The 57,671-nt window shown below is 72.8% G+C and carries 50 protein-coding genes; 33 read left to right on the top strand and 17 right to left on the bottom strand.

The genetic code is table 11. The annotated features are described in order from the left end of the window. Positions 1-127: 127 nt before the first annotated feature. The gene (locus tag ADK67_RS10645; protein ID WP_053716234.1) at positions 128-967 is read left to right on the top strand and encodes a RecB family exonuclease; all 840 of its coding nucleotides are present in this window, start codon (positions 128-130) and stop codon (positions 965-967) included. Positions 968-977: 10 nt separating this feature from the next. Beyond that, the gene (locus ADK67_RS10640) at positions 978-1,280 is read left to right on the top strand and encodes a hypothetical protein (protein WP_053716233.1); all 303 of its coding nucleotides are present in this window, start codon (positions 978-980) and stop codon (positions 1,278-1,280) included. A 72-nt stretch (positions 1,281-1,352) separates the two neighbouring features. On the opposite strand, the gene ADK67_RS10635 is transcribed toward ADK67_RS10640, so the two are convergent. The 4 genes from ADK67_RS10635 to ADK67_RS10620 form a co-directional block, all read right to left on the bottom strand. After that, on the bottom strand, positions 1,353-1,829 hold the full coding sequence (locus ADK67_RS10635) for a ricin-type beta-trefoil lectin domain protein (protein ID WP_053716232.1): 477 nt from the start codon (positions 1,827-1,829) through the stop codon (positions 1,353-1,355). Between the two features lie 219 nt (positions 1,830-2,048). Then, positions 2,049-2,921 (bottom strand): alpha/beta fold hydrolase, encoded by an 873-nt coding sequence (locus ADK67_RS10630; RefSeq protein ID WP_053716231.1) that lies wholly within the window; start codon positions 2,919-2,921, stop codon positions 2,049-2,051. A 59-nt stretch (positions 2,922-2,980) separates the two neighbouring features. Next, positions 2,981-4,348, bottom strand: a complete 1,368-nt coding sequence (locus ADK67_RS10625; protein WP_053716230.1) for an Rv3212 family protein — start codon at positions 4,346-4,348, stop codon at positions 2,981-2,983. 534 nt (positions 4,349-4,882) lie between these two features. Then, positions 4,883-6,538: a DEAD/DEAH box helicase gene (locus tag ADK67_RS10620; protein ID WP_053716229.1), complete on the bottom strand. Its 1,656-nt coding sequence runs from the start codon at positions 6,536-6,538 to the stop codon at positions 4,883-4,885. 353 nt (positions 6,539-6,891) lie between these two features. Here ADK67_RS10620 and ADK67_RS10615 point away from each other — a divergent pair, with 353 nt between their 5' ends. Both ADK67_RS10615 and ADK67_RS10610 read left to right on the top strand, forming a co-directional pair. Then, positions 6,892-7,587 (top strand): ferritin-like fold-containing protein, encoded by a 696-nt coding sequence (locus ADK67_RS10615; protein WP_082403369.1) that lies wholly within the window; start codon positions 6,892-6,894, stop codon positions 7,585-7,587. Positions 7,588-7,628: 41 nt separating this feature from the next. Beyond that, positions 7,629-7,859, top strand: a complete 231-nt coding sequence (locus ADK67_RS10610) for a DUF3107 domain-containing protein (protein WP_053716304.1) — start codon at positions 7,629-7,631, stop codon at positions 7,857-7,859. A 99-nt stretch (positions 7,860-7,958) separates the two neighbouring features. Here the strand turns inward: ADK67_RS10610 and ADK67_RS10605 are convergent, their stop codons facing one another. Together ADK67_RS10605 and ADK67_RS10600 are read right to left on the bottom strand one after the other, a co-directional pair. Beyond that, positions 7,959-8,261 carry a DUF4873 domain-containing protein gene (locus ADK67_RS10605; protein WP_053716228.1) on the bottom strand — a complete coding sequence of 101 codons (303 nt, stop codon included), beginning with the start codon at positions 8,259-8,261 and terminating at the stop codon, positions 7,959-7,961. Continuing rightward, positions 8,261-8,995: a TetR/AcrR family transcriptional regulator gene (locus tag ADK67_RS10600; RefSeq protein WP_082403368.1), complete on the bottom strand. Its 735-nt coding sequence runs from the start codon at positions 8,993-8,995 to the stop codon at positions 8,261-8,263. The genes ADK67_RS10605 and ADK67_RS10600 overlap by 1 nt, the downstream gene beginning before the upstream one ends. Positions 8,996-9,064: 69 nt before the next feature. Here ADK67_RS10600 and ADK67_RS10595 point away from each other — a divergent pair, with 69 nt between their 5' ends. Together ADK67_RS10595 and ADK67_RS10590 are read left to right on the top strand one after the other, a co-directional pair. Then, positions 9,065-9,964 carry an AurF N-oxygenase family protein gene (locus ADK67_RS10595; protein WP_053716227.1) on the top strand — a complete coding sequence of 300 codons (900 nt, stop codon included), beginning with the start codon at positions 9,065-9,067 and terminating at the stop codon, positions 9,962-9,964. Continuing rightward, positions 9,961-10,845, top strand: a complete 885-nt coding sequence (locus ADK67_RS10590; RefSeq protein ID WP_053716226.1) for an alpha/beta fold hydrolase — start codon at positions 9,961-9,963, stop codon at positions 10,843-10,845. Before ADK67_RS10595 ends, ADK67_RS10590 begins: the two co-directional genes overlap by 4 nt. 276 nt (positions 10,846-11,121) lie before the next feature. Here ADK67_RS10590 and ADK67_RS10585 read toward each other — a convergent pair whose 3' ends face one another. Beyond that, positions 11,122-11,769 (bottom strand): TetR/AcrR family transcriptional regulator, encoded by a 648-nt coding sequence (locus tag ADK67_RS10585; RefSeq protein WP_053716225.1) that lies wholly within the window; start codon positions 11,767-11,769, stop codon positions 11,122-11,124. Between the two features lie 138 nt (positions 11,770-11,907). On the opposite strand from ADK67_RS10585, the gene ADK67_RS10580 reads away from it, so the two are divergent. The 3 genes from ADK67_RS10580 (at position 11,908) to moeZ (ending at position 15,278) form a co-directional block, all read left to right on the top strand. After that, positions 11,908-12,891 (top strand): alpha/beta fold hydrolase, encoded by a 984-nt coding sequence (locus ADK67_RS10580; RefSeq protein WP_053716303.1) that lies wholly within the window; start codon positions 11,908-11,910, stop codon positions 12,889-12,891. An 82-nt stretch (positions 12,892-12,973) separates the two neighbouring features. After that, positions 12,974-14,002, top strand: a complete 1,029-nt coding sequence (locus tag ADK67_RS10575; RefSeq protein ID WP_053716224.1) for a DUF3152 domain-containing protein — start codon at positions 12,974-12,976, stop codon at positions 14,000-14,002. Positions 14,003-14,105: 103 nt separating this feature from the next. Next, positions 14,106-15,278 (top strand): adenylyltransferase/sulfurtransferase MoeZ, encoded by a 1,173-nt coding sequence (gene moeZ / locus ADK67_RS10570; protein WP_053716223.1) that lies wholly within the window; start codon positions 14,106-14,108, stop codon positions 15,276-15,278. Positions 15,279-15,349: 71 nt separating this feature from the next. On the opposite strand, the gene ADK67_RS10565 is transcribed toward moeZ, so the two are convergent. Continuing rightward, entirely contained in the window at positions 15,350-16,336 is a 987-nt protein-coding gene (locus ADK67_RS10565; RefSeq protein WP_053716222.1) for a serpin family protein, read from the bottom strand. A 116-nt stretch (positions 16,337-16,452) separates the two neighbouring features. On the opposite strand from ADK67_RS10565, the gene ADK67_RS10560 reads away from it, so the two are divergent. The 13 genes from ADK67_RS10560 to ADK67_RS10500 all read left to right on the top strand — a co-directional run bounded on the left by ADK67_RS10560 (position 16,453) and on the right by ADK67_RS10500 (position 30,194). Continuing rightward, entirely contained in the window at positions 16,453-17,247 is a 795-nt protein-coding gene (locus ADK67_RS10560; protein ID WP_231648115.1) for a TIGR02569 family protein, read from the top strand. Positions 17,248-17,399: 152 nt separating this feature from the next. After that, complete coding sequence (locus ADK67_RS10555; protein WP_053716301.1) at positions 17,400-19,373, top strand: molybdopterin oxidoreductase family protein; 1,974 nt, start codon at positions 17,400-17,402, stop codon at positions 19,371-19,373. Continuing rightward, positions 19,370-20,812, top strand: a complete 1,443-nt coding sequence (locus ADK67_RS10550; protein WP_053716221.1) for an FAD-dependent oxidoreductase — start codon at positions 19,370-19,372, stop codon at positions 20,810-20,812. Before ADK67_RS10555 ends, ADK67_RS10550 begins: the two co-directional genes overlap by 4 nt. Positions 20,813-20,912: 100 nt before the next feature. Then, positions 20,913-22,265 carry an MFS transporter gene (locus tag ADK67_RS10545; protein ID WP_053716220.1) on the top strand — a complete coding sequence of 451 codons (1,353 nt, stop codon included), beginning with the start codon at positions 20,913-20,915 and terminating at the stop codon, positions 22,263-22,265. A gap of 120 nt (positions 22,266-22,385) precedes the next feature. Further along, entirely contained in the window at positions 22,386-24,890 is a 2,505-nt protein-coding gene (gene nirB, locus ADK67_RS10540; protein WP_053716219.1) for a nitrite reductase large subunit NirB, read from the top strand. Further along, the gene (gene nirD, locus ADK67_RS10535; RefSeq protein ID WP_053716218.1) at positions 24,887-25,207 is read left to right on the top strand and encodes a nitrite reductase small subunit NirD; all 321 of its coding nucleotides are present in this window, start codon (positions 24,887-24,889) and stop codon (positions 25,205-25,207) included. The genes nirB and nirD overlap by 4 nt, the downstream gene beginning before the upstream one ends. Beyond that, complete coding sequence (locus ADK67_RS10530) at positions 25,204-26,319, top strand: uroporphyrinogen-III synthase (protein ID WP_053716217.1); 1,116 nt, start codon at positions 25,204-25,206, stop codon at positions 26,317-26,319. Before nirD ends, ADK67_RS10530 begins: the two co-directional genes overlap by 4 nt. Then, positions 26,316-26,981 (top strand): sirohydrochlorin chelatase, encoded by a 666-nt coding sequence (locus ADK67_RS10525; RefSeq protein ID WP_053716216.1) that lies wholly within the window; start codon positions 26,316-26,318, stop codon positions 26,979-26,981. The genes ADK67_RS10530 and ADK67_RS10525 overlap by 4 nt, the downstream gene beginning before the upstream one ends. 82 nt (positions 26,982-27,063) lie before the next feature. Beyond that, a complete protein-coding gene (locus ADK67_RS10520) occupies positions 27,064-27,372 on the top strand; it encodes a hypothetical protein (RefSeq protein ID WP_053716215.1) in 309 nt (102 codons plus the stop codon). Further along, positions 27,369-28,313: a hypothetical protein gene (locus ADK67_RS10515; RefSeq protein ID WP_053716214.1), complete on the top strand. Its 945-nt coding sequence runs from the start codon at positions 27,369-27,371 to the stop codon at positions 28,311-28,313. The genes ADK67_RS10520 and ADK67_RS10515 overlap by 4 nt, the downstream gene beginning before the upstream one ends. Next, positions 28,310-28,759: a YbaB/EbfC family nucleoid-associated protein gene (locus ADK67_RS10510; protein WP_053716213.1), complete on the top strand. Its 450-nt coding sequence runs from the start codon at positions 28,310-28,312 to the stop codon at positions 28,757-28,759. The genes ADK67_RS10515 and ADK67_RS10510 overlap by 4 nt, the downstream gene beginning before the upstream one ends. 86 nt (positions 28,760-28,845) lie before the next feature. Then, a complete protein-coding gene (locus tag ADK67_RS10505; protein WP_053716212.1) occupies positions 28,846-29,808 on the top strand; it encodes a pirin family protein in 963 nt (320 codons plus the stop codon). After that, positions 29,805-30,194, top strand: coding sequence for a tetratricopeptide repeat protein (locus ADK67_RS10500; protein WP_053716211.1), 390 nt, complete (start codon positions 29,805-29,807; stop codon positions 30,192-30,194). The genes ADK67_RS10505 and ADK67_RS10500 overlap by 4 nt, the downstream gene beginning before the upstream one ends. Here ADK67_RS10500 and ADK67_RS10495 read toward each other — a convergent pair. Further along, a complete protein-coding gene (locus ADK67_RS10495; RefSeq protein ID WP_053716210.1) occupies positions 30,157-30,483 on the bottom strand; it encodes an MGMT family protein in 327 nt (108 codons plus the stop codon). The genes ADK67_RS10500 and ADK67_RS10495 overlap by 38 nt on opposite strands. Before the next feature lie 80 nt (positions 30,484-30,563). Between ADK67_RS10495 and ADK67_RS10490 the strand changes: the two genes are divergently transcribed. Next, on the top strand, positions 30,564-33,728 hold the full coding sequence (locus ADK67_RS10490; RefSeq protein WP_053716300.1) for an ATP-dependent DNA helicase: 3,165 nt from the start codon (positions 30,564-30,566) through the stop codon (positions 33,726-33,728). Positions 33,729-33,798: 70 nt separating this feature from the next. Beyond that, the gene (locus tag ADK67_RS10485; protein ID WP_053716209.1) at positions 33,799-37,329 is read left to right on the top strand and encodes an ATP-dependent helicase; all 3,531 of its coding nucleotides are present in this window, start codon (positions 33,799-33,801) and stop codon (positions 37,327-37,329) included. A gap of 22 nt (positions 37,330-37,351) precedes the next feature. Here the strand turns inward: ADK67_RS10485 and ADK67_RS10480 are convergent, their stop codons facing one another. Further along, on the bottom strand, positions 37,352-37,888 hold the full coding sequence (locus ADK67_RS10480) for a hypothetical protein (RefSeq protein ID WP_053716208.1): 537 nt from the start codon (positions 37,886-37,888) through the stop codon (positions 37,352-37,354). Between the two features lie 79 nt (positions 37,889-37,967). Next, positions 37,968-38,348, bottom strand: coding sequence for a DoxX family protein (locus ADK67_RS10475; protein WP_053716207.1), 381 nt, complete (start codon positions 38,346-38,348; stop codon positions 37,968-37,970). A gap of 69 nt (positions 38,349-38,417) precedes the next feature. Here ADK67_RS10475 and ADK67_RS10470 point away from each other — a divergent pair, with 69 nt between their 5' ends. Next, a complete protein-coding gene (locus ADK67_RS10470) occupies positions 38,418-39,830 on the top strand; it encodes a M20/M25/M40 family metallo-hydrolase (protein WP_082403366.1) in 1,413 nt (470 codons plus the stop codon). Beyond that, positions 39,827-40,894, top strand: a complete 1,068-nt coding sequence (locus ADK67_RS10465; protein WP_053716205.1) for a potassium channel family protein — start codon at positions 39,827-39,829, stop codon at positions 40,892-40,894. The genes ADK67_RS10470 and ADK67_RS10465 overlap by 4 nt, the downstream gene beginning before the upstream one ends. Before the next feature lie 41 nt (positions 40,895-40,935). On the opposite strand, the gene ADK67_RS10460 is transcribed toward ADK67_RS10465, so the two are convergent. Together ADK67_RS10460 and ADK67_RS10455 are read right to left on the bottom strand one after the other, a co-directional pair. Then, positions 40,936-42,753, bottom strand: coding sequence for a sensor histidine kinase (locus tag ADK67_RS10460; RefSeq protein ID WP_231648114.1), 1,818 nt, complete (start codon positions 42,751-42,753; stop codon positions 40,936-40,938). Beyond that, a complete protein-coding gene (locus ADK67_RS10455) occupies positions 42,750-43,433 on the bottom strand; it encodes a response regulator transcription factor (protein ID WP_053716204.1) in 684 nt (227 codons plus the stop codon). Before ADK67_RS10455 ends, ADK67_RS10460 begins: the two co-directional genes overlap by 4 nt. A gap of 691 nt (positions 43,434-44,124) precedes the next feature. Here ADK67_RS10455 and ADK67_RS10450 point away from each other — a divergent pair. Further along, positions 44,125-44,562, top strand: a complete 438-nt coding sequence (locus ADK67_RS10450; RefSeq protein WP_157620087.1) for a hypothetical protein — start codon at positions 44,125-44,127, stop codon at positions 44,560-44,562. On the opposite strand, the gene ADK67_RS10445 is transcribed toward ADK67_RS10450, so the two are convergent. Continuing rightward, the gene (locus ADK67_RS10445) at positions 44,532-45,431 is read right to left on the bottom strand and encodes a neutral zinc metallopeptidase (RefSeq protein ID WP_053716202.1); all 900 of its coding nucleotides are present in this window, start codon (positions 45,429-45,431) and stop codon (positions 44,532-44,534) included. The two genes, ADK67_RS10450 and ADK67_RS10445, sit on opposite strands and share 31 nt — an antisense overlap. A gap of 15 nt (positions 45,432-45,446) precedes the next feature. Beyond that, positions 45,447-46,640 carry a neutral zinc metallopeptidase gene (locus tag ADK67_RS10440; RefSeq protein ID WP_231648113.1) on the bottom strand — a complete coding sequence of 398 codons (1,194 nt, stop codon included), beginning with the start codon at positions 46,638-46,640 and terminating at the stop codon, positions 45,447-45,449. Between the two features lie 135 nt (positions 46,641-46,775). On the opposite strand from ADK67_RS10440, the gene ADK67_RS10435 reads away from it, so the two are divergent. The 5 genes from ADK67_RS10435 (at position 46,776) to ADK67_RS10415 (ending at position 53,895) form a co-directional block, all read left to right on the top strand. Beyond that, entirely contained in the window at positions 46,776-48,416 is a 1,641-nt protein-coding gene (locus ADK67_RS10435; protein ID WP_053716200.1) for a DUF2207 domain-containing protein, read from the top strand. 336 nt (positions 48,417-48,752) lie between these two features. Continuing rightward, positions 48,753-50,039, top strand: coding sequence for a M16 family metallopeptidase (locus ADK67_RS10430; RefSeq protein WP_053716199.1), 1,287 nt, complete (start codon positions 48,753-48,755; stop codon positions 50,037-50,039). Beyond that, on the top strand, positions 50,036-51,424 hold the full coding sequence (locus tag ADK67_RS10425; RefSeq protein WP_053716198.1) for a M16 family metallopeptidase: 1,389 nt from the start codon (positions 50,036-50,038) through the stop codon (positions 51,422-51,424). The genes ADK67_RS10430 and ADK67_RS10425 overlap by 4 nt, the downstream gene beginning before the upstream one ends. Continuing rightward, positions 51,421-52,371: an NAD(+) diphosphatase gene (nudC, locus tag ADK67_RS10420; protein WP_053716197.1), complete on the top strand. Its 951-nt coding sequence runs from the start codon at positions 51,421-51,423 to the stop codon at positions 52,369-52,371. Before ADK67_RS10425 ends, nudC begins: the two co-directional genes overlap by 4 nt. 321 nt (positions 52,372-52,692) lie before the next feature. After that, positions 52,693-53,895 (top strand): ROK family transcriptional regulator, encoded by a 1,203-nt coding sequence (locus ADK67_RS10415; RefSeq protein ID WP_053716196.1) that lies wholly within the window; start codon positions 52,693-52,695, stop codon positions 53,893-53,895. Positions 53,896-53,920: 25 nt separating this feature from the next. Here the strand turns inward: ADK67_RS10415 and ADK67_RS10410 are convergent, their stop codons facing one another. Beyond that, on the bottom strand, positions 53,921-54,994 hold the full coding sequence (locus ADK67_RS10410) for an alkene reductase (RefSeq protein WP_053716195.1): 1,074 nt from the start codon (positions 54,992-54,994) through the stop codon (positions 53,921-53,923). Between the two features lie 120 nt (positions 54,995-55,114). Between ADK67_RS10410 and ADK67_RS10405 the strand changes: the two genes are divergently transcribed. Continuing rightward, positions 55,115-55,486 (top strand): MerR family transcriptional regulator, encoded by a 372-nt coding sequence (locus ADK67_RS10405; protein ID WP_053716194.1) that lies wholly within the window; start codon positions 55,115-55,117, stop codon positions 55,484-55,486. 16 nt (positions 55,487-55,502) lie between these two features. Here ADK67_RS10405 and ADK67_RS10400 read toward each other — a convergent pair whose 3' ends face one another. Next, positions 55,503-57,548 carry an SbcC/MukB-like Walker B domain-containing protein gene (locus tag ADK67_RS10400; RefSeq protein ID WP_231648112.1) on the bottom strand — a complete coding sequence of 682 codons (2,046 nt, stop codon included), beginning with the start codon at positions 57,546-57,548 and terminating at the stop codon, positions 55,503-55,505. Positions 57,549-57,671 lie beyond the last annotated feature (123 nt).

Genomic DNA, 57,671 nt, shown 5'->3' with positions numbered 1-57,671 from the left:
TCTCCGGCGATCACGCTTTTCGATCGTCGGAGATCAGGGCGCGAGCGGCCGACTTCCGGGCGATCTCGCCGCCGTCTGGGAGCAGCGGCCATCAACACTGTCAGACCCTGTCGGTAGCGTGGTGCCCGTGCAGGAGCAGCTTGGGTTCGACTTCGGCGCGATGCCGAAGAAGCTCGTGCGGGTGACGCCGGCGAAGCTGAACACGTGGGCCGACTGCCCGCGTCGTTTCCGCATGGCCTACCTCGACCGGCCGTCGCCGCCACGCGGCGGGGCGTGGGCGCACAACACCCTGGGCGCGGTCGTGCACAACGCGTTGAAGGCGTTGTTCGACCTGCCCGCCCAGCGCCGCACCCCCGAGCAGGCGGTGGCGCTGCTGCACCGGCAGTGGAAGAACGACGGGTTCCGCGACGCCGAGCAGGCGGGCGTCTACCGGGACCGGGCGGTCGGGTGGGTGCGCGACTACGTCACCGAGCTGGACACGTCGATCGAGCCGGTCGGCATCGAGCGCTGGGTGTCCACGCCCACCTCCAAGATCGTCGCCGAGGGCCGGGTCGACCGGATCGACCTGCGCGACGGCGAGCTGGTGATCGTCGACTACAAGACCGGGCGGCACGCGCTGACCGTGGACGACGCGCGGGGCTCGCAGGCGTTGGCGCTGTACGCGCTGGCGGCCCGGCGGACGCTGCGCAAGCCGTGCACCCGGGTGGAGCTGCACCACCTGCCCACGGGCGCGGTGTCGGTGTGGGAGCACACCGAGGAGAGCCTGGGGCGGCACGTGTCGCGGGCCGAGGAGGCGGCGGACGAGCTGCGGCTGGCCACCGACACGCTGGAGGCGGGCGGCGACCCGGAGATCCTGTTCCCGCCGCGCACCGGGAACCAGTGCACGTGGTGCGACTTCCGCCGGTCGTGCCCCGAAGGTCAGCGGGCCGCACCGTCGCTCGACCCGTGGGCGTTGCTCGCGCCGTAGAGTTGGCCGCGTGACGATGGTGGACAGCGGACCCGAACCACGCCTGGCCAGGCTGTGGCGCGGCGTCAGCGGCGCGCTCGCCGTCGGCTTGGCGCTGCTGGCGTTGGCGATGATCGGCGTGCAGGTCTACGCGGGCGCCCGCGACCTGCCCGGGCCGGGGCTGGACGTGGTGGCCGGGCACGGCGTGGCGGCCGTCGCCGCGGTGGTGGCCCAGGTCGTGGCCGACCGCCGCCGCGGCTGGGTGGTGGCGTTGTGCGGCCTGCTGGTCGTGCTGCTCGCGACGGCGACCCTGTGGTTCTTCTGGTGGGCTTAGGCCCCGGTGGTTCTCTCGGTGGGCTTCGCCGGGCACGTCGGCAGGACGCGCCTGCCGACGTGCCCGCGGCCGTCAGACCTGGTGGATGATCCAGCGCTGGTCGTACCGGTCGAACTCGCACTCCCTGAGGAGCAGTTGCTGCTTGGTGCCGTTGTGCGTGACGCACGTCCCGGTCGACAGGTTCCTGATCAACCAGGAGCCGTCGCCCATGGAGTCGCCCGTCCACTCCTGCTCGTGGGCCGGGGTGTCGCAGAGACCGCCGCCCACCCGGTCGTGCTCGGCGGTCGCGCACAGCCCGTCGCGCTGCTCCTGGATGGTGTTGTCGGCGCGGACTTCCCACCGCTGGTTCGCTTCGTCGTGGCGGGGGTAGGCGATGACCGGGGCGTCGGACCAGTTGGACTGGTCCCACACGTCGCCCGGCCGGGCGACGCTCTCGATCACGACCACCAGCCGGCGGGTGTCGGTGTCGTCGGCGTTGGCGGTAGGCGCGACGAGCAGCGCCGAGCCCGCGGCGACGGCGGCGACGGCCGTGAGGATTCCTCGGAACATCAGGCGATTCCTTCCCTGTCGGTGTGGGGTTGCGCCTCAAGTAGAAGCGCCTGACAGGGGCCGCGAGCAGCGAGAACACCTTTGGTGAAGCTGATGACACGGTCCGGTAGAACGGATCGCGCGGCGGTCACGGACCGATGTGACGCACGCGCTCGATCGTGGCCGCGGCCGTCATTCGCGCAGGTGCCGGCGCTGGTCGGCCCGCTCGGGAACGCTCGGTCAGGAGAGCCAGGCGCGCCAGGTCGGCAGGAGCGTGGCCAGCAGGGCGTCCGGGGCCTCGGTGTTCGGGTTGTGCATGACGCCGGACAGCACGGCGAAGTCGGCGTCGAGGCGTTCGGCCATGTCCCGCTGGCTGGCGGCCGACCAGGCGTCGTCCAGGTCGCCGCACACCACCAGGCACGGGATACCACTCGTCCGGGCGACACGGGCCAGCTTGGCGACCAGGTCCGGTTCGGCGCGCAGGGCCTCGCCCATGCCGAGCAGCCCGGCCGGTGACGAGCGGACGAACCGCTCCCGGTAGAAGTCCTTCAGCTCCTGCGGGATCATCCGCCAGCCCGGGTTGAGGGCCTGGCGGGTCTCGTTGACCTGCTGAGACGCCTCGACGCCCTGCTCTCGGAGCATGATCTCGCCGTAGTCCAACGCGGTGCGGCGCTCGCCCGGCGGCAACTCGGACGGGCCGGACGCCATCAGCGTCAACCCCGCCACGGGCGCGCCCGCCAGCACCGCGCCGCGCGCCACGAATCCACCGAACGAGTGACCCAGCAGCAGCACCCGCCTGCCCTCGGCGGCCAGTTTCGCGACCAGTTCGGCGACGGCCGCGCCCAGCGCCTCGGGCCGGTAGTCGGATTCGACCAGCGGACCGGGCGACTCGTACTGGCCGGGCAGGTCGATCGCCACGACCTCGATGCCGGCGTCGGCGATCGGGTCGAGCAGCGGCGCGAAGTCCTCTTTGGACCCCGTGTAGCCGGGGAGGAGCAGCGCGGTCGCGCCGAGGTCGAGTCCGGCGGCGGGCGCGTGGAGGGCCGCGACCGGCCCGTGCCTGCCGGGCAGGTCCACGCGTTGCGCCCGGTGCGGGCTGAACTGCGAGTGCACGTCTGGCAGTCTGCCGCACCGGCCGCGTGGGCGCGTCACCGATCGTCGTGTTGCCCGCGTTACCGCAGGGCGACGAGCGTGCCGCCGCGCTGCTCCAGCACGACCGGGCCCTCGGTGGCCATCTCGACCGGGCCGGTGTGGTCGCCGCGGTCGACCCGGATCGAGGCGACTTCCTCGCCGGTGATCTGGTCGAGCACCTTCAGCCCGGTGTCGACCGGCAGCAGCAGCCGCCCGGCGAGCGTGGTGCCCGCGCCGAGGGTGCCGTTCGCGGTCCACAGCGGGTTCAGCTCGGTCAGCGACAGCGCGATCGTCTTCGACCCGGTGAACCAGTACGTGTTCGCGGTGCTGGTGAACGTCGACGCCACCCGTCCGGGCGGGTCGCCCGCGAGGTCGTCCGCGGTGACGTCGACCGGGTAGCTGCCGACCGACGAGCCGGTCTCGGAGTCGAACACCACGATCCGGCCCGGCACGGCCAGCGCGACCCGGTTCGCCGTCACCGCGATCACCCGGGCGCCGTTCTCGCCGGTCACGGTGCTGCTGATGACCTGCGGCTCGTCGGACTTCTCGGGGTTGGGCTTGAGGATGGTGAGGCGGTCGGACGGGTCGAGGGCGGGGCAGCGCTCGATCATCGCGATCTTGCCGCCGGTGACCGCGAACGAGTGGTACGTGCAGCCGGTGCGCGGCTGCTTGTTCGGGTTCACGATCGCGCGCAGGGCGCCGTACTCCATCGAGCGGACCAGGTCGTCGCGGCGGTAGACCTCGACGTACGTCCCGCCGGTGGTCAGCACGTGCGAGCCCTCGTTCAGCAGGCGGGTGCCGAACTCGGCGTCGCCGTTGCGCTGCGGCCCGCGCTTGCCGGAAGCCGTTTCGAGGGTGGTGACCTCGGAGCAGTTGGTGTCCTTGCCGTGCACGGCGAACACCCGGCCCCAGGCCGTGGTGACGGTGCACAGGGCCAGGTCGCGGGCGTAGCGCCAGCGGACGTCGCCGGTCAACGCGTCCCGGCCGACGACCTCGCCGCCGTCGCCCGTGACGACGACCGAGTCGAGGTTCACCGGGACCGGCGTCGCGCCGCTCGGCGCGCGCCAGATCTCCGACAGCGTCGGCGGCATCGCGGTCACCGGCTGCAGCGGGGTGATCTCGGACGGGCCCGTCTGGCTGACGGTGTTGCGGGCGTCGCTGGTCAGCCACAGCACCAGGCTCGCCACCAGCACCGCGACCACGACCAGGGTCAGGCCGATGAAGTCGCCCCTGGTGCGCCACGACCTCGACGGCACCGGCTCGTCCGGCTCGGTGTCGTGCGGCCCGGCGCCGTGCCGTTCGGCGTCGTCGTCCTGCGGCTCGACCTGGGGTTCGACGGGCTTCGCCAGGACGTCTTCCTCGTCCAGCACGACCTGCCCGTTCGACTCCGCCTGCTCCGGCTGGCCCACTGCCCGGCTCCCGATGGTCGGTGATCTATCGCGTTCGGTCTGGCGACATGCTGCCACCACCGGGAAGAGGTCGGTGTGAGGCGGCGGCACCTACCGCTCCCGGCCGCGTCCCGTTGCCGCTCCGGCCCGTGCTGCCCACTGCCCTGGCGCGGCTGCCTGGCCTGGCTGCCTGGCCTGGCCCGGCTGCCTGGCGCGGGTGCCTGGCCCGGCGCGGGGCGCTGTCCCGTTGCCTGGCCCGGTCCGCCGCGGGCTGTGTTGCCCGCGGGCGGGTCCGCTGCTCCGGCCCGTTCACCGCTGTCCGGTGTTCGGGCCGAGTGGCGTGCCGTGGCCGGCGGCTCGTGCTCGCCGTCCGTTCGGGCGGTCCGGGGTGGGTGGCGGGTGGGTTGGCGGGGTCCGGGTTGGTTCGGGGGCTCCTCGTTTTCAACCGAGGTGCGGTAACAGTGTTTCCGTACATTTTCGGGCCATGATCACCCGATCGTGTTGCGGTCGGGCCGGGCAGCGCTCCGGAGTCACGCTGCCCACCACGATTGTTCCCTACTCGGCCGGTGCGGACTCGGGCGACTCGCCGCCCGTGCGGCGACGCCTGCGTCGGCGGGGGCGGTCGGCTTCGCCGGACGATGACGCCGGAGAGTCCGGCGCACCCGCGGTGACCTCGGCGGATGCCTCGGGCGCCGCGCCGTTCTCGCCGCCGGCGGACACGCCACCGCGGCTGCGACGACGCTTGCGCGGCCTGGTGCCGCCGTCCTCGCCCGAACCCGAACCGGTGGAGCCGGTGCCGGTGCCGCTGCCGCCGCCGTTGCCGGACTCGGTGGCCGGTGCCGCGTCGCCCGCACGGCCGCTCCGCCGCCGCTTGCGCGTCTTCTTCTCGCCCTTCAGGTTCTCCTCCGGCTCGGCGTCCAGGCCCGCGCGCGTGCGCAGCCCCAACGGCAGCCGACCGGTCGAGCCCGCCGGGATGTCCAGGTCCGCGAACAGGTGGTCGGACGTCGAGTACGTCTCCACCGGCTCCGGCTTGCCCAGGTTCAACGCGTCGCTGATCATCTTCCACCGGGGCATCTCGTCCCAGTCGACCAGCGTCACGGCGACACCCGTGCGCCCCGCCCGACCCGTGCGGCCGATGCGGTGCACGTAGGTCTTCTCGTCCTCGGGGCACTGGTAGTTGATCACGTGCGTGACGCCCTCGACGTCGATGCCGCGGGCCGCCACGTCGGTGGCCACCAGCACGTCGATCTTGCCCGAGCGGAACGCCCGGAGCGCCTGCTCGCGCGCGCCCTGCCCCAGGTCACCGTGCACGGCCGCCGCGGCGAAACCGCGTTCGACCAGCTCGTCGGCGACCTTCTGGGCGGTGCGCTTGGTCCGGGTGAACACCATGGACAGGCCGCGCTCGCGGGACTGCAGCGCCCGCGCCAGCAGCTCGGACTTGTCCAGCGCGTGCGCCCGGTAGACGAACTGCTCGGTGCGCTCGTGGATGGCGCCCGCGTCGTTCTCCTCGGCCCGCACGTGCGTGGGCTGGTTGAGGAACGTGCGCGCCAGCGTGATGATCGGCCCGGGCATGGTCGCCGAGAACAGCATGGTCTGCCGCTCGTCGGGCACCATGCGCAGGATCCGCTCGATGTCGGGCAGGAAGCCCAGGTCGAGCATCTCGTCGGCCTCGTCCAGCACCAGCCCGCGCACCTTGCCGAGCACCAGGTGGCGCTGCTCGGCCAGGTCGAGGAGCCGGCCCGGCGTGCCGACGACCACGTCGACGCCCTTGCGCAGCGCCGCGATCTGCGGCTCGTACGGCCGGCCGCCGTAGATGGCCAGCACGCGCACGTTGAGGTGCTTCGCCGCGTCGGTCAGGTCGTGGGTGACCTGCAGGCACAGCTCGCGCGTCGGCACGACGACGAGCGCCTGCGGCGTGCCGTCACCCGGCGTGACGATGCGCTGGAGCAGCGGGATGCCGAAGCCCAGCGTCTTGCCGGTGCCGGTGCGGGCCTGGCCGATGACGTCGTCGCCGGCCAGCGCCAGCGGCAGCGTCAGCTCCTGGATGGCGAACGTGCGGTGGATGCCCGCCTCGGCCAGGGAGCGCACGATCTCCTCGCGCACACCCAGCTCGCCGAACGTGGGCGAATCGGCTTTGACCGGGGCGTCGGCCACGAGCGGGTGCGACGTGTCCTCTTCGGGGACACCCGCCTCGCTGTGCTCCAAGGCCACCGGGTCGATATGGGTCTCTTCGTTCGTCGCGGTCAGGGTGATCGCCTCTCTCGTACCAGCGCGCCACGGCCTGTACGGGCCGCTCGACCGCGTCACCGCCACTCGGGCCACCGCTAGGGGCCGGGCGGGTCGCGGGAGGGCCAGCGAGGTGTGTGCGCGCACCCTCTCCTGGCGGCACGGTGCCGCCGCAGTTCAGCCTTCGGCACCGCTGCGAGCCCCCACTGGGCCGCGCCGCGCCGGGCGTCGTCTGTCGAGTCTACCCGCCGACTAGGCCGATCGGGCTGGTTCGCCGCGTGAAGTGCGGTTTCGCGTGGCTGGGGTGTTGTCAACGACACCCGACTAGGCTCCGTGGCATGAGCGACCCGGGAGTGGATGCAGCGGTGGGCCAGGTTGCGGTGGGTGACGGGGGCGAGGTGGCGGAGGGTGTCGTCGACCTCCTCGGCGCGCTCGCGTACGGCGAGCTGTCGGCGTTCGACCGGCTCGCCGAGGACGCCCGGACCGCGCCCACGCTGGCCGGGCGGGCCGCGTTGTCGCAGATGGCGGCGGCCGAGATCGGCCACTACGCGCTGCTGGAGCGGTACCTGGCCGAGCGCGGCCACTCGCTGGAGGAGGCCATGCGGCCGTTCGCCGCGGGCTTCGACGGCTTCCACGCCTCCACGGCGCCGCGCACGTGGCTGGAGTCGCTGGTGAAGGCCTACGTCGGGGACGCCCTGGCGGCCGACTTCTACCGCGAGGTCGCCGAGTGGCTGGACGAGCCGACCAAGGACCTGGTGCTCGCGGTGCTGGCCGACACGGGCCACTCGGCGTTCGCCGAGCGCGAAGTCCGGTCCGCCTGCGACGACGACCCGAAGCTGCGAGACCGGCTCACGTTGTGGGGCCGTCGGCTGCTCGGCGAGGCATTGACGCAGGCCCAGTACGTGGTGGCGGAGCGCGACGGGCTCGCGGAGCTGATCGTGCGCGGCTCGGGCGACCTCGCGGGCATCGCGGCGCTGTTCCGACGCCTCCAGCAGAGCCACACGCGGCGCATGACAGCGCTCGGGCTCGGCTAGGGTTGGTGTTCGAAAGCCATCAACGCCGCACGGAGGTCAGCGTGGAGGTCAGGGTCGGGATCGCGGACAGCCCGCGGGAGCTCGTGGTGTCCAGCGGGCTCACCCCCGAAGAGGTCGAGGCGCAGGTCCAGGACGCGCTGAAGGCCGGCACCGGGCAGCTCGTGCTGGTCGATCAGAAGGGCGCCCGCTACGTGGTGCCGGCGGCGCGCATCGCGTACGTGGAGATCGGTCCGAGCGACTCGCGCCGGGTCGGGTTCATCTCCGGCGACTGAGCGTGCGCGCGGCGCGCAGCCGAGCGAACTTCGGGTCCGGGCGACCGGGCACGAGTAGGGGCACCCGATCGGGTGCCCCTTTCGCGTTTCCGGCCCTGGTCAGCCCACCGTGAACGGCGGGGTGGAGATGCCCGCCACGCGGTAGCGCCGCCAGGGGTCGGGGTCGGTGAGCGACCCGGTCGCCGAGCCGTCGGGTGTGCGCAGCAGCGCGGTCCGCGCACCGCCCTCCACCAGCTCGGTGACCTGGTCGTTCGCGCCGACCCGGCCGTACCAGTGGTAGCGGCCGTCGATGGGCTGGAAGTAGCCGCGCAGCTCGACGCTGACCGGCACCTCCCGCTGGTCGAACACCAGCACGGCCGTGCCGGTGTAGCCCTCTTCGCCGTGCTCGTGCTCTTCGGACATCACGCCTCCTCGACGTCGACGACCCGCAGCCGGGGTCCTTCGTGCCGGTCGCCACCGGCGAGATCGGTGGTCAGCGGCGCGTCCGGGTCGAGCGCCACGCCCGCGGAGCGGAGCAGGCCGTCGATGGCGTGCCAGATGATCGTGGTCAGGTAGTCGCTCAGGCTCGCCCGCGTCATGGACTGCCGGTCGAGCCACCAGTCGCCGGCGTTCTGCACCATGCCGACCAGCGCGTGCGCCCACGGCTCGGCGCCGCCGGAGTCCATGTCGAACGCGCGCAGGTAGTCGCCGAGCAGCCGGGCCAGGGCCGCCGCGATCAGCTGCTTGTCCTCGTTGACCACGTCCTGCTCGACCGGCCGGTCGGTGAACGACTTGCGCACCACGAACCGGTACAGGTTGGGGTGCTCCTCGATCACGGACAGGTACGCGTCGACGATGCCCTGGATGCGGGGGCGGACCGGGGCGTCGAGCTCGATCGCGGGCCCCATCCTGTCCATGAGCATCTCGGTGCCGCGCCGGCCGACGGCGAGGTACAGGTCGGACTTGTCGGCGAAGTGCCGGTAGAGCACCGGCTTGCTGACGCCCGCCTCGGCGGCGATCTCGTCCATGCCCACGTCCGGGCCGTGCTTGGCGACGGCGCGGATGGTGGCCTCCACGAATTCGGCGCGCCGCGCCTCGCGGTGCCCCTTCCACCGTTCCCGGCGGGCGTCGGTTCCGCCCTTGACAGTTCGAGCCATGTGACGCACGCTACCAGAAGTAACCGTTACCTCAAGTTACAGATAAATGCGCCCCGGGAGGGACCACCGATGACTAAGGCCTTGAAGGTCGCGGATCGCGAGAAGACCGCCGAACGTCTGCTCAACTCCTCGGCCGACAAGTTCTACGACCCCGAGGTCGACATCGACTGGTCCGCGCCCCTGGTCGACGGCCTGCGGTACACGCCGGAGCACCGGTGCTCGCTGTACGGCACCGAACTGTGGGACCGGATGAGCCCGGAGCAGCGCGTCGACCTGTCCCGGCACGAGGTCGCGAGCGTGGCCAGCGTCGGCCTGTGGTTCGAGATCCTGCTGATGCAGATGCTGCTCAAGGAGGTCTACCGCTCGGACCCGACGACCAAGCACGCGCAGTACGCGCTGACCGAGGTCGCCGACGAGTGCCGGCACTCGACGATGTTCGCCCGCATGGTCGAGACGATCGGCTGCCCGCCCTACGGCCCCCGCCAGCACACCTACCAGCTGGGCAAGCTGCTGCCGGTGATCGGCTACGGGCCCGCGCTGTACGGGTCGATCCTGGTCGCCGAGGAGATCCTGGACCGGTTGCAGCGCGAGACGATGGCCGACGAGACCGTGCAGCCGCTGGTGCGCATGGTCAACCGGATCCACGTGCTCGAAGAGGCCCGGCACGTGCGGTTCGCGCGGGAGGAGGTCGTGCGCGGCATGGAGACGTTGACCAAGAAGGAGCTGCCCTACCAGCGGTGGCTGATCGCGACCACGTCCATGTTCATCACCCGGTCGCTGATCAACCCGGAGGTGTACGCGGCCGTGGGGCTGGACAAGGACCAGGCGCACAAGGCCGCGCTGACCAACCCGCACTGGCGGGAGAGCATCCGCTGGTCGGGTGAGCGGATCATGAAGTTCCTGGACGAGGTCGGGCTGGTCGGCAAGCCGGGCATGCGCGCGTGGCGCCGCTCGTTCCTGCTCGGATGAGGGCCCGGGCTGCCGCGCCGCGGGAGGTCGACCAGCGGTTCGTGACGTCCGACGGCACGGCGCTGCACGTCGTGGACACCGGGCCGCGGGACGCCGGGGTGACCACCGTGCTGCTGCACGGCTGGACGTTGGACCACACGTCGTGGGACCCGGTGGCGGCCGGGCTGCCGGGCCGGGTGCTGCGGTACGACCACCGGGGTCACGGCGGCTCGGCGCCCGCGCTCCCGGGGACGGCCACCATCGCGCGCTGCGCGGACGACCTGGCCGAGTTGGTCGCGGCCCTCGTGCCGACCGGCCGGCTCGTGCTCGCCGGGCACTCGATGGGCGGCATGACGATCATGGCGTTGGCCGAGCAGCACCCCTCGCTGCTCGACCGCGTCGACGGCGTCGTCCTGGTCGCCACCTCTTCGGGTGACCTCGCCGGGTCGACGCTGGGGCTGCCGGGGCCGGTCGGCCGGGCGTTCGTGGCGGGGGAGAAGGCGGTCAACCGGCGGATCGCCCGGTTGCGACGGGCCGAGCTGCTCAAGCGCACCGACGTGGCCCGGCCGGGGCTGCGGTGGCTGCTGTTCGGCAAGCGGCCGTCGTGGCGGGACGTCGCGCTGACCGCCGCGATGGTCGGCCGGTGCCACCCGGTGAGCATGGTCGGGTTCCGCGACTCGCTGGACGGGCACGACCGGCGTGCGGCGCTGGCCGGGCTGGCGGGGATCCGGGCCGTCGTGCTGGCGGGCGCGGAGGACCGGCTGACGCCGTTGCGGCACGCGCGGGTGCTGGCGGACGAGCTGCCGCACGCCGAGCTGGTGATCCACCTGGGCGCCGGCCACATGCTGCCCCTGGAAAGGGCGGAAGAGGTCACCGCGCACATCACCGCGCTGCTGCGGTGACCTCTTGGGTCACGGCGGCGCGGCCGCCGTGGCGAACCGGTGGACCGCCGCCGTCAACCAAGGGTCCCCCCGCGAAGGGGAACCCTTGAGTTGATCCTGCCGGCAACCACCGACAACCTCCGCGCGTCCACGACCACCCTGTGGACAACTGGGTGAGCCTGTGGACAACTCGGCGCGGCGGGTGATCGCCGGTGAGGGCCGCCGTCGGGGGCGGCCCTCACCGGCGCGTGTGCTCGAACTTGACCACCACGCCACGCCGGGGCTGGTGGAACGGGCTCAGTGCTGGAGCGGGAAGCCGCCGCCGATGCCCCGCCAGGCGAGGTTCGAGATCAGCGCGACCGCGTCTTCCTTCGCGAGCTTCCGGTCGTCCGCCAGCCACGCGCGTGCCGTGACTTGCGACAACCCCACCAGGCCCACCGCGAGCAGCCGCGCGCGGTGCTCGTCGAGGCCCGCGTCGGCGGTGATCGTGTCGGTGATGGCCTCCACGCTGTCCGTCGTCGCCCGCTCCACGGCACGGGCCACCGCCGGCTCGCCGCGCAGGTCCGACTCGAACACCATCCGGAACGCCTGGCCCTCGCCGTCCACGAAGTCGTAGAACGCGGCGACCGCGGCCTTCACCCGCTGCTTGTTGTCCGTCGTGGACGCCAGCGCGCCGCGCACGCGGTTCACCAGCTCGTCCACGTGGGACTCCAGCAGCGCCATGTACAGCTCGAGCTTGCCGGGGAAGTGCTGGTAGAGGACCGGTTTGCTGACCCCCGCGCGTTCCGCGATCTCGTCCATCGCGGCGGCGTGGTAGCCGTTGGTCACGAACACGTCCTGCGCCGCGGCCAGCAACTGGGCACGTCGAGCGGTCCGCGGGAGCCGTACACCCCGCCCCGCCGCGCCGCCGTGGTGCCCGACCGCAGTCTGGGCCGTCTCCGTCATGGTGCCTCCAGCCAACCAATCACTTCGCAACCGGGAAAGGGGTTGCCCTTCCGGCTCGCCGGCAACCTTACTCGCTGGTAGCAGCGTTCCGGGAAAGCTTCTCGTTTCGTAGGACGCCCGGCCAGGCATCCTGGGGTGGTGACCGAGACGCTGGAGGCCCGCCGGACCGCCATCACCCACGTGCCCCTGTCCACCGCGCCGCTGCCTCCGCTGGACACAACGATCCAGCCGTGGCCTGGTGACTACGTCGAGGTGGGCGGGCACAGCGTGCACGTCCGCCGCACGCCGGGGCCGGCCGGGTCGAGGGCGGTGTACGTGCACGGGCTGGGCGGTTCGGCGACGAACTGGACGGACCTGGCCGCGCAGCTGCGCGAGCACGTCGAGGGCCACGCGCTGGACCTGCCCGGGTTCGGCCGCTCCGAGCCGATCGACGGCTACGACTTCCGGATGCTCACGCACGCGCGGGTCGTCATCGAGTACGTCGAGTCCCTCGGTCCCGGCCCGGTGCACCTGTTCGGCAACTCCATGGGCGGCGCGATCACGTTGATCGTCGCCGCCACCCGGCCCGACCTGGTGCGCACCCTCACCCTGGTCTCGCCCGCCGTGCCGGACCTGCGGCCGAGCCTGCGCCGGGTGTCGGACCGGCGGCTGCCGCTGGCGTTCCTGCCGGTGGTGGGCCCGCGGATGCAGGCGCAGCTGGCCGCGATGACGCCGCGTGAGCGCACGCACCAGATGCTGCGGCTGTGCTTCGCCGAACCCCACTCGGTGCCGGCGAACCGGATCGAGCAGAGCGAGCGGGAGTACACCGAGCGGTCCGCGCAGGCGTGGGCGGGCAACGCGCTCAGCGCCAGCACCGTCGACCTGATCCGCTCGTGGCTGGTGCCGAGGTCGAGGTCGATGTGGCTGCTGCCGCCGCGGATCACCGCGCCGACGCTGGTCGTGTGGGGCACGGAGGACCGGCTGGTCAGCGTGCGCAAGGCGCCGCGGGTGGCGAGGCTCATCCCGCGCGGCCGGCTGCTCGTGCTGCCGCGCACCGGGCACGTGGCCCAGATGGAACGGCCGGTGTCCGTCGCGCGGGCCGTGGCGGGCATGTGGGAGGCGGTCGAGCGGCAGGCGTGGTGACCCGTGACCGGTTCCGCCGACCGGTGACGCGCAGGTCACCTGGAGTCCGCCGCCGGGGTGCGGTTGTGGCACCCTGGTTGGCGTGAACCGGACGTCGCAGGGCGCGCGTGACACGGCGCCGTCGTCTGATGACCGGCCGCCGCTGTCCGAAGACCGCTACCGCCGCGGCACGCGCCGCACCGGCGCCGAGCCGCTGGCCGCGGCCTGGGAACCGGCCGGCCGGAGGCGCCGCAAGCGGCGCCGGGGGATGAAGGGCCTGATCGCGGGCTACGGCTGGCGGATCTACGCCATTCCCGTGCTGCTCGTGCTCACCGCGCTGGTCGTGCTGGACACCGCCGCGCCGTCGACGTCCGCCGGCGGCGAGACGAACCCCACCACCGACGTGTCCGCGGCGCCGACCACCACCGGGCCGCCCGACGCGACCGAGAAGCCGCCGATCGACATCGACCTGAAGAACTTCCCCACCGCGCAGCTGCCGGAGGGGCCGAAGTTCTCCGAGCAGGGCGCGGGCACGTTCGCCGTGGTGCCGGGCACGACACCGCAGGTCGGCACGGGCGGCAAGCTCTACCGGTACGCGATCGCCATCGAGGACGGCGTCGAGCCGGCCGACTACAACGACGACCGCGGCGCGTTCGCCCGCACGGTCGACGGGATCCTGGCCGACCCGCGCAGCTGGATCGGCACGGGCGAGGCGTCGATGCAGCGCGTCGACACCGAACCGGTCGACTTCACGGTGAGCTTGACCACCACCGCCACCACGCACGCCCTGTGCGGGTTCCAGATCCAGTTCGAGTCGTCGTGCTGGCACCAGGGCACCAAGCGGGTCATCATCAACACCGCCCGGTGGGTGCGCGGCGGCAAGGTCTACGGCAACGACATCAGCGCCTACCGGACCTACGCGATCAACCACGAGGTCGGCCACGTGCTGAAGAACCCGCACGAGGGCTGCAAGGAGAACGGCAAGGCCGCGCCGGTGATGATGCAGCAGTCGTTCGGGGTGGCCAACGACTACGTCGCCCAGCTCAACTCGGTCGACTCCTCCAACCGGTACGCGGTGGAGGCCAACGGCCTGGTGTGCACGCCCAACCCATTCCCCGTCGCGCCGCAGTAAGAGAGGCGTCCCGCGCCTTGGGACGACTTCCCATCGGGGAAGACGGACGGGCAGGCTGGTGTTGTCCGTCGGTACAGGACATGTTTCGTCGAGGAGGACTCAGATGGCGCTTCCGCCGCTCGTGGAGCCCGCAGCGGAGCTGACCAAGGAAGAAGTAGCGCGCTACAGCCGCCACCTGATCATCCCGGACGTCGGGGTCGACGGGCAGAAGCGGCTGAAGAACGCGAAGGTCCTGGTCGTCGGCGCGGGTGGCCTGGGCAGCCCGGCCCTGCTCTACCTCGCGGCGGCGGGTGTCGGCACGCTGGGCGTGATCGACTTCGACATCGTCGACGAGTCGAACCTCCAGCGCCAGGTCATCCACGGTCAGTCCGACATCGGCAAGCCCAAGGCCGAGTCGGCCCGGGACTCGGTGGCCGAGATCAACCCGTTCGTGAAGGTGGTGCTGCACCAGACCCACCTGAACTCGGAGAACGCGCTCGACATCTTCCGCGACTACGACCTGATCCTGGACGGCACGGACAACTTCGCCACCCGGTACCTGGTCAACGACGCGGCCGTGCTGCTGGGCAAGCCGTACGTGTGGGGCTCGATCTTCCGGTTCGAGGGCCAGGTCAGCGTGTTCTGGGAGGACGCGCCGAACGGCCAGGGCCTGAACTACCGCGACCTCTACCCCGAGCCGCCGCCGCCCGGCATGGTGCCGTCGTGCGCCGAGGGCGGTGTGCTGGGCGTGCTGTGCGCGTCGATCGGCTCGATCATGGTGACCGAGGCGATCAAGCTGCTGACCGGCATCGGCGACCCGCTGCTCGGCAGGCTCATGGTCTACGACGCCCTGGAGATGTCCTACCGGACGATCAAGATCCGCAAGGACCCGGAGAGCCCGAAGATCACCGAGCTGATCGACTACGAGGCGTTCTGCGGTGTCGTGTCCGACGACGCGCAGCAGGCCGCCGCGGGCAACACGATCACGCCGCTGGAGCTGAAGCAGAAGCAGGAGAGCGGCGAGGACTTCCTGCTGGTGGACGTCCGCGAGCCGCACGAGTACGAGATCGTGAAGATCCCGGGCTCGGTGCTGATCCCGAAGGACCGCATCCTGTCGGGCGAGGCGTTCGCGGAGCTGCCGCAGGACAAGCAGGTCGTGCTGCACTGCAAGTCGGGCGCCCGCTCGGCCGAGGCGCTGGCGGTGCTGCACCAGGCCGGGTTCAAGGACGCCGTGCACGTGGGCGGCGGCGTGCTCGCCTGGGCCCGCGAGGTCGATCCCTCGCTGCCGACGTACTGAGCTGACGACGCGCTGAGCTGACGACCGACGCCGGGACAGCCCTTTCGAGGGGCCGTCCCGGCGTCGTGCGTTCACGGCTCGACCACCTCGGCCAGGAACAGCAGCAGACCGGTGCCCCGGTGGCGCACGACCAGCAGGAACGGCCGGTCGAACCGCACCACCAGTGCTTCCCGCGGGTCGTGCCAGCCCATGGCGGCGATCGCCGACGTGGCCGCGGCGCCCTCGACGCCGTGCTCGTCGAGCGCGAGCTTCGCCTGGTGCAGCACCTGCTCCACCAGCAGCCACGAGTCGAACAGCGGTCCCGCACCCAACGCCCGCAAAGGCTCGGCCAGCTCCGTGGCCTCCGTCAGGTCCACCTTCGGCAGGTGCAGGTCGACCTCGGTGAACCGCACCCCCGTGACCAGGTCGGCGAGCGCGTCGCCGTCGAGTTCCGCGGTCGCCAGGGGTTGGTCGGGCAGCAGGGCGACGACGTCCAACGCCTCTGCGCACGGGATCAGCACGGACTGCCAGCCGTGCCGCGCGGCGTGGCCGAACGTGCCGACCCGGCGCATCGTCGGCACCATCCGCTTGCCCGAGGGCGTGCGGAACTTGCGGGGCCGCGTGTCGTCCTCGGGGAAGTCCTCCACCCACGCGCCCTTCGCGTGCAGCGCGTTGACCAGGATGGCGAGCGTGCCGGGCGTGATGGCGCCGGGCGGAACGGCCCGCGGGACCAGGCCCCGGGTCAGCTCGCGCACCACCTCGTTGATCACGACGTGCGCGTGCTCGTCCAACGCGAGCCGTCGCACGTCCGGGTGGTTCGCGGCGGGCGCGGCCGGGTCCACCCAGATGGTGTCGGCCGAAGTCACGGCGGGCTCGTCGGCCGCGACGGCGAGCAGCTTCGCGGTGCGCCCGACGTCGGCGCGCAGCACGTCGGCCACGGCGGGCGCGGTGTCCTCGCCCGCCACGTCCGCGGCCCGGCACAGGGCCGCGGCCACGGAGAACGGCGACCAGCACCGGTTGCCGGCGGGCAGCGCGCGGTGCAGCGCGAGTGCGAACGCGGCGTGCGTGGCGTCGGTCACAGCACAAACCCCCTAATGAGACCGCAATAATGCGGTTAGGCCGAATGCGTGGACACCACGTGTTCGAACGCCCGACGTCCACCAACGGAAGGCCCGGTGCAGGTAGCGTGCCGGCCGTGACCACTCCGGAGCCGCCACCGTCGCACGTGCGCGCCGCGTTCGGCGCGCGCGACGCCGAGCCGGAGTTGATCGACGGCGGCCCCGTGTGGCGGTGCGGCGACGCGGCGATCCGGCCCGCGGGCAAGCCGGCCGAGGCCACCTGGGTGGCCAAGACCCTCGACGCGCTCGCCGTCGACAACCTGCGCGTGGCCAGGCCGTTGCGCTCCACCGACGGCCGGTACGTGGTCGGCGGCTGGGCGGCGACCAAGTACCTCTCCGGCCGGGCCGAGCCGCGGCACGACGAGGTCGTCGACGTGGCCGTGAAGCTGCACCGGGCGACCGCCGACCTGGCCAAGCCGCGGTTCCTGGACGCGCGGACCGACCTGTTCGCCACCGCCGACCGCTGCGCGTGGGACGAGGAGAAGGCCGACCTCGACCCCGACCTCGGCGGCCGGCTGTTCGACCTGACCGCCGCCTACCGCAAGCCCGTCGCGCTCAAGCCGCAGGTGGTCCACGGCGACCTGTTCGGCAACGTGCTGTTCGCGGGCGACGCCGCGCCCGCGATCATCGACTTCGCCGCCTTCTGGCGCCCGGCGCCGTACGGCGCGGCGGTCGTCGTGGTCGACGCGCTGTCCTGGGGTGGCGCGGATCACGGTCTCGTGCGGCGGTGGGCGCACCTGGACGAGTGGCCGCAAATCCTCCTGCGGGCGACCCTGTTCCGGCTCGCGGTCCACGCCCTGCACCCCCGTTCGAGCAGACAATCTCTGGCCGGGCTGGAGCGAACGGCCGCGCTGGTCGTCGAGCTGCTGTGACCTCACCCTCAACGCGGAGTAGCTGAGCAGGCAAGTTCGCGTGGACGAAACAATCCACGTTCTATCGTTAACAGCTGCTTCTTACCGTCGGGCACGTGACCGACTCCCGCAGAATCGACACGCACTGCCCGTACTGCGCGTTGCAGTGCGCGATGACCATCGAGAACGGCAAGGTGTCGCCGCGGGAGTTCCCGACCAACCGCGGCGGGCTGTGCCAGAAGGGCTGGACGTCGGCCGAGCTGCTGACCTCGCCCCACCGGCTGACCACGCCGCTGGTCCGCCGCGACGGCGAGCTCCGGCCGGCCACGTGGGACGAGGCGCTGGACCTCGTCGCGGCCAAGCTCAAGGACCTCCGCGAGGCGCACGGGCCGGACTCGGTCGGCGTGTTCGGCGGCGGTGGGCTGACCAACGAGAAGTCGTACCTGCTCGGCAAGTTCGCCCGGGTCGCGCTCGGCACCTCCCAGATCGACTACAACGGCCGGTTCTGCATGTCCAGCGCCGCCGCCGCCGGCATGAAGGCGTTCGGGCTGGACCGCGGCATGCCGTTCCCGGTCACCGACCTCGACCGCGCGGACGCGATCCTGCTGGTCGGCGGCAACCCGGCGGAGACCATGCCGCCGTTCGTGCAGCACCTCAAGAACGCCGAGCTGATCGTCATCGACCCCCGGCGCACGCCCACCGCCGAGCTGGCCACCCTGCACTTGCAGCCCGCGCCCGGCACGGACCTCGCGCTGGCGCTCGGCCTGCTGCACACCGCCGTGGCCGACGGCCACCTCGACCAGGAGTACCTGGACGAGCGCACCACCGGCTTCGACGAGGCCTGGCGCATCGCCGCCACGTGGTGGCCGGAACGCGTCGAGCGGGTCACCGGCGTGCCGGTCGCCGACCAGCGGGCGGCGGTGCGGATCCTGGCCGAGGCGCACAACGCCTACATCCTCACCGGCCGCGGCACGGAGCAGCACGCCAGCGGCGCGGACACCGTGTCGGCGTGGATCAACCTGGCGCTGGCGCTCGGGATGCCCGGCCGGAAGTACTCCGGCTACGGCTGCCTCACCGGCCAGGGCAACGGCCAGGGCGGCCGCGAGCACGGGCAGAAGGCCGACCAGCTCCCCGGCTACCGCAAGATCGACGACCCGGCGGCCCGCGAGCACATCATGAACGTCTGGGGCGTCGACGACCTGCCCGGACCCGGCCGTTCGGCCTACGAGCTGCTCGACGCGCTCGGTCAGCCGAACGGCCCCAAGGCGCTGCTGGTGTTCGGCAGCAACATGATCGTCTCCGCGCCCCGCTCCCAGCACGTCGCCGACCGGCTCAAGGCGCTGGACCTGCTGGTCGTGGCCGACCTGGTGCTGTCGGAGACGGCCGCGGTCGCCGACGTCGTGCTGCCGGTCACGCAGTGGGCCGAGGAGAGCGGCACGATGACCAACCTCGAAGGCCGGATCCTGCTGCGCCAGGTGGCCGTGGCGCCGCCCGAGGGGGTGCGCAGCGACCTGGACGTGCTGCGCGGCCTGGCGACCCGCCTCGGGCAGCCCGCCGAGCGGTTCCCGACCGAGCCCGAGGTGGTGTTCGAGGAGCTGCGGCAGGCGTCCAAGGGCGGCGCCGCCGACTACTCCGGCGTGACCTACGAGCGGCTGCGCGACGGCGAGGCCCTGCACTGGCCCGTGGTCCAGGAGAGCACGCCGCGCAACTTCCTCGACCGCTTCGCGCACGCCGACGGCCTGGCCAGGTTCGTGCCCGTCGAGCACCGCGGGCCGGCCGAGATGCCCGACGCCGACTACCCGCTGCAGGCGACCACCGGCCGGGTGCTCCAGCACTACCAGTCCGGCGCGCAGACCCGGCTGGTGCCCGAGCTGAACAAGGCCGAGCCCGAGGCGTACGTGGAGGTCCACCCGGACACCGCGACCAGGGCCGGCCTGGACAACGGCGGGATGGCGGCCGTCGTCTCGCGGCGCGGCCGGACCGTGGCGCGGGTGCGCTGCGTGCCGTCGATGCGCATCGACGTCGTGTTCCTGCCCTTCCACTACGCGGGCGAGGGCCGGGCCAACCTGCTGACCAACCCGGCGCTGGACCCGACCAGCCGGATGCCCGAGTTCAAGGTGTGCGCGGTCCGATTGGAGTCGGTATGAGGAACGTTGTCATCGTGGGCTACGGCATGGCCGGCGCCCGGCTGGCCGACGAGATCCGCCGCCGCGACCCGAAGGCGGAACGCGTCTCGGTGACCGTGCTGGGCGACGAGTCGCACCACGCGTACAACCGGGTGCTGCTGTCCAGCGTGGTGGCCGGGTCGCTGACGCCCGACGCGGTGCGGCTGCACGACCCCGACTGGGCCGCCAAGCACCACGTGGACCTGCGGCTCGGCGGCACCGTCACCAAGATCGACCGGACCCGCCGGGTCGTGCACGTCGACGACACCGAGGTGCCCTACGACTCGTTGGTGCTGGCCACGGGCTCGCGGTCCTGGGTGCCGCCGACGCCCGGCCTGCTGGACGGCAACGGCGACCTGGCGTCCGGCGTGGTGGCGTTCCGCTCGCTGGACGACTGCGCCAAGATCGTGGAGAAGGCCTCGCCCGGCACGCCGGTCGCGGTGCTCGGCGGCGGGCTGCTCGGGCTGGAGGCCGCCCGCGGCCTGGCCGGGCGCGGCTGCCTGGTCACCGTCGTGCACCCGGTCAAGCACCTGATGGAACGGCAGCTCGACGCGGGCGCGGGCCGGGTGCTGGCGACCACGTTGAACGGCCTCGGCATCGAGTTCCGGCTCGGCGTGCTGGCCGCGAAGTACGTGCCCGGCGACGGGCTGGAGCTGGACGACGGCACGCACGTGCCCGCCGACCTGGTCGTCGTCTCGGCGGGCGTGCGCGCGGAGACCGGCCTGGCCGAGCAGGCGGGCATCGACGTCGACCGCGGCATCCTGGTGGACGACGCGCTGCGCAGCAGCGACCCCAGGGTGCACGCCATCGGCGACTGCGCCCAGCACGTCGGCACGGTGTCCGGCCTGGTCCAGCCCGCGTGGGAGCAGGCGGCCGTGCTCGCCGACCGGCTCACCGGCGTCGCGCCCGCCGCCCGCTACTCCGGCACCACCGTCGTGACCAGGCTGAAGGCCCGCGACGTCGACCTGGCCGCGTTGGGCGACGTGCACGTGGGCGTCGACTCGGCCGACGACGAGGTGCTGTGCTTCCAGGACCCGGCGCGCGGCCGGTACGCCAAGCTCGTGCTGCGCGACGACAAGGTCACCGGCGCGATCGTGCTCGGCGCGCCCGACGCGGCGGCGGCCATCACCCAGCTGTTCGACCGCGGCCTGCCCGCGCCGACCGACCGGCTCGCGCTGCTGCTCGGCCGCGCGCTGCCCGCCGAGAACGAGGCCAGCCCCGCCGACCTGCCCGCGTCCGCGGTCGTGTGCCGCTGCAACACGGTGAGCAAGGGCCAGCTGGTCAGCGCCTGGCGCGGCGGTGCGACGACGTTGTCCGCGATCGCGGAGGTCACCCGCGCGAGCACGGGCTGTGGCGGCTGCAAGGACGCGGTGTGCGGGATCGTCGACTGGCTCGCCGCCTCACAGCCCCAGTCCGCGTGATGTGCGCGGGAGTTGCCGCCGACGACACCTGTCCGAACGTCGGGGTAACGGACCGTTCTTACGGTTCCCGCAACGGGAAAACGGTGTCCAGGAGGGTCCAATGAGCACGGTGGTGGAGACCAAGGACGTTGCGCCGCAGGTGAAGCGCGGTGGCCGGTGGATCGACAACTGGGAGCCGGAAGACCCGTCGTTCTGGGAGACGACCGGCAAGAAGGTGGCCCGCAAGAACCTCGTGTTCTCCATCCTGGCGGAGAACCTGGGCTTCACGGTGTGGAGCCTGATGAGCATCGTCGTCGTGAGCCTCGGCTCGGTCGGCTTCAGCTTCAGCGTCGGCCAGACGTTCTGGCTGCTGATCGTGCCGAACCTGGTCGGCGCGGTGCTGCGCATCCCCTACACGTTCGCGGTGCCGAAGTTCGGCGGGCGGGCGTGGACCACGATCAGCGCCGGCCTGCTGCTGATCCCCACCACGATGCTGGCCATCGCGGTGTCGGACCCGGGCACGCCGTACTGGTTCTTCCTGCTCACGTCGGCCGCGATGGGCTTCGGCGGCGGCAACTTCTCGTCCTCCATGGCGAACATCTCGTTCTTCTACCCGGAGGGCAAGAAGGGCCTGGCGCTCGGCCTCAACGCGGCGGGCGGCAACCTCGGCGTCGCGATGGTGCAGCTGGTCGTGCCGATCGTCATCTCGCTGGGCACCGGCATCAACCTGGCCTACGCGGCGCTGGTCTGGATGCCGTTCATCATCGTGGCCGCGGCGGCGGCGTGGTTCCTGATGGACAGCCTCACCCAGGCCAAGCCGGACGGCTCGTCGTACAAGAAGGCGATGTCGAACAAGCACACGTGGGTGATGTCGTTCCTGTACATCGGCACGTTCGGCTCGTTCATCGGCTTCTCGTTCGCGTTCCCGTCGCTGATCAAGCTGAGCTTCGTGGAGTACAAGAGCTTCGTCGGGCTGGCCTTCCTCGGCGCCCTCATCGGCTCGGTGAGCAGGCCGTTCGGCGGGTGGCTCGCCGACCGGTTCGGCGGCGCGCGGATCAGCATGGCCGTCTTCCTCGGCCTGGCCGCCGGCACGGTCGGCCTGCTGATCAGCATCGAGGTCCGCAGCTTCGCGCTGTTCTTCGGCTCGTTCATCGCGCTGTTCGTGCTGGCCGGCGTGGGCAACGGCTCGACCTACCGGATGATCCCCGCGATCTTCGCCGCGCAGACGGAGGACATGAGGTCGGCCAAGCGGCAGGCCGCCGCCGTGGTCGGCATCGCGGGCGCGATCGGCGCGTTCGGCGGCGTGCTGGTGAACCTGGTGTTCAAGTTCTCGCTGGAGGGCAGCAAGACGCTGGCCCCCGCGCTCACCGCGTTCCTGGTGTTCTACGGGCTCTGCATGGCCACCACCTGGTGGTTCTACATGCGGCGCCGGGTCTTCGCCCGCGTGCCGAGCCTCGCCTACGCCGGTGTGTGACGCACACAACGCTCTGAAGTGCGGCGTGAGGCTGCTTTAACGCCTGCGCAACATTCGCGACCTTGGCACGACACGGTGCCCGGTGAGCATTGACCCCGGGCAGAAGAAGGGATTGGTCCCATGACGCGAACGCTCGTAGTGGTCGGTCACGGCATGGTCGGTCACCGTCTCGTGGAAGCACTCCGCGAGAAGGACGTCACCGACCAGTGGCGGGTCGTCGTGTTCGCCGAGGAGACCCGTCCCGCCTACGACCGGGTCGCGCTGTCGTCCTACGTCGACAACTGGGACGCCGGGTCGCTGAGCCTCGCGCCGCACGACGACGACGCCGTGACGCTGCACCTGGACGACAAGGTCGTGCACATCGACCGGGACGACAAGGTCGTGCGCACCACGAAGGGCCGGGTGCAGCCGTACGACGCGCTGGTCCTGGCCACCGGCTCGGTGCCGTTCGTGCCGCCCGTCCCCGGCCGCGACCTGCCCGGCTGCCACGTCTACCGCACCATCGACGACCTGGACGGCATCCGCCGCACGGTCGAGTCGGCGCGCGCCGCCGGCCGGCACGCGGGCATGGTGCTCGGCGGCGGCCTGCTCGGCCTGGAGGCGGCGAACGCGCTGCGCGGCATGGGCATCTCGCCGCACGTGGTCGAGCTCGGCCCGCGGCTGATGCCGCTGCAGGTCGACGAGGGTGGCGGCGGCCTGCTCAAGCGCCTGGTGGAGAAGCTGGACCTGACCGTGCACACGGGCACGTCCGCGTCCTCCATCGAGCAGGACGGCGAGCGGCTCATCGCCAAGCTGTCCAACGGCGTCGAGCTGGACCTGGACGTCGTGGTGTTCTCCGCGGGCATCCGGCCGCGCGACGAGCTGGCCCGCTCGTTCGGCCTCACGGTCGGCGAGCGCGGCGGCATCATCGTCGACAAGGCGTGCCGCACCTCCGACGAGCACATCTACGCCATCGGCGAGTGCGCCAACCTCGACGGCATGGTGTACGGACTCGTCGCACCGGGGTACTCCATGGCCGAAGTGGTGGCCGACCGCCTGCTCGGCGGTGCCGCGGAGTTCCCCGGAGCCGACATGTCCACCAAGCTCAAGCTGCTCGGCGTCGACGTCGCCTCGTTCGGCGACGCGCACGCCAAGCAGGAGGGCGCGCTGGAAGTCGTGGTCAACGACGCCGTGGCGGGCACGTACGCCAAGGTCGTGGTGTCTGACGACGCGAAGACGCTGCTCGGCGGCATCCTCGTCGGCGACGCGTCCAAGTACATGTCGCTGCGGCCCCTGGTCGGCAGGCCCGTGCCCGGCGACCCGGTCGCGCTGATCGGGCCGGAGGGCGGCGTCGAGCTGACCCTGCCGCACGACGCGCAGGTGTGCTCGTGCCACGCGGTCACCAAGCAGCAGATCGTGGACGTGGTCAACTCCGGCGAGGCCGTCGACGTGCCGGGCATCAAGGCCTGCACCAAGGCGGGCACCGGCTGCGGCTCGTGCGTGCCGATGCTGAAGAAGCTGCTGTCCGAGTGCGGCATCGAGCAGTCCCGCGCGCTGTGCGAGCACTTCGACCACTCGCGCGCCGACCTGTTCGAGATCGTCCGCTCCACCGGCGTCACCACCTTCACCGACCTGATCACCCGGCACGGCCGCGGCCTCGGCTGCGACATCTGCAAGCCCGCCGTCGCCTCGATCCTCGCCTCGCTGGACAACGGGCACGTGCTGGAGGGCGAGCAGGCCACCCTGCAGGACACCAACGACCGCTTCCTCGCCAACATGCAGCGCAACGGCACCTACTCGGTCGTGCCGCGCATCCCCGGCGGCGAGATCACGCCGGAGAAGCTGATCGTCATCGGCGAGGTCGCCCGCGACTTCGGCCTCTACACCAAGATCACCGGCGGGCAGCGGATCGACCTGTTCGGCGCCACCGTCGACCAGCTGCCGGAGATCTGGAAGCGCCTGGTGGATGCCGGGTTCGAGTCCGGGCACGCCTACGGCAAGGCGCTGCGCACCGTGAAGTCGTGCGTCGGCACCACGTGGTGCCGCTACGGCGTGCAGGACTCCGTGTCGCTCGCCATCGAGCTGGAGCTGCGCTACCGCGGCCTGCGGTCGCCGCACAAGCTCAAGTCCGCCGTGTCCGGCTGCGCGCGCGAGTGCGCGGAGGCGCGGGGCAAGGACTTCGGCATCATCGCGACCGAGAACGGCTGGAACCTCTACGTCGGCGGCAACGGCGGCTTCACCCCGCGCCACGCCGACCTCATCGCGTCCGACGTGGACACCGAGACCCTGATCAAGCTGATCGACCGGTTCCTGATGTTCTACATCCGCACCGCGGACCGGTTGCAGCGCACCTCGACCTGGATCGAGTCGCTGGAAGGCGGGCTTGACCACCTGCGCGACGTCATCGTGCACGACAGCCTCGGCATCTGCGCCGACCTGGAAGCCGCGATGGCCAAGCACGTGGACAACTACCACGACGAGTGGCGCGGCGTGCTGGAGGACCCGGAGAAGCTGTCCCGCTTCACCTCGTTCGTCAACGCGCCCGGCACGCCCGACCCGACGATCTCGTTCCGCGAGGAGCGCGGCCAGAAGGTGCCGGTTCTGCTGGGTGTTCCCACTGTTGGCCAGGCGGAGGTTTCCCGATGACACCTGTGTGCGAGTTGAGCGCCCTCCAGCCCGACCGCGGGGTGGCTGCCCTGCTCCCCGACGGTTCCCAGGTGGCGGTGTTCCTCACCTCGGCCGGGACCGTGCACGCGTTGGGCAACATCGACCCGTTCAGCGGCGCGGCCGTGATGTCGCGCGGCATCGTCGGTGACCGCGGCGGCGTGCCGGTGGTCGTGTCCCCGGTGTACAAGCAGGCGTTCGAGCTGTCCACCGGCAAGTGCCTGGACGACCCCTCGACCGGAGTGCCGGTGCACCCCGTGGTCGTGACCGACGGTGTCATCCAGGTCGGGTCACCGTGAACGCCGCCCCGCTGGCCGGGTACACGGTCGGTGTGACCGCCGCCCGGCGGGCCGACGAACTCGGCGCCCTGCTGGAGCGCAAGGGCGCCACCGTGCTGCACGGCCCCGCGATCCGGATCGTGCCGCTGCCCGACGACACCGAGCTGCTGGCCGCGACCAAGGCCGTGGTGGAGGAACCGGTGGACGTCGCCGTGGCGACGACCGGCATCGGCTTCCGCGGCTGGGTCGAGGCCGCGGAGGGCTGGGGCCTCGGCGCGCGCCTGCTGTCCCGGCTGTCCGGGGCGCGGGTGCTGGCCAGGGGGCCGAAGGCGCGGGGCGCGGTGCGTGCCGCCGGGTTGGTGGAGACGTGGTCGCCGGAGGGCGAGAGCAACGCCGAGCTGCTCGACCACCTGCTGCGGGCCGGTGTGTCCGGTCAGCGCATCGCCGTGCAGCTGCACGGCGAGCCGTTGCCGGAGTTCACGTCGACCCTGCGCGCGGCCGGTGCCACGGTCGTGGAGGTCCCCGTCTACCGCTGGACCGGCCCGTCCGACCCCGCGCCGCTGGAACGGCTGCTGGAGGCCGTGCTGGCCGGCCAGGTGGACGCGCTCACGTTCACCAGCGCGCCGGCCGCGGCGTCCGTGCTGCGCGTGGCGGGCGCGATGGGCAAGCAGGCCGAGCTGATCTCGTTGCTGCGCCGGGAAGTCCTCGTGGTGGGCGTCGGCTCGATCACCGCCGGACCGCTCGTCGCGGCCGGCGTCCCGGTCGTGCAGCCCGCCCGCGCCCGGATCGGCGCGCTGGCCCGTGAGCTGACCCTGGAGCTGCCCGCCCGGGCGACCCGGCTGCGGATCGCGGCCCGTGACATCGAACTGCGCGGCCAGGCCGTGGTGGTGGACGGCGAGCTGCGGCCCGTCCCGCCCGCGCCGATGGCCGTGCTGCGCGTGCTGGCCGCCGCGCGCGGCCGGGTGGTGTCCCGGCGCGACCTGCTGGCCGCGCTGCCCAGCGGCGGCGAGGAGCACGCCGTGGAAACCGCCATCGGCCGCCTGCGCTCGGCGTTGGGCGAGCCGCGCATGGTCGCCACCGTCGTCAAGCGCGGCTACCGCCTGGCCATGGACCCCGCCGGAGTGGCTGTATGACCCTGGTTCTCGTCGCGCACGGCACCCGTGACCCCGCCGGAGCCGTTGTCGTGGAGGAAATCGCGTCCCTCGTGCGCGCCCGGTTGGGTGGCGTGCCCGTGCGGGTCGCCTACGCCGACGTGCGGCAGCCGGACGTCACCTCGGTGCTGGAGGCCATCTCCGGCCCGGCCGTCGTGGTGCCCGCGTTCCTGGCCGCCGGCTACCACGTGCGGGTGGACATCCCGGCGCAGGTCGAGGCGTCCGGCCACCGCGACGCGGTGATCACCGACCCGATCGGCCCGGCCCTGCTGCCCGCGGTGCTGGCCCGGTTGACCGAGGCCGGCTGGACACCGGGCGACTCGGTGGTGCTGGCGGCGGCGGGCTCGTCCGACCCGCGCGCGCTGGCCGACGTGCGCGCGACGGCCACGGCCCTGTCGCACCGGGTGGGCCCGGTGACGATCGGCTACGCCGCCACCGCCGAACCGCACATCTCCGAGGTGGTCGCCGCCGCGTCGGGACGCGTCGCGGTCGCCTCGTGGCTGCTCGCCCCGGGCCTGTTCCACCGGGTCGTGGCCGAGTCGGGGGCGGCCGTCGTGGCCGCGCCGATCGGCGCGCACCTGCGCGTGGTCGAAGCCGTCCTCCTCCGCTACTACGAGGCCCGCTGCTTCCAGGACGTCGCCTGACCCCTGCGGCAATCCCTCAGGCAATCCCCTGCGGACGATCACGGACCGTCGTTACCGTGGCCGTGGATCCGGAGGAGGGCTCATGGGGGATCAGTTCTCGGTCCAGCTGGACCGGCTCGACAGCCTGGCCGGCGAACGGCTGCCGGGCATGGCGGGCGCGATGGGCGAGGCGCTGTCGCACCTCAACCGCGTGATCGACGAGACCGACGGCGCGTTCATCGCACCGCCGTCGGGCGAGGCAGACCTGTTCGCCGGCGCCCGGACGGAGTTCCGGGTCACCACGGACTACCTCCAGCAAGTGCTGCAGGACAACGTGGGCAACCTGGAGCTCGCGGCGAAGGCGTTGCGGGAGATCGCGTCGCGGTACCGGCAGGCGGACGGCCAGGGATGAGCGGCTACCAGGAGTGGGCCGACAACATGAACGGCCAGCGCGAGCACTTCCTGGGCCTCGCCGCCGAGTACGGCATGGGGTTCATCGGGCCGCGGATCCCGCCGCTGTTCGACGCTTTCCTGTGCGGTGACCCCGATCGCGTCGAGGTGATGGTGGACCACCTCACCAAGGCCAAGTACGCGTTGAACAAAGACCTCCGCGAGCACCTGGGCGGCGCCCAGCTGGACATGGACGGGTGGGTGGGCGACGCGGCGGAGGACTTCCTCGACTTCCTGCTCAAGCTCGAGGACGCGGTCGGACAGCTGACCGAGTGCATCGAGGCGCTGATCGTCGTCCTGCGCTCGCACGCGGCGGTGGTGCTGGCGATGCGCGAGGACGCCCTCAACCTGGTCGACCTGTCGTTGCAGGGCATCGACGCGGCCGGCGCGGACGACTGGAAGGTCGCGCTCGCCGTCGTCGGCGCCGTGGCCGGGGTGCTCGGCACCGTCGCGAGCCTCGGCACGAGCCTGGGCCCGCTGGCCGGCGTCATCACCGTCATGGGGAGCGCGATCAGCGGCACGGCGAGCGTCGCCAACGAGGTGATCGACGCGAGCAGCGAGCTCGGTGTGCTCGACGACATGACCAGGGCGGGCGCGAGCATCGTCCAGAAGGTCGGCGACCAGTCCTTCGCGGTCGAGGTCGGCCTGCGCGAGCTCGCCGGGTTCGTGTCCGGCGCCGAACTCGCCGAGGTACGGCCGGACCGGCCGGACGTCATCACCGCGCCGTCGTTCGACCCCGCCTCGTTCGGGATGGCCGACGAGGCGCAGGGCAAGCACCCCAGGCCCACCGACACGACCGACCTGGTGCCTGAGCCGAGGCGGCGCGCCGACGGGCCGTACGACCGCGGTCGCAGCGTGTTCGACCCGGACCGCGACGAGTACGAGGAACAGGGGCCGGCGTGAACTCCGACGAGCTGAACCGGCGCGCGGGGGAGCTGACCGCACGGGCGGCGGACCTGTACTCGCGGGTCCACCGGCGCGAGGAGACCTTGCGCGCCGCGCGGGAACGGGCGGTCGCGGCGACCGGTGAGGCGTCGGCCCCGGACGGGTCGGTCCGCGTCACGGTCGACGCGGGCGGGATGGTGACCGGGCTGGAGCTCGCGCCGTCCGCCCTGGCGTCGAACCCGGCACGGCTCGCCGCGCTCGTCGTGCGGGTCGCGCAGGAGGCCGCCGGCCAGGCGCGTGCGGCGGTGCGCGAGGTCTACACGCCCTTGCAGCGGGAAGGTGTGCTGCGGGACGCGCCCGTGCTGCTGCCCGAGCCGACGTCGCCGCGGGTCGCGCCGCCGCCCCGGCCGCGGCCCCGTGACGACGACTTCGAACGGCCGGTCCTGCGGGACGACGGCTGGTGAGCCGTCGGCGGAATAGTTGAGGTTTCAACTAGGTTGACGCGGGTGAGACCGCCGAACCCGGGCGGTCACCGCCCGAGGAGGCAGCCATGCCCGCCGTCACCGCCGACACCCTGACCCTGCCGCGCCTGCCCCGACTGCCCGAGGCCACCACCGCGTGGCGGGGCGTGCGCCGGGTGGTGCGGGCGCAGCGGTTCCTCGAAGGCGAGGGGTTCCAGGTCCGCCGCCCCTTCCCGGGCGTCGAACTCGCCGACGCGGACCCGTTCCTGCTCCTCGACCACATGGGCGCCGTCGAGTACGGCCCCGGCGAGGCGAAGGGCGCGCCCTGGCACCCGCACCGCGGCTTCGAGACCGTCACCTACATGATCGACGGCGTCTTCGAGCACCGGGACTCCACCGGTGGCGGCGGCGTGATCACCAACGGTGGCACGCAGTGGATGACCGCCGGCTCCGGCGTGCTCCACTCCGAGCTGCCGTCGCAGGAACTGGTGGCCAAGGGCGGTCTGTTCCACGGCGTGCAGCTGTGGGTCAACCTGCCGAAGGCCGCCAAGTGGACCCCGCCGCGCTACCAGGACATCACCGCGGCCGACACCGTGCTGCTGTCCAGCGACGACGGCGGCGCGCTGGTCCGCGTGATCTCCGGCGACGTGGCGGGACACCAGGGCCCGGGCATGACGCACACGCCGATCACCTACCTGCACGCCACGCTCAGCCCGCACGCCCACCTGACCCTGCCGTGGCCGGAGGACTTCACCGCGATGGTGTACGTGCTGTCCGGTCGTGGCACGGTCGGCGTCGACCACCGGCCGCTCGAAGAAGGACAACTGGCCGTGTTCGAGGGCAACGGGGCCGCGCTCACCATGCGTGCCGACACGGCGTGGGACGTCCTGGTGCTGGGCGGGCTGCCGCTGCGCGAGCCGGTCGCGCGCTACGGGCCGTTCGTGATGAACACGAGGGCCGAGATCCTGCAAGCCGTCGAAGACTTCCAAGCCGGGCGACTGGGCGTCACGCACGTGCCGCACGTCACCGCGGCGGACGAGGAGCTGTCATGACCGATGTCCGGGAACTGCTGCGCAAGGGGCGCATGTTCCGCGCGTCCGGCGACCCGAGCGGCGCGGCCCGCTACCTGGCCGAGGCCGCGGAGCACGCGCCGGAGGACCGGACCGTGCTGACCGAACTCGCGTTGGCGCACTTCCAGTCCGCCGCGCTGGGCAAGGCCGAGGGCGTGCTGACCGCGCTGGTCGACCTCGACCCGTCCGACGGCTACACGCGGCTGCTGCTCGGCCGCACGCTCAGCAGGCAGAGCAGGCACGCCGAGGCGCTGCCGCAGCTGCGCCTGGCCGCCGCGATCACCCGCGACCCGGAGGTCGAGTCCGAGGTGGCCCGCGTCGAGGCGCGGGTCAGAACAGGGCGGGAGGCTCCTCCGCCTTCTCCTTGACCGCGTCCTCCCAGCGGTACGTGCGCAGGTCGACCTTGCCGCCGTCGACCTCCACGCCTTCCTCGCGCAGCCGTTGCAGCTGCTCGTCGGCGATGTGGGGCGCGCACGTGCCGTTGGCGCGCAGCACCCGGTGCCACGGCAGGTCGTGCCCGTCCTGGTTGAGCACCTGCCCGACCAGGCGGGGCGACGGCGCGCGGGCGATGTCGGCGACGTCACCGTAGGTCGCGACCCGCCCTCGAGGAATCTTGCGCACGACCGCGCGGACCATCTCGTGCAACTGTTCGTCCACAGCGCCAGTATGGCCGCTGCTCCGACGCGACCTCGCGTGGTGGTCCGGTCGTGTCAGGGGTCTGTGATTGCATGACCCCCGTGGCAGGGAACAGGGCGCCGTTGTTGGTGCGTCGGGTGCGGCAGGAGGAGCCCCGGCGCGACTGGGACGCGCCCGCACGTGCCGTGTTCGACCACGCCGGCGGGCCGTTGCGGGTGCTCGGCGGTCCCGGCACGGGCAAGACGACGTTGCTGGCCGAGGTGGTGGCGCACCGGGTGCTGCGCGGCGGCGTGCACCCGGAGAACGTGCTGGTCCTCACCCCCAACCGGCGTGCCGCCGAGGCGATGCGCGCCCACATCACCCGCCTGCTGACCGGCGCCCGTACCGACGGCGACCTGCCGACCACGCAGGAACCGCTGGTCAGGACCGTCCACTCGTACGCGTTCGCGGTACTGCGCGCGCAAGCCGTCCACCAGGGCGAACCGGCACCCCGCCTGCTGTCCGGCCCCGAGCAGGACGCGGTGGTGCGCGAACTGCTCGCCGGCGACGTGAGCATGGGCGCCCCGAAGTGGCCGGAACGCCTCCGCCCCGCCCTCGCGCTGCCCGCGTTCGCCCACGAACTCCGCGACCTGATGCTGCGTGCCACCGAACGCGGCTTCGCCCCGGAAGACCTCACCGAGCTCGGCCGCAAGCACTCCCGCGAGGAGTGGGTCGCGGCTGGCCTGTTCGCCACCCAGTACGAGCAGGTCAACCTCCTGGCCAGCAGCGGGCAGGGGCACGCGCCGTCGTTCGACGCGGCCGAGCTGGTCGGCAGCGCGCTGCTCGCCTTCCAGACCGAACCGGCCGTGCTCGCGGGCGAGCAACGGCGGGTGAGGCACCTCCTCGTCGACGACGCGCAGCACCTCGACCCGCTGCAGCACGAGTTCATCCGCGTGCTGGGCGAGGCCGCGCAGGAGTTCGTCCTCGCGGGCGACCCGGACCAGGCCGTGTTCTCCTTCCGCGGCGCCGATCCGACGCTGCTGGCCGAGGCGGACGGCCCGGCGGTCGTGCTCACCACGGGCTACCGGATGGCGCCGGAGATCAGGACCGCCGTCGGCAGGCTCGCCGCGCGCCTGCCGGGCGCGTCGCCGACCCGCGCGGTCTCCCCGGTCGACGGCACGGGCAACGTCCAGGTCCGCCTGTTCGCGTCCGCCGCGCAGGAGGCGGGCTGGGTGGCCGACCAGCTCCGCCGCGCCCACCTGATCGACGAGATCCCCTGGTCGCACATGGCCGTCGTGGCGCGGTCGGCGACCAGGTCGCTCCCGGTCCTGCAACGCGCGCTGCTCGCGGCGGGCGTGCCGGTGGCCGTGCCGCGCGACGAGCTGCCGCTGGCACGCCAACCGGCCGTGATGCCGTTCCTGGCGCTGCTGCGGTGCGCGGCCGTGCCGGGCAGCCTGGACGAGGACACGGCCGCCATGCTCCTGTCGTCACCGCTCGGCGGCGCGGACCCGTTGGCGCTGCGGCGGTTGCGGCGCGGCCTGCGCCGGCTGGAGCTGGCCGCGGGCCGTGACCGGCCGAGCGGCGAGCTGCTGGTCGAGGTGATCGAGTCGGACGACCGGCTGGCCGCGCTGGAGGACGCCGAGGCGCAGCCGGCGCGGCGCATCGCGGGGCTGCTGCGCAAGGCGCGCAAGGGGATCGCGGACGGGCTGACCGTCGAGCAGGTGCTGTGGGAGCTGTGGCAGACCACCGGTCTGGAGCTGCGCTGGGTGGCGCAGTCCGCGCGGCACGGCACCGTCGGCATGCAGGCCGACCGGGATCTGGACGCGATCGTGGCGTTGTTCGAGGCGGCGGCGAAGTACGTGGACCGGCTGCCCGGCTCGGGCGCCGAGGGTTTCGCGGACTACCTGGCCGCGCAGGAGATCGTCGGCGACACGCTGGCCGCGGCCGCGCCCACCGGCGAAGCGGTGTCGGTGCTGACCGCGCACGCCGCCGCCGGTCGCGAGTGGACGGTCGTCGCGGTGCCCGGCGTGCAGGAGGGCAGCTGGCCCGACCTGCGGCTGCGCGGGTCGTTGCTGGGCGTGGAACGCATGGTCGACGTGGTCGCGGGCGTGTCGGCGGAGACGGTGTCCGCGGTCGCGCCGATCCTGGCCGAGGAACGGCGGCTGCTGCTCGTCGCGGCCAGCCGGGCGCGGCGGACGCTGCTGGTCAGCGCCGTCCGCGGGGAGGACGAGCAGCCGTCGCGGTTCCTGGACGAGATCGAGGAGCTGTCCACCGACGAGCCGGAGCGGCCGACGTTCACCCCGGAGCGCGGCCTGGTGCTGGCCGAGCTGGTCGGCGAGCTGCGGCGCGTCGTGTGCTCCGACGACGAGCCCGCGGAACGCCGGGAGCGCGCCGCCGTCCAGCTGGCCCGGTTGGCCGCGGAAGGCGTGCCGGGCGCGCACCCGAATGCCTGGTACGGCTTGGCGGACGTCACCACGGACGATCCACTGTGGACCGAGGAGCACACGGTGAGCGTGTCGCCGTCCACGGTGGAGACGCTCGCGAAGTGCCCGCTGCGCTGGGTCGTCGAACGGCACGGCGGGCAGGACCCGGCCGAGCTGGCGTCGATCACCGGCACGCTCGTGCACGCGCTGGCGCAGGCCGCCGCGACCGGCGCGGACGAGAAGGAGCTGCGGGTCAAGCTGGACGAGGCGTGGGCCGCGGTGGACGCGGGCGCGCCCTGGTTCTCCCGCCGCGAGCGGATCAGGGTGGAGCGGATGCTCGACACGTTCCTCGGGTGGTTGGCGTCCAGCCGCGCCCAGCTCACCCAGGTCGCCGTCGAGGAGGAGATCTCCGTCGAGATCCCCCAGCAGGACGGCGGGCCGAAGCTGCGGGTGCGCGGCCGGGTCGACCGGCTGGAGACCGACCGGGACGGGCGGCCGGTCGTGGTGGACGTGAAGACCGGCAAGACCCCGGTGAGCAGGAACGACGCGCAGGAGCACCCGCAGTTGGCCGTCTACCAGCTGGCGTCGGCGCTGGGCGGTTTCACGCACCTCGGCCTGGGCACCGACCCGGGTGGCGCGCGGCTGCTGTACGTGGCCAAGGAGGACAAGAAGACCGGCGCCGTCGAGCGGGAGCAGGCGCCGCTGGACGAGCAGGGCGTGCGGGTGTGGCTGGAGGCCGTGCAGCTGGCCGCCGGGTCGAGCGTCGGGCCGCAGTACCGGGCCGCGGAGAACGCGGACTGTGATCGTTGCCCGGCCCGCACCACCTGCCCGGTGCACTCGTCCGGTCGTCAGGTGAGCCAGTAGGGCGGTCCTGACCAGCCAGTACAGGCGCGCCCTGCGGGTCGCCGAAGCCGGCCGGGCCCGACCACGGAGAATGCGGGACGTGGTCGTGCCGAGCGGGGTCGAACGGGTGGCGGGTGAGCCGGTGGCGCTCGCCAGCCCGTTCGAGGTCGCCGAGGCCCTCGGGCTGCCCAAGCCGACGCCCGAGCAGGCCGCCGTCGTCGCCGCGCCCACCGCGCCCGCGCTGGTCGTCGCCGGCGCCGGGGCGGGCAAGACCGAGACGATGGCCGCCCGCGTGGTGTACCTGGTCGCCAACGGCTTCGTCACCCCCGACCGGGTCCTCGGCCTGACGTTCACCCGCAAGGCCGCGCGCCAGCTGTCCGACCGGGTGCGGCTGCGGCTGCGCCGGCTCGGCGGCTCGCCGCTGCTGGACCGGCTCGACCCCAGCGGCGAACGGCGGGCCGCGGTGCTCACCACCGAGCCGGTGATCCTGACCTACCACGCGTACGCGGGCCGGCTGGTGGGCGAGCACGGCCTGAGGCTGCCCGTGGAGCCGGGCGTGCGGCTGCTCACCGAGACCGCCGCGTGGCAGCTCGCGCACCGCGTGGTGTCGACCTGGAACGACGACCTGGACACCGACAAGGTGCCCGCGACCGTCACCGGCTACCTGCTCGCGCTGGCCGGCGAGCTGGGCGAGCACCTGGTCGACCCGGTCGCGCTGTGGCGGCACGCCGAGCGGCTGTGCGCGGTGATCGAGAACGCCCCCAAGACGGCGCGGCAGCGCGACGGCCTGCCGGAGTCGCTGAAGGCCGTGGTGAACGCCCAGCGGCTGCGGGTCAACCTGATCCCGCTGCTGGAGGCGTACCAGGCGCGCAAGCGGCGTGAGGCGGCGATGGACTTCGCCGACCAGATGTCCCTGGCCGCGCGGCTCGCGTCCGAGCACCCGGAGGTCGTGCGCGGCGAACGGGAGCGCTACGGCGCCGTGCTGCTGGACGAGTACCAGGACACCGGTCACGCGCAACGCGTGCTGCTGCGGTCGTTGTTCGGGCGGGGCGAGCCGATGCCCGTGACGTCGGTGGGCGACCCGGCGCAGGCGATCTACGGCTGGCGCGGCGCGTCGGCGGCGAACCTGCCCCGGTTCGTGACCGACTTCCCGCCCGCGAAGAAGTACGGCCTGCTCACCAGCTTCCGCAACCCGCCGGAGGTGCTGGCACTGGCCAACGCCGTGTCCGCGCCGCTGCGCGCCATGGGCCTGGACGTGGACGAGCTGCGCGCCCGTGACGGCGCCGGGCCGGGCGACGTGCGGGTCGCGTTGTTCGGCGACGTGCGGCAGGAGCTGGACTGGGTGGCCGACACCGTCGCCGCGCAGTGGGAGCAGCACCTGGACACCAGCGACGAGCCGCCGACCGCCGCCGTGCTGGTGCGCCGCCGTTCGGACATGGCGAACATCGCGGCGGCGCTGCGGGAACGCGGCCTGCCGGTCGAGGTGGTGGGTCTGGGCGGGCTCTTGGACGAGCCGGAGGTGCGTGACCTGACCAGCGCCCTGCGCGTGCTGGTCGACCCCCTGGCCGGCACCGCCGCCGCCCGCCTCCTCACCGGCTCACGCTGGCGGGTCGCCGCCTACGACTTGGCGGCGTTGTGGACGCGGGCACGTGACCTGGCGGGCGCGCCGAGCAGGCAGGCCGTGGCGAACGACCCGCTGGCCGTGATCGCGGACGCGTTGCCGGGCGAGCACTCCGAGCAGGCCGGGCTCGCGGACGCGTTGGACGACCCGGGCGACCCGACCGCGTACTCCGCCGAGGGGTACCGGCGGATCCGGCGGCTGGGCGCGGAGCTGTCGTCGTTGCGGCGGCGGCTGGACCAGCCGTTGCCCGAGCTGGTCGCGGACGTCGAGCGCACGTTGTTGCTGGACATCGAGGCGATGGCCCGGCCGGGCGGGGTGGGGCGGGCGCACCTGGACGCGTTCGCCGACGTGGTCAACGACTTCGCCGCCGCCAGCCCGTCGGCCACCCTGCCCGCGCTGCTCGACTACCTCTACACCGCCGAGCAGGCCGAGGACGGGCTGGAACCCGGCGAGGTGGAGGTGGCCGAGAACCGGGTGCAGGTGCTGACCATGCACTCGGCGAAGGGCCTGGAGTGGCACATCGTCGCCGTGCCGCACGTGGTGAAGGACGTGTTCCCCGGTCGGAAGAAGTCGTCCAGCTGGTTGCGTTCGGTGGCGGAGCTGCCCGCCGACCTGCGCGGTGACGCCGAGGACCTGCCGAAGCTGCGCATCGCGCCCGACGCCAACCGCAAGGAGGTGGAGGAGGCGCTGGTCCGGCACGAGGAGGACTTCGACGAGCGGCGGCTGGTGGAGGAGCGGCGGCTGCTGTACGTGGCGCTGACCAGGTCCGAGCACAGCCTGCTGGTGTCGGGGCACTGGTGGGGCGAGACGGGCGACAAGCCGAAGGGGCCGTCGGCGTTCCTGACCGAGATCCGGGAGTCGGTGCTGGCCGCCGACCACCCGCCCGCCGACATCGCCCACTGGGCCCCGCGCCCGGCCGAGGACGACCCCAACCCCCTCGCGTCGCAGACGAAGACGGCCCAGTGGCCGACCGACCCGCTGGGCAAGCGCCGTGCCGCCGTGGCCGAGGGCGCCGCCCTGGTCCTCGCCGCCCTGGACCGCCACCTCTCCGCGCCACCCACCCCGCCCGCCGACCTTCCGGAGCCCGCCGAGCTTCCCGAGCCCGCCGACTTCGACCTGCCTCCGGAGCCCGCCGACTTCGACCTGCCCGCCGAGCCCGCCGATTTCGACGTGCCGCCCGAACCCCCGGCCGACGATCTGCCTCCCGAGCCGGACCACGAGCCGGACTTCGAGCCGGACTCCGGGCCACCAGGACCGCCGAGCCCGGTGTTCGAGGACCAGGAAGACCCGTCGGTCCCCGACGAAGACCCCGGCGTCCCCGAAGACGACCCGGACGGCTGGGCCCGGGACGTCGACGTGCTCCTCGCCGAACGCGCCGCCGCGGCCGACCGCCGGGAACGCGTCGTGCTGCCCGACCACCTCTCGGTCAGCCAGCTGGTCGAACTCGCGGCCGACCCGGACCTGCTCGCCCGGCGGCTGCGCCGTCCCCTGCCGTTCCCGCCCAACCCGCTGGCCCGCCGCGGCACGGCGTTCCACACCTGGCTGGAACAGCGGTTCGGCGCGAGCCGCCTGTTCGACCTGGACGAGCTGCCCGGCGCGGCCGACGACGGCGCGGCGCCGGACACCGACCTCACCCGCCTGCAGGAGGCATTCCTGGCCAGTGGCTGGGCCGACCGCGTCCCGCACGACGTCGAGGTGCCGTTCGAAGCGGAGATCGACGGCATCTCCGTGCGCGGCCGGATGGACGCCGTGTTCGCCGACGACGACGGCGGCTGGACCGTGGTCGACTGGAAGACCGGCGCGGTGCCGGAGGAAGACCGCCTGCCTGCGCTGTCGGTGCAGCTCGCGGCCTACCGACTGGCGTGGGCGGCGTTGACCAGGACACCGGTCGAGAAGGTGCGGGCGGCGTTCCACTACGTGCGCCAGGACCACACGCTGCGCCCCGCCGACCTGCTGGACGCCGACGGCCTGCGCGCGCTGATCCGGTCGGTCCCGCACTAGCCGGTCACGACCGGCCCGTCCGCTAGCTGTTCACCCGGGCGTTCGCGGGCACTTCCTTCAACACCCGGTCGTAGAGCACTTCCAGCAGCCACCGCCCGAACAGCGACGGCCCGAACTCCGTCGACCGGTCCTCCGGCGGCACCAGCAGCTCGGCCACGCCCGCCGAGTCCACCGCGACCACGCCGATGCCGTAGTAGTCCAGCTCGATCAGCGGCCACGCCTGCTTGCCCAGCGGCGCCGGCAGCACCACCGAGCAGGGCGCGAGCGTCATCAACGTCCCGCACGACTGCAGCGCGCGGTCGACCGTGGACTCGCTCACCAGGACGCCGACCAGCTCCACCGCGGGCACGGGCAACCGGTCGTGCGCGGCCGGCTCGAACCACGAGCGGAACCACGAGGGGTCGGCCTGCGGCGGCCAGCCGTTCGCGCTGCGCCACTCGTGCACATCGGCACGAACGCGCACGACGGCCGACACCTGATGGCCCAGCACGGCGACGTCGGGCACGACGATGCCGCGCCAACCCAACGCCGTCGCGGCATGGTGGAGGAGCGGTTGCACTCGGGCATCCTAGGACTGGTTTCGGATTCAATGACAGTCCCTCGGCCGCGCTGGGTGTCGAGCCCAGTGCCGAGAGTGATCAGGGAGTTGAGCGTCCCACGCGCAAGGCCCACAGGATGAGCGGCACCTGCAACGGCAACCGGCCGTACGCGACGGCCTTCACCCTCGGTGACTTCGTCCGGAGGTCGTAGGCCATCTTGACGTTGGCCGGGAACACCGCCGCGAAGAACCCGGCCGCCAACTTCCCGCCGACACCCCTGGTGCGCGGCACCGCGATCGCCGCCGCCAACGCCACCTCGGCGGCCCCGGACAGGTACGTCCAGGTGCGCGGCTTGCCCGGCAGCGCACGCGGCACGATCGCGTCGTACGGCTTCGGCTTGGCGAAGTGCGTGACACCCGCGACGCCGAGCAACCCGGCCAGCGCGAGCGCCGACCGGGAACGGGAACGAGTGGGTTCCATGGGACCACCCTGTCACGTCGTCCGCCGCACGGCGCTCCCAGGGCTCGCGCGGGGTTATCCTCCCGCACCGTGAGCGGTGATCCCGAAAAACCCGAGCATCCCGAGCGGACGGCCGTGGCCGCGTACGCCGACGACTTCCTGATCGGCCTGCGCGAGTGGCTGGCCATCCCGTCGATCGGCGTCGACCCGGCGCACCACGGCGACGTGGCCGCTTCCGCGCACTGGCTCGCCGACGCGCTGCGCCGCGACGGGTGGCCCGACGTGCGGGTCTGGGACGAGGGTCCGGCGCTGCCCGCCGTGTACGCCTGCTGGCCCGCCGCCGATCCCGACGCGCCGACCGTGCTGGTCTACGGCCACCACGACGTGCAACCGGTTGACCCGGTCGAGCAGTGGCACAGCCCCCCGTTCGAGGCGACGGTGATCGGCGAGGAGCTGTTCGGGCGAGGTGCCAGCGACGACAAGGGCCAGGTCGCGATGCACCTGCTCGGGGTGCGGGCGCACCTCGCGGCGACCGGCGCGACGCGGCCCGCGGTGACGCTGAAGCTGTTCGTGGAGGGCGAGGAGGAGTCCGGCTCGCCGCACCTGACCCGGCTGCTCGACGACCACCGCGACGACCTCGCGTGCGACCTGGTGGTGTTCACCGACACGCCGCTGTACGGGCGGGACGCGCCGACCGTGTGCACCGGCCAGCGCGGCGTGTACGGGGCGGAGGTCGTGTTCACCGGCGGGACGTCCGACGTGCACTCCGGGCGGGCCGGCGGCAGCGTGCCGAACCCGGCGACGGCCATCGCGCGGCTCGTCGCGGCGCTGCACGACGACGACGGGCGCGTGCAGCTGCGCGACTTCTACGCCGACGTGGTCGAACCCACCGCCGCCGAACGTGCCGACTACGCGGCGTTGCCGTTCGACGAGACGGTGTGGCTGGCGAACGCCGGCGGGGCCCAAGGACTGGCGGGCGAACCCGGTTGGTCGACCCTCGAACGGGTGTGGGTGCGGCCCACCGCCGAGGTCAACGGCCTGCACGGCGGCTACACCGGGCCGGGGCTGAAGACGATCGTGCCCGCGCGGGCGTCGGTGAAGCTGTCGTTCCGGCTCGTGCCCGACCAGCGGCCGGAACGGGTCGCGGACGCGCTGCGCGAGTTCGTCACCCGGCACACCCCGGCCGGGCTGCACGCCGAGGTGATCGAGTCCGGTGACGGCGCGCCGCCCTACGCGGTGGACATCTCCCACCCGGCCGTGGGAGCGGTGCGCGACGCCGTGGAGGCCGCGTTCGACCAGCCCGTGCGGTTCAGCCGGACGGGTGGCTCCGGTCCGGCGGCGTTGCTGCACGGGTGGCTCGGCGTGCCGGTCGTGTACCTCGGCGCGACGTTGCCGGATGATCGGATCCACGCGCCCAACGAGCGCGTCGTCGTGCCGCTGCTGCTCCGCGGCGCCGAGGCCGCCGCCCGGTTGTGGCGGCTACTGCCGGAGAGGTTGTCATGATCCGCCGCACCAGCCCGGGCGAACCGCTGGCCGACCGGCCAGGCCACTCGCTCGTCGGCGTGATCAGGATGCCGGACACGGTGCAGAGCCCGGTCCGCGCGATCCTCAAGCGGGTGATCGGCGCGCTCACCGCGCTCACGGCGGCCGTGCTGATCGTGTACATCGACCGTGACGGCTACCGTGACGTCAACGGGGACGGCCTGTCCCTTCTGGACGCTGTCTATTACGCGACGGTGTCGCTGTCGACCACCGGATACGGTGACATCGCCCCCGCCAGTTCGTCGGCGCGGCTGGTCAACGTCCTGGTGATCACCCCCTTGCGGGTGCTCTTCCTGATCGTCCTGGTCGGCACGACCCTCGAAGTGCTCACCGAGCGTTCGCGGCAGGCGCTGCGCATCCAGAAGTGGAGGATCAAGGTGCGGGACCACGTGGTCGTCATCGGGTACGGCACGAAAGGCCGGTCCGCCGTCAGCGCCCTCATGGGCGACGGCGCCGAGCCGGGCTCGATCGTCGTGGTCGACACGACCCAGGAAGCCCTCGACGCCGCGTCCTCGATCGGCCTGGTGACCGTGCACGGTTCGGGTACCAGCAACGACGTCCTGCGGGTCGCGGGCGTCCCCCGCGCCAGGGCCGTGGTGGTCGCCGCGAACCGCGACGACACCGCCGTCCTGGTCACCCTCACCGCTCGCGAGTTGGCGCCGAAGGCCCAGATCGTCGCCTCGGTCCGCGAGCGCGAGAACGAACACCTCCTCCGCCAGTCCGGCGCGGACTCGGTCGTCGTCTCCAGCGAGACCGCGGGCCGACTCCTGGGCATGGCCACCGCCACCCCGTCCGTGGTCGACATGGTGGAAGACCTCCTGACCCCGGACGCGGGCCTGGCCATCGCCGAGCGGGACGTGGAGCCGTCGGAGATCGGCGGATCGCCCCGCCACCTGCCGGACATCGTGCTGGGCGTGGTGCGCGACGGCACCCTGTACCGCGTGGACGCCCCGGAAGCCGACGCCGTGGAAGCCGGCGACCGCCTCCTCTACGTCAAGAAGGTCACCCCACCCAGGGACGCCTGACCCGCCCCGCCACACCCTTCACGCCCCTCCGCCGAGCTCCTTCACTCGGCCAACGGAATCCGCACCTCAAACGCGGCCCCACCCACCTCCACCGCCGGAGCGGGCCTCGCGATGCCCGCCTCCGACCTGTCCGCAGCCTGGCCGCCCTCTCGGAGCGCGCGGACGCCCGAAATCGGTGCAGTGGTGCCCACACCGCGCTCTCCCAGGGCCGGGCTGCGCTCGTCGCGCACGTCCGCGACCGCGCCCTGCTGTCCGACGCTCGCGGCCGGATGACTGCCGCGGGACATATCACCCACCGCGCTGTGCCCCACCGCGCTCGGAGCATCGGTGGCCGTGCGCGATCCCGCCACGTCGCCGGATCCACCGACGCGTGCCTCCGCTGCGTCCACTCCGCCCACCACCGCAGCGGTTGACGTCGCCGTCTGCACGCTCGGCGGGCCGCTCGGGCTCGTGGCTGGTTCGCCCGTCGCTGGTTCGCCCGTCGCAGCCGCCGTCCTCGCGGTCGCAGCGGTCGCAGTGGTCGCCGCCGCCGTCGCAGTGGTCGCCGCCGCCGTCGCAGTGGTCGCGGTCGTCGCCGTCGGCTCGGTGATCGCCGCCAGCGGCCGGCTGGGGCTGTGGACCTGGCGCGAGTCGTCGCCGGGGGCTATGCACGACAGCTCGCCGCCGTGCGCACGCACGACACCCCGGGCGATCGGGAGCCCGAGCCCCGACCCGCCGGACCGCTGGTCCCTCGCCTCGTCCAACCGCACCAGCCGGTCGAAGATGCGCTCCCTCTCCTCCGGCGGCACGCCCGGACCGTTGTCGGACACGACCAGCAGCGCGAAGCTGCCCACCTTGGACACCCTCAGCCGCACCGTGCCCGACGGGCCGGTGGCCTGGCGGGCGTTGTCGGCCAGGTTCGCCAAGACCTGCGCCAACCGCTGCGGGTCGCCCGAGACGAACGCCGACTCGCCCTCGGCGACGATGTCGAAGTCCGGCGCGAGCAGCTGCGTCCGCCCCACCTCGGCCTCCGCCAACGCGAGCAGGTCGACCCGTTCCCGGTGCAGTTCGAGACCGGCCTCGATGCGCGCCAACGCCAGCAGGTCGTCGACCAGCCGCCCGGCCCGCCGCGACTCACGCACCAGCAGCAGGTTCAACCGCTCCCGCTCCTCGGCGCCGGCGGTCTGCATCAAGGCCTCCGCGACCGCCTGCACGCCCGCGATGGGCGTCCTCAGCTCGTGCGCCGCGTCGGCCACGAACCGCTTCGTCCGCTCCTCCGATCCCTCCAACGAGTCCAACATGTCGTCGAACGCGGCCGCCGTCCGGCCGAGTTCGTTGTCCGCCCGCGACGGGTTGAGCCGGGACCCCCGGTTGCCGCGCGCGATCGACCGGGCCAGCGTGGTCATCGCGTCCAACGGCGCCAACGCCCGCCGGACCACCAGCACCATCGCCCCGGCCGTCACGGCCAGCGCACCGACCCCGGCCAGCAGCAACAACCGCCGCAGCCTGGCCTGCGCCGCCGTGATCACCGACGACTCGGCGTACACCGTGATCGTCGACCCGTCGATCAACTGCCGACTGACTTCGTTCGCCACCTCCTCGTCCGGCGCGTTCCCGAACACCGTCCCGTCCGGCATGACCAGCCGGACCTCCACGCCCCGGCCTTCCAGCCGGTCCACCAGGTCCGCCCCGCGCACCCGCTGCTTGACCAGCTGCTGCGCCACCCGCGCCTTCTCCAGCAGCGCGGTGTCGACGTCCCGCTTGGACTGCGCCGCGAACAGCGCGTCCACCAACAACACGACCCCGACCAGCACGACGCCGAGCACGCCGATCGCGGACAACGTGACCCGTCGGCGCAGCGAGACGGTCCGCAAGCTCACGTCTCGTCCGCCCTGAGCACGTAGCCCAGCCCCCGCACGGTGTGCAGCAACCGCGGCCCGTGCTCCTCCAACTTCCGGCGCAAGGCGCTGACGTGCACCTCGACCAGGTTCGGGTCGTAGTCCTCGTAGCCCCACACCGCGGTGAGGATCTGCGTCTTGCCCACCACCCGCCCCCGCTGCGCGGCCAGGTACCGCAGCAGGCGCAGTTCGGTGGCGGTCAACTCGATCGCCGCGTCGCCGCGCAGCACCACCGCCGAGTCGGCGTCCACCACCAGGTCGCCGATCTGCACGGTCGACGGCGTCCGCCCCAGCCGCCGCAACACCGCGCTCACCCGGGCGACCAGCTCGGCCAGCACGAACGGCTTCACCACGTAGTCGTCCGCGCCCCGGTCGAGCCCCCGCAACCGGTCGGACACCCCGTCGCGGGCGGTCAACATCACCACCCCGGCCCCGCACGTCCGCCGGATGACCTCCAGGAGCATGAAGCCGTCCCGACCGGGCAGCATCACGTCGAGCACCACCAGATCCGGCCGGAACCGGACCAGGTCGCCCTCCAGGTCGCGACCGTCCGGCCGGACCTGCACCTGGTAACCCGCATCCCGCAAGGCGGAACTCACCGCGGCGCCAATCGCCTCCGCGTCCTCGATCACCAGCACTCTGGCAGCAGTCGACACCTCCATATTCTGCGTCGCGTCGCCCGCCACGGCCTCAAGGCCGCGACAAGCGGGGACAAGTGACAGCTAGTCGTCAGCACTCGCATCGCCGCCCGTCGACGGTCGGCTGCGGTGGGTGACGTGCCGGACGTGGGGGCCGGTCTCTCCCGACGTGGGCGCGGACGGGAGAGACCGGCCGTCTGGGGATCCGCGAGCAGCCACCTCGCTTCGACGGGCGGCGAACGGTGTGGCTCGGGACGCGAATCCGCTGTGGACCATGGACAGGGATCAGGAACGACCGTGCGGTGCGGTGAACGGGCGGTGCGGGCCGGCGGCGGCGTCAGGTGGCGGCGTCGGGCTGGGGTGTCAGGCGGAGGCGGCAGGCTCCGCTCACGTAGGCGCACGCACGCGGCACGGTGACCGCGCTGGACGGTGATCGCACGACATCGGCCGCGTTCGAGGAGCCCACCAGAACCCTCGACTTCTCTGGTGTGGCGGCCAAGCCCAGGGTCGGAGATCGCGGCGCGGCGCGCGGTGCGGCATCCGGCGACGCGCTCGTGGTCGGACGGGTTCGGTGGTTTTCGCGGTTGTGGGCATGGGACCAGTGTCGAACAACAGTTCGAGGGTGTGCAAGATCACGATCAGGTGATGTTTGAGTGGCCGGCGGAGCCGTCGGCCCCCACGACAACCGGCCACCCCGTCTGCGACCATCCACGCTGTGGCGGTTCCGCGAAGCCCGGTCAGGTGGGCGCTGGTGCTGCTGGTCGTGGGCCTGGTGGCCGTCGCGGCAGCGGTCGCGTTGTGGTGGCCGCGCACGTCCACCGAGGTCCGCCGGGCCACCGCCACCGTCGTCACGCCGGCTTCATGCGGCGACGCGGAGGCCTACGACCGGGTCGAACTGACGATCGGTGACCAGGCGCACACCGCCAAGCTCGACGGCTGCGGCCATCAGCAGAACGAGGTCGTGGAAGTCGTCGTCCCCGCCGACACCAGCGGCGAGTTCACCGTCCAAGCGGCCGCCAGCACCCCCGTGGGCATGCCGTTCGACGTCAGGCTGACCACGCTGCTGATGTGCCTGAGCGGCCTGGCCGGCGGCCTCTACGCCTACCTGCTGACCAGGCGCTCTCAGCCGACGGCCTCCGCCGAAGCCGCATAGGTGTTGCACGACGACGTCACGCCCACCGTGAAACCCTGGGACGCCCATTCGGACTGGTTGTCCGGGCTGCCGTGGGCGTTCTTCTCCGGCGGCTCCTCCACGGCGTACTGGAAGTCGTCCGCCGCCTCCTGCGCCAACCCGGTCCCGATCGACCCGGCCGCCGCCACCAGGAACATCCCGGCGAAGCAGTTGGCCTGCAGCTCGATCCGCCGCGACATCTCCAGCCCCGCCGGCGTCTCCTCGCCCGCGTCGACGATCTTGCTGTCCGCGGCGCGCAGCATCCCCGTCAACGCCTGCACGTGGTGCCCGTACTCGTGCGCCAACGTCGCCAGGTGCGACCCGGCGCGCTCGCCGCCGCCGTTGTCGCGCAGCCGCCGCGTGGGCATGTAGATGGTCCTGTTGCGACCGCAGTAGTACGCGACCGCCTCACTCTCCGCGGGCGCCGAGCCGCACGGCCCGTCGGTCAGGTCCGGCGACGTGTCCAGCGCGGGCGGGTCGAACGGCAGGTTCGCCTGCTCCAGCACGGGCCGCCACGCGTCGTCCAGGCACACCACACCGGCCTTGTAGTACGCCGACAGCTCCGTGTCCGACACGCCGAACCCCGGCAACGCGCACGTCACCGCCGGAAGCCGAACGGACGCCGTGAGCAACGGGTGGTCGGCCAGCCGGTGCACGGCACGCGGCCGAGGGGCCTCCGTCTCCGTGGACTGCACGGCCGTCACGCCCGGCGCGGCCACCGCGCGGCCGTTGATCCGCCGGGACGTCTCGAGCTGCGTGATGCCGCCGAGACCCAGCACGCACAACACGATCAACGAGAACACGCCGATGAGGACGATCGGGTTGTTCTTGGGCTCCTCGGGCGTGTGCACGGTCCTCCAGTCGGGTCAGCTGACGTCCGCCGCGCTCGCCACCCAAGTGTTGCACGCGCTCGTCTCGTTGTTTTTGAACCCGTGGTTGACCCAGGCGGCGTTCTTCTCGGGCGCGCCGTGGTCCCGGTTGGGGTAGATCGGGTAGTCGCCCCGGTTCCCGGCGTCCGTCAGGGCCACCGAGATGACGTCGGCGGGCACCGCGCCGTGCGACAGGGGCGCGAGCGTCATCCCGCCGAAGCACGTGGCCTGCAGCTCCTTGCGGCGGTTCAGGTCGAGGCCGTCCGGGGTGTCCCAGCCGCCCTTGTCGTACTGGGCCTGGCTGGACGCCCGCAGGATGCCGGACAGCCACTGGATGTGGTGGCCGTACTCGTGCGCGAGCTGCCCCAGGTACTTGCCGGGGTGGTTGGGGTTCGCCGAACCCTGTTCGTTGGCGTAGTGGTTCGGCGTCCAGTAGATGGTGCCGTCGCAGTACATGGCCGTGCGGTCGGGGCCCATGGAGCCGCACGTGTTGGTGATCTGGGACGTCACCATGACCAGCTCGACCGGCTGGTAGGGCAGGTTCGCGCGCTCGAACGACGGCTTCCACATCGCCTCGATGCACGGCAGCGAGGCCCGGAGGAACCGGTCCTGGCCCGCGGGCGAGTAGTCCATCGACGGCAGGGGGCAGCCGCCGATGTTGAACGCGCCCAGGCCCGCGGCGTGGATCGGGTTGTCGCCCAGCGCGATGACGGCTTTCGGGCCGGCCTTCGGCGTGCTGGACGACGTGGACCGCCTGGTGCTCTCCGAGGCGGACGTCGACCTCGTGGTCGTCGTGGTGGTGGTGGGTTCGGGCGTGTACGTGTAGCTGTCGTACCCGGCGTTGCCCGAGTTGCTCGCCTCCTTGGAGCCGCTGTTCGCGGCCACGATGCCGATCGCGACGACGCCCAGCACGAGGACGCCGACGACCAGCACGGCCACCAGCGGGCCCTTGCTCTTCTGCCGGGGCAGCGGCGGGTACGGCATCGGCGCCGGGCCCCAGCCCTGGGGCGGTCCGGGCGGCGGACCCCAGTTGGCGGGCGGCGGCTGCGGCGCGGCCATCGGCGGCGGCATCGCGGGCGCCTGCCCGGGCCAGGACGGCGGGGGCGGCGGACCGGGCGGCGGCGGACCGGGCATCGGCGGCTGCTGGGCGGGCCACTGCTGAGGCTGCTGCTGGTGGAGGGGCGCGGGCATCGGCGGCGGCCCAACCGGTCGTGGTGGCGGCCAGCCACCCGGCGGCGGTGGTTGCGTCATCGCTGGTCGTCCCCCATATCGCGGATGCCCGAATCAGCACAAGAGCTTAGGGGAACTCCGCTATTCTCCGCGGCCGTGTTGAAAAACTGGGGAGCGGCGGCCATCTGCGCGGTCGCGCTGTGCGCGGGCACCGGCACGGCGGCGGCGCAGCCGAGCGGCACGGCCGGACTGCCCGGGACGGTCGGCGCGGACGTGCGGCTCAAGCTGGAGCGCGACGGCAGGCTGACCGTGACCGAGGTGGTCACCGTCCCCGAGGGCAGGACCGCCACGCGGGTCGTTCCGCTGCGCGTCCCGGTCTCCGCCGATCGCGACCGGGTCTTCCAGGTCGGTGACGCGGTCGTGGAGGGCAAGGGCACCGCTACAGCATCGGACGACGAGCTGACGATCGCACTCCAGGCCGGCACGTCGACCGTCAAGTACTCCGTGGTCGGCGCGGTCGCCAAGATCGGCGACACGCTGGAGCTGAGCTGGCAGCCCGCGAGCGGCTGGGACACCGCGCTCGACTCGGTGAAGGTCTCCGTGATCACGCCGGACGCGCCGCGGTCGGTGAACTGCCTGGCCGGCGAGCCGGGCACGTCGAAGCCGTGCACCAGCGCGGACCTGGGCGACGGGCGCGGCGTGCGGGCGACCGAGATCGGCCTGGCCGCCGGTGAGCGGGTCGACGTGGTGGTCGGGTTGGAGGAGGGCGCGGCGCCCGCCAACGCGCGCGTGGAGGAGTCGTCCGGGCTTGCGGCGGCGTTCGCCTTAACCCCCCTCACGGGCGCGGGGCTCGGTGGGCTGGTCGTGCTGCTGCTGTGCGGCGGGTTGTTGTTGTGGTACCTCCGCGGCCGTGACGCGCGGGCGTTGGCCGGTGAGGTCGGACCGGTGAACGTGCTGGTCACCGACGGTGCCGGGCGGGTGGCGTTCGCCTCGCCGGACGGCGTGCTGCCCGGCCAGGTGGGGACCGTGGTGGACGAGCACGTGGACGTGGTCGACGTGACCGCCACGATCGTGGACCTCGCGGTGCGCAACTACGTGTGGATCGAAGAGGTCGACGGGCACGACTGGCGGTTCGTGCGGCGCAACCCGGCCGACCCGTCGCTGTCCGGGTACGAACGCGCGGTGTACGAGGCCTTGTTGCCCGACGGGGTGGACGCCGTGTCGCTGTCGGAGCTGCGGGGCAGGCGGATCGACCTGTCTCGCGTGCGGGACGCGCTGTACGCGGACGTGGTGGCGAAGAACTGGTTCGCGCGCCGGCCGGACGCCGAGCGCAGCCTCTGGTGGTGGGCCGGTGTCGGCGTCGGCGTGCTGGGCGCGGCGCTGACGGTGGTGTTGGCGCTGGTGGGCGGGGCGGCGTTGTTCGGGCTGGTCGTCGTGGTGGCGGGGGTGGCGTTGGCGGTGGGCGCGCGCACGATGCCCGCCCGGACCAAGCGCGGCAGCGTCTTGTTGGAGCACGTGCGCGGGTTGCGCGGGTACCTGCACACGGCGACGCCGCAGGACATCCCGGAGTCCGATCGGGAGATGGTGTTCTCGCGGTCGTTGCCGTACGCCGTGGTGCTGGGTGAGACGGAGCGGTGGCTGACGACTTTCGCCGGCACGCGGCCGGGGCTGTACTGGTTCGGCGAGGCGGAGCAGGGCGGTGACCTGCGGCGGTTCGCGCAGCGGTTCCCGGCGTTCCTGGGCGCGGTGGACGGTGTGCTGGCGCAGGCGGGGCACCTGAGGTCGCTGAGGGGCTGACCCCGTTCACTCGAAAGTGATCTTGCCAACCTCGAACAGAAGTTCGACACTGGAGCCATCCCCGAACACGACCACCTGCGGGCGGCAGGCGAAGGTCGGTCGGGGCAGGGCCGAACCCGACCCGGTGCCCACACGCGCCGGCTCCACCGGGTGGGCGGCCTGCTGAGACAGGCGGTGGTCCAGGACCGGCGCGGGCGCGTGCCCGGCTCCGGATCGGCCGTCGAGCCGCTGGTCGGCCGGTCCGAACCCGGTCGGTTCGCGTTGGGCGTAGCGGGACGCTTCGGTGGGTGGGCGACCATCGAGCCCGGCAGTGGTGTGAACCCGTAGGCTGCGTCCATGGCGCTACCCGAACTGCACAGGTTCACGCTTCCCAACGGTCTGCGGGTGGTGCTCGCACCCGACCGCAGCGCCCCGGTCGTCGGGGTGAGCGTGCACTACGACGTGGGCTTCCGCTCCGAGCCTGAGGGGCGGACGGGGTTCGCGCACCTCTTCGAGCACCTCATGTTCCAGGGCAGCGAGAGCCTCGAGAAGCTGGCCCACTTCCGACACGTGCAGTCCTCTGGCGGCACGTTCAACGGGTCCACGCACCCCGACTACACCGACTACTACGAGGTGCTGCCGTCGGCGGCACTGGAGCGGGCTCTGTTCCTCGAGGCGGACCGCATGCGGGCGCCGAAGATCACCGAGGAGAACCTGCGCAACCAGATCGACGTCGTGAAGGAGGAGATCCGACTCAACGTGCTCAACCGACCGTACGGGGGGTTCCCGTGGATCCTCCTGCCGCCGGTCCTGTTCCAGACCTTCCCCAACGCGCACAACGGCTACGGCGACTTCACCGACCTGGAGAACGCCACCGTGGACGATTGCGCCGCGTTCTTCGACACCTACTACGCGCCGGGCAACGCCGTGCTGACGGTGGCGGGCGACTTCGACCCCGAAGGGGCGAAGGCACTCGTCGAGAAGCACTTCGGTGACGTGCCCGCCCGACCGGTGCCGTCCCGGCCGTCGTTCGCCGAGGCAGCGCCGAAGGGCGAGCTGCGGGCCGAGCACACCGACAAGCACGCGCCGATGCCCGCCATCGCCGTGGGCTACCGCATCCCGGACCCGGTGACCGAGGTCGAGGGCTACCTCGCGTACCTGGTGCTGGCCGGTGTGCTCACCGACGGCGACGGGTCGCGGCTGCAGCAGCGGCTGGTGCACCGCGACGCGATCGTGGTCGACGTCGGCGCCGGGTGCGGTCTGTTCGGACCGTTGGAGGCGCGCGACCCGGACACGTTCAGCATCACCGCGATCCACCCGGCGGAGGTCACCTCCGAGCAGGTGCTCACGGCGGTGGACGAGGAGCTGCTGCGGTTGGCCGAGGAAGGGCCGACGGAGCAGGAGCTGGCGAAGGTCACCGCCCGTTGGGTGTCGACCATGCACCGCGAGCACGACCGGCTCACCAGCCGGACCCTGGGCCTCGGGTCGGCCGAGCTCCTGTTCGGGCGGGCGGAGCTGCTGTACGAGCTGCCGGACAAGCTGGCCGGCATCACCACCGACGAGGTCGCCGCGGCGGCCAAGGCGTTGCGGCCCGACTCGCGCGCCGTCCTGATCCTCAACCCCGCCGACGGAGGTACCGAGTGAGCGCCCCGACCAAGCACCGCAGCGCCGACGAGATCGGCCGTACGGAGCTAGGGCCTCGCCCGTTCCCGGAGCTGGGCGAGCAGCGGGCGGCGTCGGACCTCGACACGGTCGACACGACGCTGGCCAACGGCCTGCGGGTGCTGGCCGTGCGCCGGTCCTCGGTGCCGGTGGTGGAGGTGCGGCTGCGGATCCCGTTCGGCGACCCGGCGTCGAGCAGCGTCGGCTCGACGCACGCGGCCCGCGCCGAGGTGCTGGCGAACACGATCCTCACCGGCACCGCCACCCGCAGCCGGGTGGACGTGGACACCGAGCTGGCGCTGGTCGGCGGCGAGCTGGACGCGGTGGTCGACCCGGAGCGGCTGGCGTTCTCCGGCAACGCGCTGGTGTCCGGTTTCGGCACGGTGCTGGACGTGCTGAAGGACGTGCTGACCGGCGCGACCTACCCGGCCGACGAGGTCGAGCGGGAACGCGCCCGGCTGGTGGAGCGGATCCGGTTGGCGCGGTCGCAGCCGAACGTGATCGCGCGGGAGGCGTTGCAGCGCCACCTGTACGGCGACCACCCGTTCGCCAAGGAGATGCCCGAGGCGGACGAGGTCGCGGCGGTGTCGCGGGACGACGTGCTGGCGCTGCACTCGTCGGCCGTGCTGCCGCGCGGGTCGGTGATCGTCGTGGTGGGCGACGTGGCGCCGGACGCGGCGGTGCGCGCGGTCGAGGACGCGCTGGGCGGCTGGACCGGCGAGGGCACCGCGGTGGCGTTGTCGCCGCTGCCGCCCGTGCGGGGTGGTGACGTGCTGTTCGTGCACCGTCCCGGCGCCGTGCAGTCCCAGATCCGGCTCGCCGGGCGCGGGCTGGAGCGCACCGACGACCGGTACCCGGCGTTGCAGCTGGCGAACCTGGTGTTCGGCGGGTTCTTCTCGTCGCGGCTGGTGGAGAACATCCGCGAGGACAAGGGCTACACCTACAGCGCTCGGTCGCACCCGGAGTTCACGCCGGGCGGCGCGACGCTGCTGGTGGACGCCGACACCGCGAGCGAGGTGACCGCGGCGGCGCTGCTGGAGACCCGGTACGAGCTGGGCCGCCTCGGTCTGGTGCCGCCGTCGGAGTCCGAGGTGGACACCGCGCGCCGGTACGCGATCGGGTCGCTGCTGACCGCGACGTCGTCGCAGGGCGGGCTGGCGTCGTTCCTGATGAACCTCGCCGGTCTCGGCCTGGACGTCAGCTGGTTCACCGGGCACCCCGGCCGGCTGGCGGAGGTCACCGTCGAGCAGGTCACCGAGGTGGCGTTGGAGTTCTTCGCGCCGACGTCGTTCACCGGCGTGCTGGTGGGCGACGCGGAACTGCTGACCCCGCAGCTGCGGGCGCTGGGCGGCGTGACCCTGCCGTGAGCTTCGAGTTGGTGGAACTGCCCGCCCTGTCGCGGTTCACGGTGGATCGGCAGGAGCCGTTGCGCGGCGACGCGGAGCGGATCGCGCAGCTGTGGCCGAAGGCGCGCGTCCTCACCGTGGACGCGCACGGCCGCACGTTGGTGGCCGACCAGGCATCGCGCCTGGTCGACCGCCCCGCCACCGAGTTCGGCGACGGTCCGCCGGACACGGCGGTGCTGCTCGGCGAGCAGGACGGCGTGGCGTACTGGGCGGTTCCGCTGACCGAGGACGAGACGGACGTCAGCGCGCCCACCGGCCGGGCGTGGGCCCGGCCGGAGCTGACGGACGAGCCGCAGTGGCTCGACCTGCGGGCGTGCGGCGCGTTGCTGGACGACACCGGCGCGGGCCTGTTCACGTCGGCGGTGGCGTTGTTCCACTGGCACCGGTCGGCGAAGTTCTGCGCGGTGTGCGGCGGGCCGACCGGGTCGATCAAGGCCGGGTGGGCCCGGGTCTGCGAGCAGTGCGGGCGCGAGGAGTACCCGCGCACGGACGCGGCCGTGATCTGCCTGGTCCACGACGGCGCGGACCAGGTGCTGCTCGCCCGTGGCGCGGGGTGGCCCGAGGGGCGGTACTCGGTGCTGGCCGGGTTCGTCGAGGCGGGCGAGTCGCTGGAGGCGTGCGTGGCGCGGGAGATCCAGGAAGAGGTCGGCGTCGAGGTGGGGGACATCCACTACCTCGGCAGCCAGCCGTGGCCGTTCCCGCGGTCGTTGATGATGGGGTTCGAGGCGGTGGCCGACCCGACCGAGCCGCTGCGGCTCGCGGACGGCGAGATCGCGCAGGCCCGGTGGGTGAGCCGCGCCGACGTGCGGCAGGCGCTGGCGGAACCGGGCAGCGTGCCGGACCTGCTGCTCGCCCCGGGCGCCTCCATCGCCTACCGGATGATCCAGTCGTGGGCGGCGGCCGGCTGACCCGGCACCTCACCGCAGGTCAGGTCGGCTCACCACAGGTCAGGTCGGCTCCCGCAGGCCAGATCGGCTCGCGCAGGCCAGATCGGCTCGGACACGCCATGTCGGCTCGCGCAGGTCAGGTGAGTCGGGCAGGTCGTGCGGGCTCGATCAGCCGGCCGAAATCGCGGCCCTGTCGCGGCCCGGTCCGCGAAGCGGCGCGCTTCAACGCATCGGGCGGAAAGCTGCTGGAAGCGCGGGGTAAATGGGGCACCAAGCGGTCCGCAACCGACTAACGTCGGGACTTCGACGCGCCCGTGTGGCGGCCGTGGTCCTACTCGCCCGATGGGGGTCGCCGTGCACCGCAAGCTGACCGTGCGCGACCTGCGTGCCGGAAACCGGGCGCGGGTGTTGCGCGCGCTGTACTTCGCCCAACCGCGCAGCCGGCAGGAACTCGCGGGCGTCACCGGGCTCAGCCAGGCGTCGGTCAGCAACGTGGTCGCCGAGCTCATCGCGGACGGTGTCGTGGTCGAAGCCGGGCAGGTCGAGTCGGACGGCGGGCGGCCCCGCGTGCTGCTGCGGGTCGACCCGGGGCACGCGGCCGTGGTGGGTGTCGACGTCGGCGAGACGCACGTGCTGGTCGAGGTGTTCGACCTGACGTTGCAGCGGCTGGCGGAGGCGACGTTCCCGATGGAGCCGGACGTCCACTCGGTCGACGACGTGGCACGGCGGGTCCTCGAAGGACTGGACCGGTGCCTCGCCGCCAGCGGGGTCGGCGACGTGCTCGGCGTCGGCATCGGCGTGCCGGGGCAGGTCGAGCACGGGCTGGTGTACGCGCAGACCGTCGGCTGGCGGGGTGTCGCGTTGGAACAGATGCTCCGGACCGGGACCGACCTGCCGTTGTTCCTGGACAACGGCGCGAACACGTTGGGGCAGGCGGAGGTCTGGTTCGGCGCGGGCCGCGGCACGGGTGACGTGGTGGTCGCGTTGATCGGGTCGGGCGTCGGCGCGAGCGTCATCACCGGCGGCGTGCTGTACCGCGGTTCGTCGGGCGGCGCGGGCGAGTGGGGCCACACGACGGTCGCGCTGGACGGCCGCCCGTGCCGGTGCGGCGCGCACGGGTGCCTGGAGGCGTACATCGGCGCGTCGGCCGTGGTCGACCGGTACCGCGCGGTGAAGGCGGACGTGCCCGCCGAGCAGGAGGCGGCGTTGGCGGCATTGGTCGCGGACGGTTCGCGGGCGGCGCGGGACGTCCTCGCCGAGACCGCCCGGTACGCGGGCCTCGGCATCGCGAACCTGATCAACCTGTTCAACCCGTCGCAGGTGATCGTCGGCGGCTGGGCCGGGCTCCTGCTCGGCGCGCGGATCCTGGACGACGTCCGCGCCCAGGCCTCCCGCCACGCCCTGCACCGACCGTTCGAGCAGGCGACGATCACGTTGTGCGAGCTGGGTCCCGAGTCCGTCGCGCTGGGCGCGGCGACCTTGCCGGTGGCCGAGTTCCTGGCCGCCGGCGGTGTGCGCCGCCGCACGCCCAGCCACGTGCTCTAGTACGGCGACGGCGCACGCTCACCGGTCAGGCGGTGTACTGGTACGCCGGGTACGTGAGGTAGCCCGCGTCGCCGCCCTGGTAGTACGTGCCCGGGTCGACGGGCGCGATCGGCACGCCGGTGCGGAGCCGTTCCACCAGGTCGGGGTTGGCGACGAACGCACGGCCGAAGCTGATCAGCTCCGCGCCGAGGTCGAGCCAGTGGTCGGCGGTGCTCCGGTCGGTCTGCTTCGGCCCCATCGGGACCACCGGGTTCATGATCAGGATGCCCGGCCACGCGCGGCGCAGCCCGATCAGCACGTCCTCGTCGGCGGTCGCCTCCAGGTGCACGTAGGCGAGGTCGAACCGGGCGAGTTCGGCGAGCAGTGCCGCGTACAACTCCGGCACCTCGGTGTCCTCGACGCCCCAGAACGTGGCGCCGGGCGAGAGCCTGATCCCGGTGCGGGCCGCGCCGACGGCGTCCACCGTGGCCGCGACCGCCTCGACGGCGAAGCGGATGCGGTTCGCGATCGGGCCGCCGTACGAGTCGGTGCGCAGGTTGGCGTTGGACGACAGGAACTGCGAGATCAGGTAGCCGTTCGCGCCGTGCAGCTCGACGCCGTCGAACCCGGCGTCGACGGCGCGCCGGGCGGCGTCGGCGTACGAGCGGGCGTGTTCGGGCACCTCCGAGGTCTCCAGGGCGCGGGGGAGCGGCGCGGGCCGGGGACCGTTCGGGGTGAACACGTCGCCCACGGCCGCGACGGCGGACGGCCCGACCGGCTGCAAACCGGTGGTGTCGGGGTGCGAGACCCGGCCGCCGTGCATGAGCTGGGCGAAGATCCGCCCGCCGTTGGCGTGCACGGCGTCGGTGACGGGCCGCCAGGCGGCCACCTGCTCGTCCGTGTGCAGACCGGGCGTGCCCGGGTTGGACTGCCCGATCGGACTGGGCTGCACGCCCTCGGAGACGATCAAGCCGGCGGTGGCGCGCTGGGCGTAGTAAGCCGCCATGGACGGGGTCGCGAGGCCTCCGGCCGCGGCCCGGACCCGGGTCATCGGCGCCATCACGACGCGGTTGGGCAGGTCCAGACCGCCGAGGCGGTAGCGGTCGAACAGCGTGGTCATGCCGGAGCTCCTTCGTACTGGTCGAGGCCCGCGACGGGCCCGCCAGGTACGCTAAAACCTCACATCAATGTGAGAGGCAAGTCGTGCGGCCGGGGTCACAGTCGCAGTCGGGAGGGTGAGATGCGGATCGGCGATCTCGCGGCGCGCGCCGGGGTCAGCGTCCGTTCGCTGCGGTACTACGAGGAGCAGGGACTGCTCAGCAGCACGCGCAGCGCCGGCGGGCAGCGGCACTACACGGAGAGCGACGTCGAACGGGTCGCGTTCGTCCAGCGCCTGTACGCGGCCGGGCTGTCCAGCCGCACGATCATCGAGCTGCTGCCGTGCCTCGACTCGCCCAGCGACGAGAACTCGGACGCCGCGATGGAGCGCATGGCCAAGGAACGCGACCGGCTGTCCGCCCACATCGAGGAACTGCTGCGCACCCGTGACGCGCTCGACGTCCTGATGATCACGGCCCAGGCTCACCGCGACGCCCGCAAGGTCTGCGTGTGATGGGCGTTCCGCCGAGTCAGGGGTCGACCCGGTCCAGCGCCGCGCCGTCCCACGTGGTCTGCGTGCACGCCACACCGCGTCCGTTCTTGGGTCGCAGCACGTCGTAGATGTGCATGCGCGGGATCTTGTCGGACACGCCCCAGCCGCTCGGCCAGGTGATCACCCAGTCCATGTCGAGGTCCACGAGCAGGCCGAGCATGCGTGCGATCGTCGGGTCGTCGAGCCGTTCGAACGCCTCGTCCAGCAGCACCAGGCGCAACGGCGAGAACTCGCCGCTCACCGCGTCGTAGAACGACGCCGCCGCCGCGAACAGCGTCACGTACGAGATGAGCCGCGTCTCGCCGGACGACAGTTGCCGCAGCCGGCGTTCGCGCGGGTTGCCGTCGGGGCCGGTGTCGGCGACCGTGACGGTGAACTGGTGCCACGTCCGGTAGTCCAGGGCGCGGGACAGGATCTCGGCGTAGTTGCCGGTGTGCGCGTCGCGTTCGGCTTCGATGCGTTCGGTGAACACGCGGCGCAGCGTGGCGTCCTGCTCGGGATCGCGTTCCGCGTACGGCAGGCGGACCAGCGCCAACGCGTCACGCGTCTCCTCCTCCAACGCCGCCGACGGCTTCCACGCCAGCTTCACGTGCACGCCCTGGCTGGACCGGGCCTTGCCGAGCACCTCGTTCATCCGCTTGCACAGGTCCTCGGCGACCGCGATCTGCCCGCGCAGCCACTCGGCCAGGTCGCGGATCAGGTAGTCGGCGAAGATGTTCTGGTACTGCTCGTCGAGGAAACCGCGTTGTTCGGCCAGTTTCGCGGTCACCTGACGTGCGGCGACGGCCACCGGGCGGGCGCCCTCCTCACCGGTGACGGTGACGGTGAGCAGGCCGACGTGCTGCTCGGCGGCGATGTCGTGGCTGCCGGCCAGCGACGTCTGCAACGCCTGGAGCTTGGTGATCACCGTGGCCTCGCCCGCGCCGCGCCGGTCGGACGCCGCGAGGGCCGCGCGGACCGACGTGACGTCTTCCGGCACGTCCGGGAGTGCGGCGACGAGGATGCCGGGCGCCTGCACGGTGGCCTTGAAGTGCTCGGTCGCGCGGGTCAGGGCGTCGCGGGCGGTGGCGAGTTGTTCGGCCGACGTCTCCAGTTGGGCGTTCAGCTTGGCGGCCTGCTCGCGTGCCGACGTGACCTGTTCGCGCACACTCTTGAGCTCATCGCGCATCTCGCGCCGTGAACGCTCCAAAGTGGACAGTTGATCCGCGATCTCCCTTGCCTCGCCACCGATCGCGTCGGTCAGCTCGGCCAACGTCGACGCCTGCGACGCGTAGTCGACGCACCGCGCCTCCGCATCCGCCTCCGCCGCGACCCGATCGTCCACCGCCGCGTGGTACCGGTGCGACGCGTCGGTCAGGTCGGCCACGGTGCCGCGGCACTGGCGGCGCAGGACGTCACCCAACCGGTCGGCCGTGCGCTGCGCCTCGGCCGCCGCCTGCTGTGCCTGCTGCAGGCCGTCGGTGGTGGCGGGCAGTCCCGCGTCACCGGCCTGGCGCACGACTTCGGCGGCGGCGGCTTCGCCTCGCGCCTGGGCGGTGGCGAGTTCGTCGCGCAGCTCCTCCGCGCGGCGGGCGGCCCGGTCGGCGGATTCCTGCGCGGCCTGGAGCCGGCCGTGCCGGGCGACCAGCTCGCGGTCGGCGGGGAAGCGGTCGAGGTGGGTCTCCCACTGCTCGACCCGGCCGTGCGCGGCGGCCAGGTCGGCTTCCGCCACGCCGAGGTCGGCGCGCAGGGCGGCCAGCTCGTCCTCGAGTTCCGCGATGCGGCGCTGGCGGGCGGCTTCGCGGGCTCCCGCGCCGATGAACTCCGCCGCGTCCTTGTGCCACGCGCCGGTCAGCACGCCCGCCTGCCAGCGGCCGTCCGGCGACACCGCGAACGTGGCGGCCGGGGCCAGGGTGTGCAGGGACACCGACGCGAGCAGGTCCGCCACGACGGCGGCGGGCACCGGCGAGGCGGGCTCGACGGCCGGGATCAGGACCGTCGCCAGGGACGGGCCGTCCACCGGGGTGCCGGGTACGGCCAGCACGTCCTGGGTGGCGGCAACGGGTGTCGCGGCGGCGGCAGGGTGGGCAGGGTCGGAAGGGGCGGCAGGGTGGGTCGGGTCGGAAGGGGCGGAAGGGGCCGGAGGTGCGGCGGAAGGGGTCGGAGG

The organism is Saccharothrix sp. NRRL B-16348, assembly GCF_001280085.1.
GTDB lineage: Bacteria > Actinomycetota > Actinomycetes > Mycobacteriales > Pseudonocardiaceae > Actinosynnema.
Note: the sequence above shows the minus strand (reverse complement) of the source record. Positions and strands in the feature narration are given on the sequence as shown.

Excerpts from the sequence above, each read along its gene's own strand:
- ADK67_RS10515 (WP_053716214.1), top strand. The coding sequence starts at position 27,369 with ATGAGCGGCTACCAGGAGTGGGCCGACAACATGAACGGCCAGCGCGAG.
- ADK67_RS10545 (WP_053716220.1), top strand. The coding sequence starts at position 20,913 with ATGAGCACGGTGGTGGAGACCAAGGACGTTGCGCCGCAGGTGAAGCGC.
- ADK67_RS10455 (WP_053716204.1), bottom strand. The coding sequence starts at position 43,433 with ATGGAGGTGTCGACTGCTGCCAGAGTGCTGGTGATCGAGGACGCGGAG.
- ADK67_RS10465 (WP_053716205.1), top strand. The coding sequence starts at position 39,827 with ATGATCCGCCGCACCAGCCCGGGCGAACCGCTGGCCGACCGGCCAGGC.
- ADK67_RS10415 (WP_053716196.1), top strand. The coding sequence starts at position 52,693 with ATGGGGGTCGCCGTGCACCGCAAGCTGACCGTGCGCGACCTGCGTGCC.
- ADK67_RS10615 (WP_082403369.1), top strand. The coding sequence starts at position 6,892 with ATGAGCGACCCGGGAGTGGATGCAGCGGTGGGCCAGGTTGCGGTGGGT.
- ADK67_RS10520 (WP_053716215.1), top strand. The coding sequence starts at position 27,064 with ATGGGGGATCAGTTCTCGGTCCAGCTGGACCGGCTCGACAGCCTGGCC.
- ADK67_RS10590 (WP_053716226.1), top strand. The coding sequence starts at position 9,961 with ATGAGGGCCCGGGCTGCCGCGCCGCGGGAGGTCGACCAGCGGTTCGTG.
- ADK67_RS10430 (WP_053716199.1), top strand. The coding sequence starts at position 48,753 with ATGGCGCTACCCGAACTGCACAGGTTCACGCTTCCCAACGGTCTGCGG.
- ADK67_RS10505 (WP_053716212.1), top strand. The coding sequence starts at position 28,846 with ATGCCCGCCGTCACCGCCGACACCCTGACCCTGCCGCGCCTGCCCCGA.
- ADK67_RS10440 (WP_231648113.1), bottom strand. The coding sequence starts at position 46,640 with ATGCCCGCGCCCCTCCACCAGCAGCAGCCTCAGCAGTGGCCCGCCCAG.
- ADK67_RS10555 (WP_053716301.1), top strand. The coding sequence starts at position 17,400 with ATGACCATCGAGAACGGCAAGGTGTCGCCGCGGGAGTTCCCGACCAAC.
- ADK67_RS10605 (WP_053716228.1), bottom strand. The coding sequence starts at position 8,261 with ATGTCCGAAGAGCACGAGCACGGCGAAGAGGGCTACACCGGCACGGCC.
- nirD (WP_053716218.1), top strand. The coding sequence starts at position 24,887 with ATGACACCTGTGTGCGAGTTGAGCGCCCTCCAGCCCGACCGCGGGGTG.
- ADK67_RS10410 (WP_053716195.1), bottom strand. The coding sequence starts at position 54,994 with ATGACCACGCTGTTCGACCGCTACCGCCTCGGCGGTCTGGACCTGCCC.
- nirB (WP_053716219.1), top strand. The coding sequence starts at position 22,386 with ATGACGCGAACGCTCGTAGTGGTCGGTCACGGCATGGTCGGTCACCGT.
- ADK67_RS10485 (WP_053716209.1), top strand. The coding sequence starts at position 33,799 with ATGCGGGACGTGGTCGTGCCGAGCGGGGTCGAACGGGTGGCGGGTGAG.
- ADK67_RS10405 (WP_053716194.1), top strand. The coding sequence starts at position 55,115 with ATGCGGATCGGCGATCTCGCGGCGCGCGCCGGGGTCAGCGTCCGTTCG.
- ADK67_RS10595 (WP_053716227.1), top strand. The coding sequence starts at position 9,065 with ATGACTAAGGCCTTGAAGGTCGCGGATCGCGAGAAGACCGCCGAACGT.
- ADK67_RS10550 (WP_053716221.1), top strand. The coding sequence starts at position 19,370 with ATGAGGAACGTTGTCATCGTGGGCTACGGCATGGCCGGCGCCCGGCTG.
- ADK67_RS10585 (WP_053716225.1), bottom strand. The coding sequence starts at position 11,769 with ATGACGGAGACGGCCCAGACTGCGGTCGGGCACCACGGCGGCGCGGCG.
- ADK67_RS10475 (WP_053716207.1), bottom strand. The coding sequence starts at position 38,348 with ATGGAACCCACTCGTTCCCGTTCCCGGTCGGCGCTCGCGCTGGCCGGG.
- ADK67_RS10500 (WP_053716211.1), top strand. The coding sequence starts at position 29,805 with ATGACCGATGTCCGGGAACTGCTGCGCAAGGGGCGCATGTTCCGCGCG.
- ADK67_RS10525 (WP_053716216.1), top strand. The coding sequence starts at position 26,316 with ATGACCCTGGTTCTCGTCGCGCACGGCACCCGTGACCCCGCCGGAGCC.
- ADK67_RS10635 (WP_053716232.1), bottom strand. The coding sequence starts at position 1,829 with ATGTTCCGAGGAATCCTCACGGCCGTCGCCGCCGTCGCCGCGGGCTCG.
- ADK67_RS10600 (WP_082403368.1), bottom strand. The coding sequence starts at position 8,995 with ATGGCTCGAACTGTCAAGGGCGGAACCGACGCCCGCCGGGAACGGTGG.
- moeZ (WP_053716223.1), top strand. The coding sequence starts at position 14,106 with ATGGCGCTTCCGCCGCTCGTGGAGCCCGCAGCGGAGCTGACCAAGGAA.